This window comes from Chelatococcus composti, assembly GCF_014201415.1.
Taxonomy (GTDB): domain Bacteria; phylum Pseudomonadota; class Alphaproteobacteria; order Rhizobiales; family Beijerinckiaceae; genus Chelatococcus_A; species Chelatococcus_A composti.
This window is the reverse complement of the sequence record NZ_JACHEH010000007.1, coordinates 168,335-213,345: the sequence shown is the minus strand read 5'-3', so window position 1 is coordinate 213,345 and position 45,011 is coordinate 168,335. Positions and strand designations below refer to the sequence as shown.

The window sequence follows — 45,011 nt, the reverse complement described above, 5'->3', positions numbered from 1 at the left end:
CAAGGTGTGTCGACCCGCTCGGTCGATGACCTGGTCAAGGCGATGGGCATGAGCGGCATCTCCAAGAGCCAGGTCTCCCGGCTCTGCGAGGAGATACGCGACAACAGCGAGCCGCGCCACGAAAAAACCTGGCCAAAGGGTTAAACATGGGGTCATAATGTCCCCTGAAATTCCCATTCACATTAAGGACAGGACATGACCCATGCACAACCGCTGGAACTGCTTCGGCAGGCCCGAGATAGGTTCACGCAGCGCGAAATAGCCGAACACATCGGCAAAACACCCAAGACCGTCAGGCGCTGGGAAAAGGGGGAAGTCCCATGTCCGGCCATGCTGGAACCGGCATTGCGCGATCTGCTGCAAAAAGCCGCCCACACTCCGGCAGGCGGCGGCCGGTTCAGATTCATTGACCTGTTCGCAGGGATTGGCGGCATCCGCATGGGCTTCGAGGCTCACGGCGGCGAATGCGTCTTCACCAGCGAATGGAACGGGTTCTCGAAAAAAACCTATGTCGAGAACTTCGGCGAACGGCACACCTTCGTTGGCGACATCGTTCCCTTTCCGGCCGAGGCTGTTCCCGATCACGACGTGCTGCTGGCCGGCTTCCCCTGTCAGCCGTTCTCCATTGCTGGCGTCTCCAAGAAAAACTCTCTTGGCCGGCCACACGGCTTTGAATGCACGACACAGGGAACGCTGTTCTTTGACGTGGCGCGGATCATCGCCACCAAGCGCCCCAAGGCATTCCTGCTGGAGAACGTCAAGAACCTGCTTTCACACGACCGGGGCAACACGTTCCGCGTCATCCTGCAAACCCTGCGTGACGAGCTGGGCTATGACGTGCACCACCGGATCATCGACGGCCAGCACTTCACCCCACAGCACCGCGAACGGATCATCATCGTTGGTTTCCGCGAGAAAACCGCCTTTTCATGGGACGATCTGCAACTGCCGTCCGAGGGACCGCGTCTTTCCTCGATCCTGCACCGGACGGACGGCACCGAACCCGTGCTGCCGTGGGATGGCGACCGGTACTTCGATCACGACCGGCAGACTGTCCAGCCCAAATACACCCTCACGCCCAAGCTGTGGGCCTATCTCCAGGCCTATGCGGAAAAGCACCGTGCCGCCGGCAACGGCTTCGGCTTCGGACTGGTCACACCGGACAGCGTGGCCCGCACGCTTTCAGCCCGGTATTACAAGGATGGTTCGGAAATCCTCGTCTCGCAGGGAAGCCGCAAGCGGCCGCGCCGCTTGACCCCGCGCGAATGCGCACGCCTTATGGGATTCCCCGACACGTTCCGCATTCCCGTCAGTGACACGCAGGCCTACCGCCAGTTTGGGAACAGCGTGGTGATGCCGGTCATGCGCGAGGTGGCCCGCGTCATGGTTCCGCATGTCGAAACCATGATCGAACAGGAGCAGGCCGGCGTCGTCCAGCCGCCACTGGCATTTGCCTGAATCCCGTGGCGGACGTGGTGGATGCCGCAACCAGAAGCCGGATGATGTCCGGCATCCGGGGGCGGAACACGAAGCCGGAAATCCTCGTGCGGAGCCTGCTGCACCGCGAAGGCTTCCGGTTCCGCCTTCACGTCCGGGAACTGCCAGGAAAGCCTGATATCGTGCTGCCAAAATACCGCGCTGCCATCTTCGTGCATGGCTGTTTCTGGCACGGTCACGACTGCCCGCTCTACCGGCTTCCAGGCACCCGGCCTGATTTCTGGCGGAACAAGATCGACCGCAACCGAGCCAGCGACCGCAGGGCACGGGATGCGCTCCTTGCGGCCGGCTGGCGTGTTGCCGTGGTCTGGGAATGTGCCCTTCGTGGGGCAGGAACCGATCCCGGCCAGGTAGCGCAGCGCCTTGCGGTGTGGCTGCGTGGCAATGAACTGGAAACAGGGATCAGGAAATGAAACAGGGTTATCTGTCGCAGTATTTCGAGGGTGTCGCGCTCAAGCGCCTGAGCGCCGTCGAGGCCGATGTCATCCGGTCGAACCAGCACGAGTTCAACGGCGTGGAATCGCTTCGCTCGATCCTTGGTGAGCCTTCCGGGAAGGTTCGCTTCGCAGCAAGGTTTCTCTATCTCTCCGACCAGGACGATGAACCGGTCATCGAGGACGGATTCCTGACGTGGTATGACGCCCGCCAGAAGGCAAGGGAAGAACGCGGTGTCATGCGCTGGGAATACCGGCTGTACTTCCCGACCAATCTTGTCTCGCAGTGCGCGGCGGAAGGCGACCTGCTGGTGATTGCAAGGCGGGCCGATGGCGACCTACTCGCCATCGTGGCCGAGAAGGACACGACCATCGAGCGGCAGCTCATGTGGCTGTTCGGGTTTTCCGATCTCACACATCCAGGATTCTCCGTCAAGTCGGAGCTGGAAACGGAACAGGACAGGATCGGCTTTGCAGCAAGAGTGATCCTCGAACAGATCGGCATCGAACCGGAAGAGGAAGCGCCCAACTATCTGGACGACATGCTGGCAAGGTTTGATGGCAGATTCCCGAAAACCGTCGAGTTCTCGGCCTATGCCAGAAGCACGATCCGCGATCTTTCCAGCCATGACGACCCGGACGCTGCGCTGGTCGCATGGATGGAACGGGAAGAAATCCTGTTCCGCACGCTCGAAAAGCACCTGCTCGGCGAGAAGCTGCGCAGCCTCACGCAGTCCGGCATCGAGGACACGGAACCCTTTATCAAGCTGGTTCAAAGCGCCCTGCAACGCAGGAAATCACGGGCCGGCTCGGCGCTGGAAAACCATCTTGAACAGGTATTCACCGATCACGGCGTGACCTACACGCGAACCGGCGTCACCGAAAACAACCTGAAACCTGACTTCATCTTTCCGGACATCAGCCATTACCACAGTGCGGCCTTCCCACAGTCAAGGCTGACGATGCTGGCATCGAAATCGACCTGCAAGGACAGGTGGCGGCAAATCCTCAACGAAGCCGCCCGCATTCCTGACAAGCACCTCCTGACACTCGAACCCAGCATCAGCGAGAACCAGACGGACGAGATGAAGGCTGAACGGGTTCAGCTTGTGCTGCCCAGGAGCCTGCACCCGACCTACACGGCGGCACAGCAGGCCTGGCTCATGGATGTGGAGTCATTCACCCGGTTGGTGAAGCAAAGGCAGAACGCCTTATCCTATCCGCCACCTCCAGCACCTGGCCGATGGGCAGATGATGTCCCTGGGCGTGGTGTAGCAGGATAGCGTCGGTCACCAGTGTTTTTCCGGTAGGGTCGGGTTGTTCAAGCTCAACCTGATGGAAAGTCCACCGATGACCGACGATATGATGAACCTGCGCTCGCTCGTTGAGAAGAGTGCTGACGCCGATTTGCTGCGCGAGATGATCGGCTTTGCCGCCGAGAAGCTGATGGAATTGGAGGTCGGCGCGAAGACGGGTGCTGCCTATGGCGAGAAGAATGCGCTCCGGCTGGCGCCGCCTTCGCGCGGTCGCCCGCGGGAAGCTCAACATGTCCTTTGCGGAGGGGGCGGCAGGGGTGCCGACGGCGGCCCGTCCCGCCATCGGCGCGCCCAGCGGATGATGGCGTCGCAGATCGTCATGCCGCAGAGGCCCAACAGGAAGCCCACCGACCCCTCCACATTGCCGAAGGGATAGCCCCACAGCTCGAGCCAGCGGCGCACAATGTGAGCCGCAGCCGGGGTGCCATAGCCGGCGGTGAGGCCACCGACGACGGCTGAGGATATCCGCGCCGCCCACGTGTAGGATGGATTGATGAGCCCCCGCACGATGCCGCCGGCAACGCCCGATGCTAGGTGGACGATGTTGACGCCGAGGAACACCACGTTGCCCGACGGCGGCGGAATATCCTGCATCACCTTCCCCCCTCTCCTCGCAGCAGGCGCGATCGGATGTCCTCGACCCATGCGCGGGCACCGAGGATCCGCCGGTTGGCGATCGTCAGCGCCGCTGACGTTTCCGCCAGCTTCTGCCGGGCGTCGTCGCCTTCCCGGATGACGGGATGCGGCACCGGATGGAACAATGGCCCGGCGGCTGCCGGCGACGGTATCGCCCGCGATGCCGGCCCATTAGCGGACACTGTGCAGCCGGCGCACGTCAGCGCCAGTGAGGCGGCAGCGATCATCCGACCGCTTCGCCAGGTCGGCACCATAGGCATCGATCCTCTCCTTGAGCGCAGCCCGCAGCCGCCCCAGCGCGGCCGTCTCTGCAGCGGCGATGTCAGCTGCGCCCTGCGCGATGGCGAGGTCAATTCGCAGCGTGGCGACCTCGGCCTGGAGGCCCCGCACCTGCTCTCCGGTGCGGGAGGCGTAGTGGCCGTAGAGGTAGCCGACCACGAGCCCGGTGGCGGCGAGGCCCGCCCTCGAGGTCAGCGCGGAGAAGGCGGCGGCGATCATGTCCACTCACCCCGGCGGAAACTCACCAATTCGTCGCGGAAGATGTGCCGGCCGAGGAGGAAGAGCCCGACGCCCGCGAGCGCCAGCGCCAGCGGCCAGTTGCCGGCGACGGCCCGGATGAGGTCGCGGACCGGCATAAGCGCATCGGAGACCGTGCGCGCCGCCTCGCCGGCGCCGGCAAGCCACCCGAGCGCGCCTACCAGTCCCCCGGCGGGTTCCAGCGCGGCATCGGCAGCTCCGGTAGCGGCCGCGGCCCCTCCGATCAGCTGCGCAGCCTGAGCCGCCTTGGCCGCTGCGCTCGGCGCCGTCCTCGCCTCGGCGCGCTCCGGGGACACCTCACGTGGCGCCGCGCGAGCCAGCGCAGCCCAGGTCGCTTCGTCGAGATCGGTTGAGGCCGGCAGACCGTTGTCAGCCTTGAAGGCCAGCAGTGCGCCCCGCGTGCGGCTGCCCCACTTGCCGTCCAACATGCCGACCTCGGTGTAGCCAAGGTCCCGCAGCATCGTCTGCAGCCGCCTGATGTCCGCATCGGATGCCCGGACCGCTTCCTTCGCTGGCGACGGGCCGGCGGGGCTGGAAACGCCGAGCACGTCCTTTGCGCGGGCGAGGTAGGCACGCCTGGCGGCGAGGTTTGTGAGGCCCCCATTGAGCGCCCGCGTCGTGCCCTCGAGGTCGTCACGGTCGGCCGCGGCAGCCATGCGCGCGGCGAAGTACCGTGCGGCCACCTCCACGGCGGTGTCCGGCTCGCGCACCAGCTCCGGCCTGGCCTCGAGGTCGATGCCGGCGGCGGCCCCGAAGCGCCGGTAGTTGTCGCGGCCGGTGAGCATGTACGCTCCGCCGCCGCGATAGCGCCAGCCGTCGCCGGGCGCCGTATTGCCGAGCCTCCGGCCATAGACCTTCTCGGCGAGCGCCTCCGGCTTGCGCACATAGGGCTTGGCGGCCGCATCCGTCCTGAAGCGCAAGGGCCAAACCTGCCGGATCCGCGCTGCAGACGTGTAGTTGAGGTTCTCGACGAGCGCGCGGAACCCGTCGGTCTCTTCGGCCATGTGCGCCAGGAAGTGCGCCATGCGCAGCGGCGTCGTGATGCCCTGCGATGCGGCATGCGTGTTGATGGGCCCGACCAGCTTCGAGGCGAGCGGAGCCGGCCCGCCTGCGATGGCCCGCAGGTCGGCGACGGTGACGGTGCGCATGGGGTCTCCTTCAGAAGGTCATCATCTCGCGCCCGAAGTGCGCCGGGCCGAGCGGATCATCCCCGGGGATAGGACGGTGGGCGCAGGCGACGAGTGCCGCCGCGAGCACGGCGGCGAGAATGAGCCGGGCCATCGATCACGCCAGCGCGACGGCGAGGCCGCCCCACAGGGCGCCCGTCAGCAGCTCGGCGACGATGATCGGATTGGATGGCCGCAGCCGCCATGAAAGCTCGTAGGCGCCCGTGGCGAAGGCGGCGAAGGCGAGCGCCCCCGGCACGCCGAGCAGCAGCTCCCCGGATATGGCCGCGGCGATCATCAGCCCGGGCAGCGCGAACAGGTGCCGCAGGCCGAGCGCCAGATGCGCATTCCCGGCAGCGAGCTCGATGAGGGCCGTCTCCAGGCCGGAGGCCGGACGATCCGGCGCAAATCGACCGAGCCCGATGAGATGCCCCCACGGCCCGACCGCCCAGACGAAAAAGGCGGCCCCGAAGGCCGCCCCGTACCAGAGCCCGTCAAAGCAGGCCCCTATCAGTCCGATTGCAATGGATACCGGGAAAAGCGCCCTCCCAGGCATCCAATCCGGCATCCAGCGATCATCCCCACGCGCCCGGTTAAGCACGGCGCAGGCGGCTATGGTGAGGATGGCGCTCGTCATAGCGCGGCGGCCTCCGCCCACATGTCGTCGATCTGCTCCGGCGTCAGACCAAGCGCGACCCCGATCTGATTGACGAGAGGATGCGACCGCTCGAATGTGGTCGCATATTCCCACTCGATCCGCGCGACCTCACGGTCGGTCGGGTCCTCGATGGCGTCGATGGCTGCCTCGACCGACGACAGGCTGATGCCATTGAGGACCAGCCCGAGCCGCAACTGACGCGACGTGAGAGGTCGTAGCGGATCAGGTGGCGGTGGTTCCGGTTCCGGCTGAGGCGGCGCCGGAGGATCAACAAGGGCGAAAACGCCCCCTTCGATGCTGACGATCTTCCCTTCCATGATCCCTTCGAGCGCGGCCTGATATTCGGCCTCGGTAATCTCGATGCCGCCCTCGATGGGCGACGTGCTGACGCGATTGTCTGCTGCCCAGGGCATCACAAAATCCTCATGAAGTAGGTAGCGCCGATGTTCCTCGGGCGCGTTTCATCACCGCCAGTTTCATTTGTCGTGGGCGATGTAATGCCGCCGTTACCCGGAGCAGAGGCGACCACGGGTCCTTGAAGAGTATTTTGGGCTAAATAGCCATTAATGGTGTGGTTGTGTTTCTTGATCTGGTCGTCCTGCGTTAAACCTGACGATCCGGCGCGGATGAACCGTCGCTCCGTGCCGATAAGATGGATCGTCTGACCGTGCAGCGGCGACGAGGGCAGATCGATCTCAGCCGTAGCGGTGATGTACGGCGCAGAGCCGGAGACGCTTTCGCTCGCGAGGATGCCCTCGTTGTAGCCGCCTGCGCCGGTCTCTCCGGCGCTCAGCTTCACATAGCGGTACCACTTGTCGGTGGGCGGGGCTCCTCCGCCGAGATGGTCGAACACAGGGATCGGCACCCGGAGCGGAAGCGAGGCCCAAGGATCGGCGGCAGCTTCAAGCGCCTCCTGCACGTTCGTGGCCCCAGGGAAGGCGTTGCTGTCGTCGTAGGGCACCCCGCTTGCGTCCGGCGCCCCAGAGCTGATCCATGCTCCGAAGACGCCCGCGGCGGCCCGGCGAGAAAACGGCGTCGGGCCCGTGCCGCCCGTGAGAGGTACAGCTTCCTGCACAATGGCCGTGGGGTCCACTGGGTCCGACCTCACCCGCACGAACCACCGCCCACCCGCGAACGGCGCGTTTGCGTCGCTCGTCAGGATGTAAACGCCCGGCACGACGACGCTGTCAAAATCTGTACCGGCGTCGAGCTCGACCGCTGCCGCCGCAAGCGCGAGGAACTGACCAATGGTCGCGCGGCCGGCGGGATCGCCAGGCCGCTGCATCGGCACAGAAAACTCGCTTGTCAAGGTCTCGATCTGATCGAGATCTACGATGGGAATACCACGAGGCATCTGACCCTCACGCGGCGTGGCTGAAGTCGAGATAGGCGGCCGTGCTCAGATAGGAGACGCCGTCGGTCCAGTCGGACGTGATCTGAGCCTGCGCGCCGTAGCGCGTCACGGTCGCCGGCGATTGAATGACATTGGCGCCCCAATCCATCGCGCCGCGTGGAGACGTGTCGGCTGCTATCGCGCCCGTGACATGGGACATCCGGGGCGTGCGAGCCCAGCCAAGTGTGACCGAGCCGGTGAAGTAGAGGTGACCCGCGCCACCCGGCGTCCCGGTCCCGCTCTTGCGCTCGGTATGGAACAACTGGTTCCTGTTGGCGAGGCGCGTGATGGTCGGTGCGTTCGACGGGTCGGTGACGATCCGCGCGATCAGAGCATCATCATAGGTCGCGTCGAAGATCGCGCTGGTCTCCAAAGCCGAGCCGGGGTTGTAGCCGCCATCTGCCAGATCCCGCAGCACGAAACGACCATTCGGAAACGAAGCCGCCGGCGTCGCCATTCCTGTCCCTGGGGCATGCCAGCGCAGGTGGTAGGTCTTGTTGGGCGCCAGCGCGAACGTCCGGTCGCCGACAGCGAAGCTCGCCAGGTCGATGCGGAAAAGCCCGCGCCAGATGAAGGCCTCGGTCGTCCCGACCACGATCTGCCCGGTGGAGCCGGTGACGCTGATCCTCCCGTCCGCGGACAGCACCTCGGGGAAGAGGGGCATGTTCGCCCGGGCTTGGCTCTTGGTGATCGCGTCGATGGTCACCGTCGCGGCCTGGATGGCCTTGAGCAGCATCTGGTCGTCGGCGTTGTCGATGGGGATGCCCATGCCGACGATGGCCGCGCGCAACTGCGCAAGGATGCCATTGAGAAAATCGGCCTCGATACGGGTGCCATCGTTCGCGGTGGAGGACGAGCAGTCCTTGAACCAGGTGTCGTCCTCTCCGAAGATGCGCGTGTCGGTGGGCCGCGTCGTCACGGCATTGAGGGCCGAGGCCGGCCCCAGCAGATCGGTCATGGCAGTCTACTCCGCGAGAATGGGCAGGCCAGCGCCGGTTTCCAGATAGTCCCCGTCGTCGTTGACGAGGATGTAGACCGGCGGCGGAATGATCACGTACTGGACCTCGAGGTGCGCGTGCGCCACGCGGTCGATCACGCAGCGCAGGGCGCTGATGTCGGGCTCGCAGGCGAGCGAGCTGCCCCCCATCGTCCGGCCCGCCAGCGGAGGCGTCGCGAGGTCGCCCACGAAGGCCGGCGAGTTGTCGATGTCGACATAGATGATGATGGTGTTTCGCGGTGGCCCTCCGGCTGCCTGGCTGCACCCGGTCTGGGCGCAGCTGGCGATGGCTCCACAGGCGTCCTCCGCGTCGGCGCAGCTGATGGCCCATCCGAGCGGCGCCACGAGCGCCGCCAGATCTTCGCACCGCGCCCCGCCCTGCGCCCGCACTTTCGCGCACAGGTCGGGATAGGGGTCGCACAAGTCCGGGAGGCCGTACTCCTCCAGCCACAACTCGCGCGTCTCGCTGTGCGTCGCGCACCAGAACTCCTGCCGCAGGGCGCACAACCGCTCGCAGAGACTGGCGAACACGTCGCAGACGGCCGCCCAGTAGCGATAGAGCACTGTCTCCGGGCCCGGCCCGCCTTCGTGCGTTCCCCACGCGCGCCCGCGTGGCAGCAGCGCCAGTGCCTGGGGCACCAGGTCGTCTTTCGTCGGGCAGAACATCGGCGCCTCGTCAGGTAAATGTCACAGCGCCGAGGACCGGATACTCGCCGGCGGCGAGGCCGATGTCGCCGGCCGGCGAGGCAATGCTGTGCCGCTCCTCGCCGCTGGCGTTCGCAGCGGCCTGCCAGATCCACGATCGTGAGAACGTGGCCGAAGCCGCGAGGTACGGCATGGACGGCGTGAGCGTGTCGATGCCGGCTACCCTGCCTAACCGGCGGAATGCAGACTTGAGCTCGGCCACCACCGCCTCCTGCACCGCCGCCGTCGCCGGCACGAGCCCATCGATGGTCACGTCGATGACGCGCGGCTGCGGGGCCACCACGGTGACGACGGCCCCCGCCGGCGCGCGCGTGTCGATGTATTCGGCCACCCGGGCGACGTTCGCCGGGTCCGGGATGCCACTCTCGAAGAGGTCGTGCATCAGCGGGAACACACGGACGGTCCCCGGCCCCGCCCAGCGTCGCTCGACGAAGACGCCCGTGACGCCCGCGACCTCTGTCGCCCACAGCACATAATCGGCCGGAGCGCCGCCCTGCGGCACGTTGCGCTTGCGGAAAAGGATGCGCCCGCGGAACGTCGAGAGGTCCGTCGTGTACGGGTCCCCGTCTGGCTCCACGTCGGCGCCGCCGACGATACCGGTCGCGCCGACCTCGATGGCCGCCGCACCGTGCACGCCCGATACGGGCGACAGTTCCGTGCCGGGCAGCGTCACCGTGGCCTTGCCGGTCGCGCTGGATGCCACGTCGAGCGTGAGCGTGCCAGCTGCCGCGAGCGTGCCCCCGACCGCCACGCGGAACTGCACACCGTCCGCCCGGCGCAGGATGGCGCCGGGGTCAACCGTCAGCGGCCCCGGAGCGGTGAACACCGCCTGCCCCTGCGATGGGGTCGCCGGACGCCGGGCAAGGCCGAGCTCGGCGCCGTGCATGTCGAGGTGCTCGCCGTCTGCCGTGAGGGCGAACTTCTGGCGGGCGATGTAGTCGGCAAAGCCGAAGACCTCGTGTGTGAGCCCGCCGAGCACCTTGGCAGAAGGCCCGATGTTGTTGGGCCACAGCCAGGCATCCGAGCCTGGCAGATGCGTCCGGAAGGCGCGGCGGGCCCGCTCGACGAGCTCGGGGAGCGAGGGAATGGCGAAGCTCATCTCAACTCCTGCAGCCACACGATTTCAAAGCGACGGTCGTAAATCTTCTGGCCGTCCGCCCCGTAGAGCCGCACCATCAGGTCGAGCCGGCCGCGCGGCGCATCCCCGCTCGTCTCGACCTCTACGCGCGCCGCCGCCCCCTGGCGCAGCAGCGGCACCAATGCCTCCTCGGCCATGGCCTTGGCCCAGCGGGACACGTCCTCGGTGAGCGCTGCCCGCTCCAGCAGCCACAGCAGTGAGCCGAGCGGCTCCTCGCCGAGGTCGGCGCGCACATCGACGCCATCGCCCCACCAGCCGCGCGGGTCGGCATCGGCGTACTTGCGCAGGGGGTGGTCGTCGGGTACGCGGCGGTCGGTAAACAGCGCCAGCACCACCGCCGTCTCCAGCGCCGACCGCGCCCTGAGGCCGCCGACATTGAGGGCTTCCCCGCCCGCGAGCGCCCAATCGGCCCGGTGCGCCGCGGGGTCCCACACGCTGTCCCACAGCAGGAAGGGCTGCGCCTCCTGCCCCTCGGCAGTGCGGATGAGGATGTCCATGGCCTGTCCTCTGTCAGGTGGCGGGCTCGCCTGTGGTCCCCGTTCCCGGCTGCACGTTGGTGTGCACGTGCGTCGCGCCGACGTTGCGGCCGTTGTGCCGCAGGGACGGCGCATTGATGTCGGCACCCGAGGCAGAAATCGTCATCTGCGACCCGCCCGCCTGCAGCACGATCTGTGGCGCCTCGATGACGACTTCCTGCGCGTGCACAACGCGGAGCCGCTGCTCGACCAGCGAGACCATGTTGCCGTGCTGGTCATAGATGGCGGTCGCGCCAGCCGGCAGGTTGCGGGGCCTGTAGTCCTCGTGCTCTACGCCGATCACCATCGCCCGATCGGAGCGGCCGCCGAGCGAGAGGATCACGCCGACCGAGCCGGCCGGAGGATTGGATGTGAATCCGTAGGGCTGCACCCGCGGCACCCGCCCCGGCCTGTCCCCCTTGAGCCCGGCAAGACTCATCATCTGCTGTCCGCCACCATCGTCGAGCGAGACGAGCCTCGCCCGGCGAATCATGGCGCGCACCGAGTCGTCGAGGTGATGCACGTCACTCATCGGTTGCCTCGTCGTCGCTCTGCTCCCACGCCTCGCCGGATTTGTTGCCCTTGTTCTTCTTCCCGCCATAGGAGCGCGGGTCGACGAGTCCGAGCTTCGTCTCGCTGCCGCCGACGCCGTCCTGCACGAAGTCGACGGTCTCGATGAGCATTTCCTGGCGGATCTGCAGGAAATCGCTCTCCACCCACACCAGCCAGCCCGGCTGCCAGATGCTCCCCCGTTCGTCGCGAAAACCCTGCACGGTGACAGTCGCGGTCAGGGCTCGGCCGGCGGCCTTGTCGCGCCGGTTGCGTGCGGTCTTGCGGGCCCGCGCCGGCGTCGTGTCGTCCTGCTCGACGATGATGACCGGGCGGTATCGACCGACCCCCGCGTCACGGGCTATCGCCTCGACTTCAAGGCTGTCTGGCCCACTGCCGGTGGCGCGCTGGCCCCTGACCACATACTTGCTGTGCCGGTTGGACCAATTGTGGTCGGCCTCACCGCTCTTGAGGTTGTGCCCCTCGATGATGCCGCCGGCATGGCGCTTGCTGCCCGCCTTGGGCAGGCGCACGTTGCCGTCGGCCTCGCCCATGAGCGTATAGCCCTGCTGCCGCGCCAGCTTCTCGACGGCGCGGAATACAGATTCTCCCGGCGTGATCTGGTAGTCGACCGGCTCGAGGTCACCGTCGGCAGCAAAGGTGATCCCGAACGGCGCGGCAAGCTCGTTGGCGATCTCCAGCGGTGTCTTCGCCTCGAAGCTGCCCGTCTCGTGCTCGGCCGAGGAATCGACGATGTCAGCCGCCTTCGAGCGGCCCTCCACGGCCACCCGCGCATCCGTCGCGTCGATGCGGGGCCGATAGCGGTCGACATAGCCGACGAGCAGCAGGTCGTCGTTGGCATAGATCGACACCTGCGCGCCGGCGCGAAACGTCCATGCTGTTGCAGTCGCTCCCAGCTCTGCCGCCAGCTCGAGGCGAAACGACCGCGCCGCTTCCTTCATGGAGGCGCGCACCTGCGCCCGAAGAAAAGCCGTGAAGCGCTGCCCGCCGACGACGACGCTGACGATCTCCTCGCCCATGGACGCCCGACCTCATTTGCCGAGTGCCTCAAAGCGCTCAGGCATGAAGGATGGATGCGCGACACGGTTGCGCCGCACGAGATCACCGGCCCGCTTCGGATCGCCGTAAAGGCGCCAGGCGTGCCACAGCGACGGCAGCGAACGCGGCACCGAGACCGTGACGATGGGCGCGAGATCGGCGATCTGCCGCGACAGCAGGTCGATGGCGCGGCCACGCATATCCTCGCTGGCGAGATACAGGGCGGCATAAGGCGCGCCCGTCATGTCCGCCTGTTCGCGCTCGATCAACTCGGCGAGCTCGGCGCGCGCCGTGATCGCGTTCCGACGCCCGTCGAACTGCCGCCGCGTGGTCGCCTCGACCATAGCTGCCAGTGCAGCTAGCCGCAGCACGAGCCCGGTGACGCGGCGGTTCGTGGCCGCCGCCCTCTCCCCGTCCGTGCGAGGCGTCTCCGCCGCGGGACGCGCATCGACGATCTCGCGGAAGGCCCCGACAGCGGCATCGGCGCCGAGACCGTCGCCGAGGTCTCGCGCAATCGAGAAGATACGCTCGGCCACCGCAGGCGCAGCGCCCGCCTCCCGCGTGATAAGGGCCGGCGCCTCGTCGTACAGGGCCGCGATGGCATCGCGCGCCGGCGCACTCACACTCGGGTCGACCGGCTGCGTGGTGCGCACTACCTCCAGCGTCGCCGCCGCCTCTTGCGCGGCATCGACGGCGGCGTCGACGGCGTAATCGGGGCGGCCGCGCACGTCCACCAACCCGCCATAGGTCCCACCGATGATGCCGGCCAGCGCGTCGACAGCGTTGAAGACCTGCTGCGCCAGATAGGCAACGCTCGCGATCGCGACCGTCGCCCCCTCCCGCACGAATTCAAGGTCATAGGCGACATAGCCGGCACGGTCCCGCTCGCGCGCGCGGCGGAAGTCGACACAACGGGCCGTCAGCGGCCCGTGCATCGGCAACACGAGGACGGCCGGCCCCCGGGTGCGGCAGGCCGCGGCGAGCGCCGCAGCCTCCGCATCGGCCATGTCGGAGACGAGGTATGCCGTCACGCTGAAGAACGCGGCCTTTTGGCCGAGATCCTCGTTGAACGGCTCGTCGCGCATCGGAAACTCGTGCGTGACGATGCGCCGGCCACCTCGCTCCTCGTCGGCCTCCACCCAGAAAGGCACGCCGCGAAACGAGGCCGGGAAAAGCGCCCGTGACCAGTCCCTCATCGCTCAGTTGCTCCTCACGACCTTCTCGCCGCTAGACCTGCCCCGCGGCTCTGAGGCATGTTCTGCTTTGGGGCGCGGCGACAGGGTTGCGCCGTTGACGGGGGATAGACATGCCAGAAGCGATTATTGGCGCCGCGGCCATTGGCCTTGTGCTGTCGCTCCTCGGTTTCTCGTTCATCATCACAGCGCCGACCTTGGGCCTCGGCCTCATCGCCTGCCTCTTCGCCATGACAGGCGCCGCAGCGGCGCATATGGGTGGACTGGCCGGCGCCATTATTGGCGCGATCCTGATCATTGGCAGCGCGCTTTGCGCCGGCCTGGCCGCCATCGCGTCCCGCGGGGATCGCACGCGCGAGGCCCTGCAGAAGATCGCTGCCTCGATCGAGGCCAATCGGGCCGGCAATCCTCAGTGAAGCTTCGCTAGCCTCCTGCGTCCGGCGACGACAGCCCGGTCGACCCCGGCCCGACCGGGCTCATCTGCGGCGAAACCCGGATGTGCCCGACCTCCTCACGGATGACCTGCCGCACCTGCGCCCGGAAGAGATCGGTGTTGAGCGTAAGCTCGATCTCGTTGACAACACGGGCATGGCCCTCGAGCTCGGCCTTGATCGGCCCGCCATCGCCGATGAGAGGCACGCCCATCTTCGCGCCGAAGGCCCCGAATCCCGGCCCCTCCATTGTGCTGGCGCCGGAAAGCCCCTCCATCCCGGGCCCGGCGCCGATGGCTTTCGCTCCCTTCCAGCCCTTGCCCTGCGCCGAAGCGCCGAAAGGCTGCCAGACGCTTAGGCTCATGCCGCGCCGCGCCATCCACTCCCCTTGCAGGCGCTCGAACTCGCGCTGCAGGTCGTAGATGCGGCGGCTCTCCTCCTCACCCATGGCGGAAGAGAAGGCGGCGAGCCGCTTGTCGCCCAGCGATGAGCGGCCATAGAGCAGCTCATCCAGCATGTCCTCGCGCGCCTTGTCGGATCGGCCCTCCGCATTGCGCCGGCCTTCGCGCAGGGCGGCATCCACACTGAGCGATTTCTCGTAGGCGTCGACGAGGCCGGCGAGACCGCGGCTGAAATCGATTCCCGTCTTTTCAAATACCCAGGCATCGAAGGCAGCGGCCTTCTTTCTCTCTTCCTCCACCCACTTCTTCGTGCCGCCTGCATCGCCCGAGGCTTCGGTGTCAGCCGCTGCGATTTGCCGGCGCTTCTCGAGAATACGATCGAGCCGATCGAACCCGTCAACGAGTTCTTCGATGCTCTCCGCCAACCCCTTCAGCAGGCTGCCCGCGCCCATGCTGACGGCGCCGGCTCCGACGGCATTGACGAACCGGTCCCACGAGTTCGACAGCGTCTGCAGTTTAGCCGCTGTGGTGCCAAGCACCATGTTGAGATCGCGATCGACCGTGCCGCTCGCCTGGCCGATGGCACCGGCGAGCTTCTGCCACTCGCCGCGCATCGACAGGAGCGCCCGCACGCCGCGTGCGAACTCCTGATCGTTGATCACCTTCGGAAGTTGCGACAGGTCGCCCTTGATCGCCTTCCAGGTGGCGTCCTCGAAGACCTCGATGAGGTTGCGCCCCTCCTTGCTCCCCTTCTTCAGGGCTGCCTCGAGGTTCACCCCCATCTTGGCGAAGCGCTTGCGCGTCTCCTCCGACCACATCTTCTGCAGGATGTTGTTCATGGAGGCCGCCGCTTCCTCCGCTGAGCCGGCGCCCTTGCGGACGATCTGCAGCATGGCGACCAGTTCGGAGAGCCCCTTCGTCCCTTCCATGCCGATGGCCTTCGCCGCCGGCGCCAGCGATGGCAGGTAGCGGGCCATGTCCTTCAGCTCGAACTGCCCGGCCTTGCCGCCCTCGGCCATGATGTCGAAGGCCTTCTGCATCTCGGCCGCGCCGACCTTCAGGTGCGTGCCGACGGCGTCGGCCGAGCGGGCGATGTCGTCCACCTCGGCGCCGGCCGCCTGCGCTGTCTTGGCGACGGACGGCAACAGGGTGCGGATCTCCTCCATCGACCGGCCCTGCGCGGCAAGCGCGTCTGCACCGGCCACGATCTGATCCATGGGCATAGCGAGCTCGCCTGCCATCCGGCGGGCCTCGCCCGTGAACTGCTGCATGTCCTCCCGCGATGCTTCGGCCGTGATGCCGACGCGCGTCATCTTCAGCTCGAGCTCGGCGAAGCTCCGCACCGCCCGGGTCGTGCCATAGGCGAGTGCGGCCGGCCCTAGGACGCGACCGAGAGCCACCATGCCGGCCGTCATCGCCCGCGCCGCCCTATCGTGCAGCAACATCGTGCGGCCGACACCACGCGCCGCGCGATCGAGCCCGGCGAGCTTGCGGGAGACGGACGCAAAGGCGGCACCCGTGCGGTCCGACGCCGAGATGATGGCGGCAGCCTCTAGCGTGCGGGCCCTCGTCATGGATCATTTCCCCTTGCGGCGCTTGTGCCACTCGGCTGCCCGCGCGCCCCACGCGCAGATTTCGTCGAGCGTCAGACGCTGGACTGTCCCGGCATCCCAGCCGAGCCCGAAGACGAGGCCGTCGGCGACGGCTCCGACGCCTCGGGTTCGCGAAAAAAATCGAGGATCGCGTCCCTCACCTTCCGGGAATCGGCGAGGCCGAGGAGGCTGAGTGCGTGCACCTTGTCCTGGTCGACCATGAGCCGCCGCGCATACTCGCGCACGGTCGGATAGTCCACGTTGCGGAAGTAGATGCCGCTCCTGGCATATCCCTCGGCGTAGGGTTCGCCGAGTTCCATGTATTCCGCGAAGGTGGGCGGTCGCAGGGCGATTTCCCGCAGATGCTGGTCGTGCCAGAGCACTGGCTCGGCGAGCGTGATGGTGGTCGTCCTGCTCATCGATTAGCCTCGCGACTTGCGATAGGCGCGAGCGAGGCCCTGAATGCCGGTTACCTCGCCGGTGCCCCGGTCGACAGACGGCCGGCCCGTGAAGATCGCTCCGGTCCAGGTGTGCACGACACCCGTGTGATCCTCGATGCACGAGATGTTGTAGGGGCCGTTGCGCATGACGGCGTCCCAGTCGACATCGGCCGCGTCCTCGAAGGTCGGCTCGAAGCCGTAGCCGGAGGGCTTGTGCGAGGCGGACACGGAGTTGTCCTGGTTCACTATGCCCTCAACTTCCGTGTTGGATGGGGTCGTCTTGATGGCGGCGCGCAGCACCAGGGGCGCGCCGTTGTAGGTGAAACGCATTTCGCCGCCGAAGCTGGCCATGGCGCCGGTCTCCCGTTGCGGATGGTGGAAAAAGTTGGCCGGCCTCAAAGGCCCGGCCCGGTCAGCATCGTCCGTCAGGTGCGGACGTACTGCTGATAGATGGTCGCGTTGGCAGCAAGGATATCGAGCGGGTTCACGCGATCGAGCGGCGCGAACACGTCGACCCTGTTGGGATTCTCCGCATTGCGCCGCACGTCGAGCCGCCTGACGAACTCGGGCGCGTTCTCGAACACACCGCGCTGCACCAGCGCCTCGTAGGCGTGCACGAAGGACCCCTTGATGTCCTTCGGCGTCGTGATCGCCGCGAGGTTGCCGGGGTTATCGTCGGCGAGCGCCTTCTGTCCCTGCTCGTTGGCGAGCACCGTCCGGATGTAGGACAGGCCGCCCGACACCTGGAACAGCGCCTGGATGTCGCGGAAGGTGGAATCCGGCTGCCCACTTGGGCCGAGGCGGTAGGTCGTCACCAGCTTGTCGATTGCTACCTTGCCATCCGCCGTCACCTTCCAGGTCGAGATCCCGGACTTGGTGAGCGTGTTGCGTGCCGAATAGCCCCACCAGGTGCTGCGGTCGCGCGGAGGGGCAAGCCCCTCGACGACGAGGCCCGTCTGGTTGCGCGAGACATTTCCGGTGACGATATCCGCCAGCCAGGGCAGCACCCGCGCCGCAAAGCCGGCTGCCCACAGCCAGGACGGCTGCGGGGAGCCGGCAAGCCGCGGGATGATCGTCACGTGCCGGTCGTTGCGCCCGAGGCCGAGCGTCGACTGCGACGCGGTGTTGCCGGTATTGCTGCACATCACGTGGCCGTAGCTCTGTCGCATCCACGACCACCGGCCCGACACATCCGACAGTGCCGTGCCGTAGGCGTCCAGAGAGGTCGCATCCGACCACGGGCTGACGATCATGTCGGCGGGCTCGTCTCCGAGGGCTGCCAGCGCCGCGGCAAGAGACGGGGTGCCAGCGGCGGCCGTACCCGTCGCGACTGTGAGCGCGCCAGACGTGGCGAAAAAGTTGCCCGAGACCGTCGTCGGCACGAAGATGTCAACCTCGGCCATGATCGCGCCCTTGTGGCGCGAGGTGACGGTCACGACCTCCGAGGCCGCCGAGGCCGTCACGGGCAGCATGGCGCCCGTCAGGTCATTGTAGTAGCCGTTGATCGCTGCCGCGAGCGCGGCCGCCACGTCGGCCGCGGCATCGCCCGGCGCGATCGTCACCGACAGCCTCTCACCGCAGATGTCGATGATGCCGACGCCGCCGGTGGCCGGCGGCGAGCCCACGGTCAGGGTCCATGTCGGTGCTGTACCGGTCTCGGGCACGGGCACGATCCAGATCTCCTGCGCCGGCGCGTTGGCCGCGGCGATGCGGTACATCTCCCGAAGCATCGAGCCGGGCCCGGCCAGGGCGTCCGCCTCCGACAGCGACGTGACGACGGACGGCGTGTTGTCAGCGAGCGAGCCCCCGCTCGTCTTGTGGCCGAAGAGGACGAGGCGCGAAACGCTGTCGTACCAGCCTGCGCTATTGACCTCGAAGGCAAAGAGCGGCGCGACCAGCCCCGAGCCGGGGATGAAGTTGAAACCGATGCTCATGGCAGTTCCTCAGCGTTTCGTCTTGGAGGCTGGCGCCTTCTCGGCGCCCTCGTCCGGCAGACCCGCCTCGACGATCGATCCGTCGGCGAGGCACGCCATCCAGAAGGGGTCGTCGGCATCGACCATCGTCCCCTCCGCCGGGAACAGGCGAAAGTCGCGGTCGGGCATGGGGAGCTTGCTCGCCGGGTCGGCGAGACGCGCAAAGATGCGGCGGGCCATTGGTCGTCCTCACGTTGCGCCAGGCACACGGGCGCGAAGGTCATAATCCTCCGCGGTCGGCATGCGGCCGATGCCCGCGAAGATGTCGACGGCCTCGAGCGGCACGAGGCCGGGCGGCGTCGGCACCAGTCCGGCGACGCGGTCGCAGATCCTGCGGCCATAGCTGCCCTCGGGCAGCGCCTCGGCAACGGTGCGCAGCGGCTCGGGCAATCCGGCAGACTGCCCCGGTGCCGGCCATTCCGTGGTTTTGACCTGCACCGAGAACGAGATGGTTCGGAAGGCGAGCCGCGTCGTCTTCTCCGCATCGCGCAGCGGCACCGATTCGACGGACCGCACTTCCATCGCGATGCGCCGATAAAGTGCCGCCGACGGGGCCGGCTGTCGGGCGTCCAGGATATATCGCACCTGCGCCTCGAGCACGTCGAGCAGCGCCTCGTGCTCCGGATCGGTCGGGCCGACGTCAGCAACCCCGACCGTGTCTGTACTGCCGTCCGGCAGGTCGATGAGGACCGTACCGCGAGCGGCGATCAGTGCCTCGACGACAAGCGTGACTAGGACCTCGTCCGGCCTGTGCCGACCGCTCCCCCACGGCGTGCCCTTGTCCTCCTCTGTGTAGACGAGGAGCACCGGGCGCGGCTTGTCCGGTACGAGCTGGTCGATGGGCACCTGCCGACTGTCGTAGACGAGGGAGCCCGCCAGCGTCGGGTAGGGACCGGTCGCCTCGTAGGCGGCGGGGCAGAGCGCCTCCACGGCGGCGAGCCGCAGGGCGAGACGATGAAGGCTCATTGGTCCCCCTCGCCGCGTTCACGTGGTCCGCAGGACGCGGCAGTGTATCCGCCCCATGGCATCAGGAGGCGCATTGGCGACGCGCCACGTGACACCATCGGAGAGGCGCACGAGCACATCGCCCTCGCGCACGTCGAGTGCCGGCCCCGCCTGGTTGCGCGGGTCGATCTCGACAATGGGGTCGCCTGTCACAATGCCAGGCCGCTTGTCGGTGCGCTGGTCGTAGGCATCGGGCACAGAGAGCGTGGTCAGGGCATCGCGAAAGATGCCCACCACCTCTCGCTCCGGCCGCTCCGGGTCAGGCCCGGGCGCGCTGTTGACGCCGGCGCGCCGCATCGGCATGAGGCGCCACCGCTCGCCGAAAACGCGCTGCTGCACCCGCTCTGCTGCAGCGTCGAGCCGCGCATAGAGCGAGGCCATGGCGCTAGACGCCCGCCTGGCGCAGCAGCACGTTGCCGACGGTCGCGGCGCTAGCTGCCGCCGCGGCTGCGTACCCGATGAACACGTTGTCCGTCGCCGTGACGGTCACGTACCTGCTGGTGTCGTTCCAGTAGAGCTTAGCACCTTCGGTCCAGGCGGATCCCGTAGCCTTGGGCAGCGTGAACACACCGGAGACCTTGCCCTCGAAGGGCTCGCCGGCGTCGGCGGACGCAACGGCGACGACGAGCAGGGCACCGATGAGATAGGCGCCGCCAGACACGACGCCGCCGGCGGGCGCGGTGAACGTCAGCGTATCGCCGACTTGGACGAAGTTCTTCATGGCCGTTCTCCATAACGACGAAGGCCACCCGGAGGTGGCCTTTCGTCGGATGTCTCAGCAGCGGGGCGTGTTCCGCGATCAGGAAACGCCCGGGTTCTTGTAGAAGCCGCGGTAGTCGATGGCTTTCGCACCGAAGTCGAGGCGGCCCTTGATTTCGATGCCATCCACCTCGAAGCCCATGCGCTCCTCGGTGTAGAGCCCCTCCTCGCCCTCGAGATAGGCGTATTCGATCGTATCCCACTGTGCAGGGTCGACCGCCATGAACCACGGCACGGTGCCGCTGGCGGGCTTCAGGCGCTGCTCGATGATGAGGTCCATCGCATTCTGGTAGACGTTGACGTCGCCAGTCTTGGTCGCCGTCACTGACGCGAGCAGCTTCTGCGCCGCCACCTTGTACTTCGGCGGCACGATCAGGAACCGGGGCCGCAGGTTCATCGGTTTGCCGGCAGCATCCTTCTGCTCACCGATCGCGATCTCGGCAGCCTCCACCGTGGCCTCAGATGGCGCGCCGCCCGAGGAGGCGAGGTTGTTGTGGTCCGTGTGGAAGAGGGCCTTTCCGTCGCTCATCTGCGGATTGCTCATGAGAATGTCCCACACGAGGTCATTCTCGAGCTCCGCGGCAGCGCGACCGAACAGGCTCGGCAGACGGTCGAACGCACCGAGATCGTCATTGATGAGCGTCTGGCGCGTGATCGCGATGATCCGGCCATAGGTCGCGATCGAGTACCGCTCCACCGACTCCGACAGGGAGGCGTAGGTGTACTCGCCGCCCTCGCGGACCCTCTGGAACTCCGGCATGCCGGCGAGCTGGACGATGGCCCGTTCCTTGAAGTCGGGCGCATTGGACTGCCTGCAGAGAGGCCGCCACGTTTGCGGCGCCGCACGGTAGGCGTCGCGCAGCCGCTTTGACGCGACGTTCGCGAGCAGGTTCGGGAAGTCGGAGGTCGACATCATGCCTGCGGCTCGCGTCAGCCCAAGCAGGACTCCAGCGAGCTCACGCTTCGAGAGACCGCGCAGGCGGACACCATGCGTGTCCTCAACGAAAGCGCGCCCCATCTCGAGCAGCGACATACCGCGCCATTCGCGCGCGGCCGCGACCAGCGTTCGCGACGCTTCGTCGTTCGTCACGATCGCTTGGGGGTTCGCACGCAGCGCCACGGCCGCCTCGATGGCGCGGCGCAGGGTATCGCCCTCGTCGGTGACGACCTGCGTGCGCGGCGAAATCCGCGTCTTCTCGGCGCGCTGGGCGACCTCCTCGAGCACCAGCTCGCGAACCCGGTCGAGCGGCGTGCCCTCGGCGATGTGCCGGCTCGCAAAATCCGCCGGCATGTCGTGGCGCTGCGCAAGAGCCGTGATCTCCGCGCTGCGCTTGCGCTCAGCCTCGATCGCAGCAGCGGCACGCTTCTCCGCATCCTCCGTCGCCACCGGCGACGGCGCGGTACGCTCAGCGATGGGAGCGGGCTCGCTGCCCGCCGTGGAATCGACGCGCTCAGGCATCGCAGGCTCCTCCTGAATGACGGGCTCGGCCCGGGTGATGAATTCGACAGGGAAAACGGCGGTACTCTGGGACCGAACCTGCGCCCCGGCGTCCGCCGGTACTGTGACGAAGGAGATTTCGTGGGGCGTCCAGCGCTCCACGATGCGCTTCTCGACATCGCCGACCTTCTCGGGCGGGATGACGCGGACCTTGTCCACCGAGTAACCGACCGACACGTTGCGGATGATCCCTTCGGAGACCATCGCGAACATCCGGTCTGCGCGCTCATCGACGCCCTTCGACGGGAAGCGGATGGTGGCGCGCCCTTGCCCACCCTCAATCCAGGCGCGATCGACCACGCCGACCTGCGCGAAGGTGCTCCACATCGAATGGCTGTCGAGCGCAGGACCGCCCGCGTTCAGCCGGGACAGGTCCACCGCATCGCGGCTGACGACAAGAATTTCATCGAACGGCACCGGGGTATCCCAGCCTGTCCACCGCCTGCGCCGGACGGCCGCGCCCGTGGTGAACACGACTTCTACGGTGCGCGCCTCGGCGTCTGCCGAGGACACCGGCGCGACCCGGACCTGCATCGGCAGGGTGGCCGGCATCTCAACCAGATTGCTCTGCCGCATCGGCTTCATCCTTCGCAGATGGGTCATCACTGGACGGGGCCCCCTTGACGCCGTGCGCGCCTCGTCGTGGGTCGGTGTCGAGCACGACCTTTTTCTCGTCCAGAGACCGCTGCCAGGAAGCGACCTCGTCGAGCTGCTGGTCCGGATCGAACCCCCACGCGGCCACGAACTGAGGCCACGTCATCCTCCCCGAGCGGACAGCGAGAATGTCCGCCTGCATGTCCTTGAGCGGGTCGATCGGCTCCCAGCCGGGCATGATCCACTCGACGGGATAACCTCCGACCCGACGGGGCAGCGCCCCCGCGTCCATGGCCGCCTCGGCAAAGGCCTCGGCGAGAGGATCGAGAAGCATGGGCACCAGTGTCAGGTGCTGGAACTTCTCGATGAACCGCTTGAAGCCCCGGTCCCCCGCCTTGAGCGACGAATAGTTTGCCTGCCGGAGGTCGCCGGTCATCTGGTCGTAGGTGAGGCCCGCCCCGGCGGCGAGCGTCATCCAGGTGTTGATGAGCACGGAATCGAAGGCCAGCGACGACGAGGGAGACACGACGCCGATCTCCTCGCCCTGGTCGAGATAGTTCACCGTTCCCGGCGAGAGCGTTTCAATCCGTCGCGACCCGCCGCGACCGCCCGGTTCGTGACGGACCGAGGAACCAATGGATCGCACGGGATCGGTCGTCTTGACGAAGACCGACAGGCAAGCCTCGACGCGCGCCTTGACGGTGATTGCCTCCTCGAGATCGGCGACATCGCGCCCTTTGAGCAGCACGGGTGCCACCCACGGCACGCCGCGCCCCTGCCCGATCCTCAGTTTGCGGTAGACGTGCAGGATATCCCTGGCTGGCACCCGCACGGACGGCCGATGCAGACCGCCGGCGGCACCTGGATGCTCGGGCAGCAGCCAGTAGGCCACGCGCTTACCGTCCCGCTGGTATTCGATGCCCTGATCGATGATGCCATCAGTCGTCACGCGCAGCTGATCGCGGGCGCCGTCGAGGTGATCGGGCTCGAGCAGCTGGATTTCGAGAGGCACCTTGCGCCCTGCGGCAGGGCTCACCGGCACCTTGCGGATGAGAACCTCGCCAGCCTCGACGATGGTCCCGACCGCGAGGGAGATGAGGCCGTTGATGTCGAGCTGCTGCTCGAAATCGCAGCTCTTGCCCCATTCCCGCCAGAGCCTGGCCGCCCGCTGGTCAAGCGAAGCGTTCCCCGTCTTGAATCGCGGCACGATCCCGTAGCCGACGGCATAGCTGTCGACCACCTCGCGGATCCGCGGCCCCCACCACGTGTTGCGCATCACGTCGCGCGAACGCGCGCGCAGACGCGGCAGGCTGCCCTTGATGGCCGCATTCGCCGACGCGTTCGTAGCGCGCCAGTTCTCGGTGCGCCTGCCCATGTGCGCGCCGTCATAGACGCGCACCTCGCTGAGCACCTTGCGCGCAAACTCCCGGCGCAATCCTGCCTCAGGCGCGAAGAATGAGATGGTCCGGTCGATGATGTTCACAGCCTACCACCTCAGATGAGCGACGACGGAGGTCCGCTCGTCGCGGCGTCCGGCAAGCTCGTCCTCGATCTGCCGGAGGATCGAGCGCATCTCTTCGAGCGACCGGTAGGTGACCTCTCGGCCGTCGGCGTACCGGACTTTCGACGCGCCGAGGACAATGGCCTCGCGCAGGGCATCGCGATCCGCTTCAGTCCAGGCCATCAGCGTTTCATCCAGTCCTTGTTAGGCTTGATCCAGCCGTCCCCCTCGGGCTCGGAGGGCGTGCCCGGCGTGGCGGTTTCAGGAGGCCGCACCACCTCCGCGGGCTCAGGCGATGCCGACCGCGCTGTGAAGAGGTCGAATTTGGACAGTTCGTCGGGAAGACCGCGAGCCCGTGCCAGGGCCGCCCAGTCCTGCGGCGTCATGGTGGATAGGCCGAGATATTCGGCCAGCGCCATGTTGTAGACGCGGCAGTCGAGCAGGTGGTTGTTGCCCGTGTCGACCCACCGCCGGCCGGCAACCCGGCCGCGCACGATCACGTCCTCCAGTCGCTCGTCCGTCAGCTGTTTGAAATACGCCTCGTCCAGCCACGCTCCGAAGTGGCAGTAGCCCGGCGGGTTGGCCGGCTGGCCCGACATGACGCCTTGTAGCTGCAGGTCAGCGTAGAACGAGCCCTTTAGGGGCCACGTCCCCACCGGCCATAGCTTGGCGCCCTGCTTGACCCTGTGCCCATCGAGGTCGATGTCCACGAGCTTCGGTGTGCCGATGGCCGGGTGCCCCCAGCCATCGCGGCCATCGACCGCGAGGATGAGATCGCGGCCGGTGTCCGGGTGCAGGCGCTGGTTGTTGCGCACCCAGGCATAGACCACGTGCGAGCGATAGCCGGCGTCGACAGCAAGCGCATCGAGGCGCCTCGGTCGATCCCACGCATCCCGGAAGGTCCGGTCAATCGTCGCCGCGCGCAGTCTCTGGAACGCCTCGCCCATCGGATGTGACGTGTCGCCGTCGAGATAGTCGACATCGACGGTCCACGTCTGCCGGTCCGCGCCGACGGCGATGATCTCTAGCCAGATGCCGCGCATCTGCACGTCGGCTGCCGCGACGAGCAGCAGCCCACCGGCAGGCACGCGACCGCGCCGCACCTCTGGGTCGCGGCGGGCCATGAGCTTCTCGTAGTCGGGCGCGTCCCCCCGGAAGCGGAACGGCCTGCCGAGGGTCAGGTTCGTGAAGTCTTTGCGCCCCTTCTCGCCGCGCTTCTCGGCCTTGATCTTGTCCTCGGCAATCGCCTCGTAGCTCATCATCAGCGAGATGAAGGCATCGATGTGAAAGCCGGGGTGCCGGTCCGGCCCGGGGGCCGTCGGCCGCCAATGGCACAGGCCGGACTTGAGCGCCGCCACTCGCTCGGTTTCGGTGATCCCATGACCGCAGTGGTCGCACAGGTAGACCGAGCGATGCGGGCGCGCCTCATCCACCTGGAAGCGGTCCGGATTGTGCGTGAAGAACGCTCCGCACTCCGGGCACGGCAGGAAGTAGAAACGCTGGTCAGACCGCTTGAACGAGCGGTCGATGCGGCAGTGCCCCGCAGCCTCGCCCAGCTCGTCTCCGGTGTCGATTTCCGGAGTCGAGATTTCGAGGATCTTGTAGCTCTTGAGGCGCCGAAATGCCGTGAAACGCCCCTCGAACAGCGTCTCCGGGTCACCGAAGCCGGGGATGTCCTGCCATTTGGACAGCTCGTCCTTGATGCCCTTCTTCGCGGTCTTGGACGACAGATCCATGACGGAGTTGGCATTGCCGAGCCACAAGCGGCCGCCAGGGAATACCTTCTCGTAGGTCGTCGACCCCGCACCGGAGCGCGAGGTCTGCTCCGCGATCACGGTCCGCTTGATGTGCTTGTGCCAGGCTCGAATGAGCGGCTGCAGCTTTGCGGAGTTGAGGTCGCGCAGCATGTCGATGCCCGGAGCCACATAGAGTGTGTTGGCCGGCTCGCGGTCGGCGATGTACAGACACCAGCCGAGGGCGAGGATCGACGCACCCGTCTGCTGCGACTTGCGGACAGTGACCAGGTTGCAGGGATGATCGTCACACAGGCAGTCGGCGATCTCCTCCAGGTACGGCGCGTTCGCCAGGCTCCACAGCTCACCGGCGTGCGGACCGTCGACCAGCACGATGTTCTCGGCCATCCACTTCGACAGAGGCACCGGCTTCGGAGGCCGGATCGCGCGAGAAAACCCACCGGCGACGATCACCGCAGCATCGGGATGTCCTGTCATGGCTCGACCGGTTCGGCTTCAGTCTCGTCTTCGCGCCGCCGGGACACCACCAGCTTGTCGAGCTCGTTCGCGATGCTCTCGCGCATGCCGTTCGCGAGGCCCTTCAGAGCCACGCGGAGCCCGTGCGTCCCCTCGCGCGCGACAGCTGCGGCGAGGTCGTCGGCGGCCGCCGGCAGACGGTCAATGATGCGGGCAATGGCAGCGCCGCTCTCGGCGACCGCATGCTCCACCTCGTCCACGCGGACGAGCTTGCCTTTCAGCTCCTCGACTTCAAGGCGGCGGCGCTCAGCCTCGTGCCAGGTCTTCTGGCGGAGGGCCTCGTCGTAGCTCTCGCTGGGCGCCGTCTGCGGCACGTCCGCTTGTCGCGGCGCCTGTGCCTTGGACGGGTCGCCGTAGCGTCCCCGAAGGTGGTCGTACTCCGCGACGTTGAGTGCGACGACGCGGCCCTGCGCATCACGCTCCACCGAGAGGCCATGCTTCTCGACGAGTTCCTTGACCTTCTTGGAAACCGCCTGCTTGGACACCCCATCCCGATCCGCCACCTGGCGGACCGTCCACATGACGGCACGCGGGGCGTCAACCGGGGTTGTCGGCGTCGTCAACATCGTCAACCCTGATTTTCGACCTGCCTCACTGGCAAAAATTCGCGGGCAGCGCACCCGTGGGGCCCTCCCCGGCGGGAAGGACCCGTGAAACATACGCCGCGAAGCTCCCCGTCAGACCCCGTGCCGCGCCTTCACGCGGTCGATCTCACGGCCGATCTCATGCAGAGCCAACGGCAGGATGACTTCGTTGATCTTGTCGGAAATGGCCTTGGTGGCCTCGGGCGTGAAGTCGGTCTTCCGGGCGTTGAGCAGGGGCCGCGGCACCGAAGGGCCATAGAGCTGCTTGATGGGCAGGCGCTTCTTGGACCTGCGAGCGAAGATGCTGATGTGCCCGTTGGGCATCCGAGCGATGAAAGCCCCACGGTGCAGCCCCCAGCGCCCTGCCACGACGCCGCTCGGCAGCAGGAACGGCTTGCCGCCAGCTGCCTCGGCATAGCGGAACAGCGTGAGGTAGCGCCCCGACACGGTCAGCGTTGCCACCGGTCGTGCGGCGGACGCGTGGAAGACCACCGTCGCCCGGCGCACGTAGGCATAGGGCAGCTGCGCGCTCTTTGAGATGTGGCGCACCCACTGCGTTCGGGCTTGAGCGATGGCCTTGTTGATGGCCCGGGCGTAGGCCGCATTGCGGCGCTCCGCCGGAACGAGATCGCGAAACGCGCGCTCGAGGTTGTCGAACGTGTCGGCCACACGGATCGTGACGCTCATCGCCTCAGCCTCGCCCTCGCCGCCGCGACCTTCTGCGCGAGCGCCTGCGAGGCGTCCTGCGCTGCGCTGCGGGCGACGAAACGCAGCTCGTCGAGTGCGCGCCCGCCATCACCGCGCACAAGGGCATGGGCGGATCGGCCGAGGGCCGCGCGGCGTTCGGCGCAGCGGCACATGCTCGCCTCCTCAGCTGGCGGCCCCCAACGCAAAAACCCCGCGCGGGTGTCCCGGCGGGGTTCGTCAATTTGAGACCTTTTCGTCTGTCCCGACCTATCGCCAAACAAAGGTCGCGCGTCAAGCCCCCTGCTTCGCTCGCCGCGGGCGTTTGGCCCTCACTTCCTTGTCCGGCAATGGTTTCAGAAGACTATCAAGGACACGCTGGCCGGGGCGCCCCACCTCCCACGGGCGGTGCGGGCGAGGCGAAGGACGCACATCGATCGATTCGAGCTGGCCAGAAAGCTCCTCGGTCAGCAGGTCGAGCGCCGCCCGCCACACCTCATACTCTGCGCGCTCGACGAGCCCTGGCACCGGATCGGGAACAAGGTGGGTTTTCTGGTACGCGCCCGGGCGAGGGCGGCGGCGCGTGTAGCTGAAGCCGTCCACCTCGACGACGCGCGCAACGCGCTGCCCGCCGAAGGCTTCCTCCCAGATCGTCTCCTTCACGAACCAGGCGGGCTGTCCGGTCTTCCCGCGGCGCACCACCTCAACGACCGGCACCTCCATTTCCCAGTCCGGGCACCCGCCGAGGATGGCGTGCTTCTCCACGAGCCGGCGCGGCGTGCGCCGGAGACGGCGGCGATTTTGCTCGTCGACGATGGTCGCGGCGTCGATCGCGCGGGCAATCGCCTCCCGGCCGAGGTCGCCGAGGTCGCCGAGGTCCACCATGGGGTTCCAGTCGTCGGGCAGCTCGATTTCGAGGTCATCGAGCGCTCGCACCCGCTCGAAGATGGCGATGGCGTCCGCATGCGGGCCGTTGGAGGAGAGGAGATCAGGCACGACGCCGAAGCTGTTGTCGTCAATCACCGTGAGCAGTTCGACGAAGGACTCGACGCTGCTCCATGCGGCACTCATCCCTCGCGCAAGCCCGGCCCGCGCCGGCGCGGCCTTCGGCAACTCGTCCCGGTAGGCCCACCGCAGCACAGCCTCGATATCCATCACCCGCTTTGCCGTCATTGCCGCCGCTCCTTTGTCATCAGGGAGGCAAGGGACGCTAGGGAGGATCGCAGGGAGGCACCATGCGCAGGTTCTTACTTCCCTAAACCCTTGCACTCTTTCCTCTTTTTTCCTTTCGGTTCGCTTTCAGGGAAGGTAGGGAGGCAAGAGTGTCGTGATGCGTAAGAACGAAACCCGCTCATAACCCTGATGAGCGCCAGCCTCTCACGCGCGTCCGCCCGGATTGCCTCCCTAGCCTCCCTACCGTCCTAACCCGTTGATCTCCCTCGCCCTCCCCGAGGGAGGCAGCCGAGCCGCGCGCCCGCCAGCCTCCCTAGCCTCCCTCGGCAAGGCGCGCCTCAGCCCTCGCTGTCCCCGCCATGGGTGTGCGAGGGCGGCCGGTATTCGTCCTTGATGCGCAGGCCGCGGTAGAGGCTCATGCCCATCGACTTCGCCTTGCGGAATCCGAATGCCGCGGCCTTGAGCGGCAGGTTGCGGTTGAATGTCGTCGGTCCCCAGGCATTGAAGCCGGCCCGCTCGCAGAACACCTTGAACGAGGCGTGCGCCTCGCCCGGCGTCATCACGTCGGTGTCCTCACCGGTGACGATGCAGGCCTCGCGCACCCAGGCGCTCACCGGGTCCGATTCCTCGCGGTATTCGTCCGTGGCCGCCCGCACGGCCTCCGGGATGCCCAGCCCCTCCTGCAGGTAAGAGAGCGCGCCCGCAATGAGCCAGTTGAGGATACCGGCCCGCTCAGCCCACAGCTTGTCCGGCAGCGAGCGGTCGATGTCCTCCTTGGGAATCTGCACGAGGAACGGCACCAGCAGCACGCGCCGCCAGATGCCGTCGTCCGTGCCCTTGATGGTCGGCTTGTGATTGCCTGACACGACCAGCTTGAAGGTGGGGTACACCTCCACGAAGTCTCGGTGCAGATGGCGCACCAGGATGGGCTCGCCCGAGGTGAGCGATTTCACCATCGCCTCGCGAAATTGCATCGATTGCTCCGGCTCGCTCGCGCGCACAAGCCGCGTGCCCGGCAAACGGGCAAGCTCGGGCGTCGCCTCGGACCCCTTGCGGCGGTCCTCGCCCGCCAGCGTCTCGAAGGGCACGGATGCAGCATAGTCGCCGAGCAGCCGGCAGATGAGGTCCACGAGGGTCGACTTGCCGTTGCGCCCCTGCCCGTAGAGGAAGACGAAGACCTGCTCGCCCGTCAGGGCCGTCAGCGCATAGCCCAGGTAGCGCTGCATGAAGGCGCGCACCTCGTCGTCCGGCAGCACCGTCTCGATGAAGCGCAGGAAGTTCGGGCACTCCGCCGCGTCGTCATAGGCCACCGGGATCAGCTTGGAGATGAGATCTTCCCGCCGGTGCGGGTCGAGCCGCACGGTCCAGATGGCCTGCTTGCCCTCGCCCTGCCGGACGAGGCGCAACGTGCCGTTGTGGCAATTGATGGCGAGAGGGTCGGCGTCGAGTTCGGAGACGGATTTCGCGACATAGACAGCCGCCTCCTTGAGCATGTTGTCGATCTTTCCAGACGAGGCCGAGGTCTTGGCATAGCGCACGCGCCTGGCGCGCCGCTCCGAGATTGCCTTGGCCACCTCGGCGCCGAGCCCCACGATCTCTCCGAGGCGCAGCAGCTCCAGTTCCTCCTCGGGCGCGCGCTGGCGGCCGAGTTTCTTCAGCCTAGTATACCGCGGCATCACCTCCTCGGCCGCTGCGATGGCCGCCTGCTCCTCCTCGGTCGGCTCGACCAGCGTCGCCTCAAGGCGGATCTCCTCCACCGTCCTGTGCGCCAGGGGGCGAATGCTCGCTCCCTCCACGTCCTCGGCCCACCGCCGCCCGTCGTAAACGTGGAAGCCGATGCGCATCACGGAGATGACGTCGTTTCGGTAGCGGTGCAGAAAGCGCCGGGCATTGCCAATGTCCGTCTCCGGCTCGGCAGCGCAGCGGCGCACCAGCTCCCAGTCCACCGGATCAGGCACAAGCTCCGGCGGCTCGCCGCCGCCCACGCCTCGATCCCCGCCGCCGGGTGTGCGAGGGCCGCCGCCATCGCCGGTGGGCGCAATGTCCACCGGCTCCGCGTTCTCCACGATCTCGGCAATGGTGCGCAACGGGTCATCGGTCATGCCGGACTCCGCCAGTTCGGCGATCGCTGGGCGCGACAGACGCGGGTGACGTGGCAAGCAGCCAGCATCCGCTCACTCCGCTCGTTCGCCCGCCGCGACAACCGGCCGGATATTGAGATAGACCGAGCGGCCCATGGACTTCCGCTTCGCGAATCCGATGCTCGCAAAGCGCGTCAGGAAGCTCCGCTCGCCAAGGTTTTCGAGCCCCCGGGCCGTACAGAAGGCCGAGTATGCCTGCCACAGCGCCGCAGCCGGCGTTGAAACACCCGGCGCACGCTCAATGCCATCGACCGCAAACTGCGCGACGGAATCCGTCGGCTCGCCGATTCTCCCAGTTGCGGCAGCTGCCTCAAGCTCGGGCACCCACGGCAAGCCGATCACCCGCCAGATGGCGAGCGCGGCTTCAGTCCCGCGCGTGAGGCGCGCCTCTCGTACCAGCCGCACCGCTTGGCTGAAATCGGGATGGCCAGGCAAAAGGACGCGGCGGAAAGGGGGCGCCTCGTCCGGCCCCTGCCCCTCGGCTCCTTGGCCGAAAAAGCGGTCGTATAACACGCGATGGCATTCACGCTTGTAGGCGACGACCTTCTCGCGCAGTTCCGGTTTCACGCGCCTTTCGTCGAGGCCGAACAGAAAGCCAGGGATAAAATCGAGCGGTAGGCAGACGGTGTCCTGCGCCCCCCCAGGCGAAGGTATTGCCATGATGGAAATACCTTTAGACAGGACCGCGTCGCGCTGGAGACGCCTGTACTGGGCTCCCCAGCTGAGGCCGAGCCGCTCCGCGATTGGCTTAACGGCAATGAAGACGGCGCCATCGTCATCAACGGCCCAGATGACGTCGCCACGGAAGTCGACAGGGATGACCTTCTGCATGGTCACGCCCCTACCTCCGCGCGCGGCACGGGGCGCGGCGCTCGCGGACCGCCCATCGCCTTCTCTCGCATCCGCCGCTCGGCGTCGGCCTCAAGACCGCGCTCTGCATGCTCGGCGATCAACCGCGATACTGAATCGATGACCTTGTTGATGCCGCCCAGCGCGGCACGCAGATCTTGGTTATCGACCTGGCGGACGATAGCGGAGCCCGCCGTGACGAGGCCGTTGATGTCGGCCACAGCCTCGCAAATTGCGACAAAGCAGTCGTAGACGAGAAGATCAGGCGGGCACGCGTCAGCGCGCGCCGAGACGGGATACGTCATGGCCGGTGCTCCGTTCACTGAGCCCGGCTGCCAGCTTCCACCCTGGTGGCCGGGCAACGGTGGGTTGGAAGACCGATCCAGCCGCACGGAGCGCACGGCGTTCACGGCGGGCCCACAGGCCCCCCGCCGCGCCCGACCATAGGGATGCGCCAAAGAAAAACGCGCCCAAAACAGACGGTCGTCATTGGCGCGTCGGACGCGCTCCGTTGTGCGGCTGTCGCGGCTTCCACCCCACGACAACGCCAGGACGGTGCGCTGATTTGCGTTGGCAGTCAAGATGGCTGTCTCGCTCATCACAGCCCCCCCCACGCGATCTGCTGGGGCCGGCGCCGTGCCACGTCCTTCTGTTTGCGCTTGAGCTTCCGCTCCTGCCGCGCTTCCAGCGGCACATAGCAAAGCCGCGTATGCTCCTCGCAGTAGGGCGAGCAGCCGTCCGAGAACATGCCCGGCTTGTACAGCCGCGGCGCGCCGCAGTAGCGGATGGCACGCCCGTCCCCGATGGGAAACCGGCAGTGCTCCGGCAAGAGGTCGATGAGGCCGACACCGATCTCCGAGAACGGCTCGCGGGCCGGCTCCATCTGCAGCGCCGGCAGCTCCACGGGGAGCGCCTTCTTCCGCTCCCGCCGCGCCCGCGCCTTGCGGGCCCTTGCCGCCGCCATCACCGCCTTTCGCGCCGGGCTGCGCAGCATCTCCGCCCGCTGCTCGGGCGGCACATGGCGAAACCAGATGCCGATGACGGCATTCTTCGTCTTGCCGTAGCGCGCGGCCAGCGCAGCGGCGCTCTCCCGTCCATAGGCGGCGACAATGGCATCCCGGATTGCCGGGTCCGTCATGGCTCCCTCCACGACATGCGCATGAGCTCGACGGGGCTTCCAGCCGGCCGGGGCTTGGCGGAAAACACGAACCAGGCGAAGGGCGCGCCCGCGCCCCTCAGGCGGTTGCCCGTCCAGCCTTCACGGTGCATGGCCGGCAGGCGCTCGATGCCCGCCCATACGCGCACGAGATGCCGGTCGATGAGGTCGGAGCGCCCCGCTCCCTCGATCGCCATGAGGCGCAGCAGCACGATCACGGTCGGAACCAGCGTCAGCCCGTGCCGGATGAAGGCGTCCGCCAGCTTGTAGGGAGGGTTCGTCACGATGCAGTCGCAGCCCTCCGGCGCCTGGCGCTCCAGCAGGAAGTCGACGGGCGTCACGATTCCCGGGTCGGCGCCGGGGTGCGGCACGAGGTCGAATGCCACCACCTCGTGTCCGGCCGCTGCCAGCTCGCGCGCAATGGCGCCGCGGCCTGCGCACGGCTCCCAGATCCGCGGCGGCAGGGGCTGAACACGCAGCAGCGCCCGGGTCGCCTCCGGCGGCGTCTCGTAAAGGTCATCCTTGCGCTCGGCCAGCGCGTGCCTGTCCGCGCCCTGTCTCATCCCGCCACCTCCTCGAGCAGCAGGTCATTGAAGTCCGCCCCCTCCGGCGCCCAGGCGTTGCGGATGGTGAGGCCCGGCCGCGCGTAGCGGGCCGCGCCCCGCAGCAGCGCACACTCGGTGAGGAAGCGCTCGGAATCGCCGTCGCCGAGCTGCACCAGCTCCGTCACGCTATCCTGCAGCGGGATGCCCGGCTGGCTCATGTCCGGAACCGGGCCGGGCACGAGCACGGAGCGCTCGCGCCCTGCCCTGTCCGCGCGCGTCAGCGCGGGGTGCGGCACCGTGCCGGCGTGCTGGCCGCCGAGATTGCCGAGGTCGATGGAGCTCTGGAAAACGGTGGCGCTCAGGTCCTCCCCCTGCGCCAGGAGCGCCTGGCGGACGGACAGCACCGTCTCGATGCCCTCGCCGCGGATCACGCGCCTCGGTCGCGCCTGCGGGCCGAAGGGGCCGGCGAGGTGGATGTGCCCGCCCCGCTTGGAACCGCGCACCTTCTTGACCTTGAGTACCTCGCCCGTCTCGGGGTCGACGATGAGCGCCTTGCCCTTCGGCCGCGACGGGTCCACCCAGGTGATGTGCAGCCCGGCGAAGCGCCAGTCGGGGCCCACGATGCCGGCGAGCATGGCCGGACCCGTATAGATCACGCGCTGCCGCGTCTTGCCCGGCCGTCGCGGATCCGGCTCCTCGCCGTGGTAGTAGGGCATCTCGCGCGCCGCGCGCAGGCGCCCGTCGGGCGGAGGCCTCAGCCCGCGGAGGCGCAGGTATTCCTCGGCCGCCGTGCCGCGGATCGGCTCGGCCCCCTGCCACAGACGAAAGAGGCGCTCCCGCTCCCGCTCGCGCATGATGGCGGCCGTGCGCTCGCGCCGGGCGCGCCGGCGCTCCCGCTCCACCTGCCGGCGCCGCTCCTCCTCGGGGTCAAGCACCTCGGCCCCGCCCAGACAGGCCACGGCAGCGCGGAAGTCGAGCCCCTGCACCCGCTGCACGAGGCGGATCACGTCACCGCCATCGGCACACACGGCGCACACCCAGCGGTCGCCATCCACCTCAAAGCGGCCGGCCGTCCGGCTCTGGCGATTGTCGGAGCAGATCGGGCACGGGCCGATGAGCTTGCTGCCCGAGCGGCGCAGGGTCACCCACCGGCCGGCTACCTCCGCCACCGGGTGGCGGGCGCGGATCTCGTCGAGCTGGGCTTCGGACAGGCGCGCCATCACGCAGCCCTCCGGAAAAGCGCCACCTCAGCCGGGCCCCGCAGGTCCGCCCGGGCCATCGCGGCGGCGAGGCGCTCGGCCCGGATGCCGAGCGCGCGGCAGATGGCGTACCTCGGCCATCCGGCGGCGGCCATGCGCCGTGCGATGCGCCACCGGCGCGGGTGGCGCAGGAAGTGGGCAGTGAAGCGCCGGCACATGTCATTCGCCCCTGGCGGCAACGCCGGCGAGCTTGCGGCGCACACTGGTAAGCGTCTCCATGTGCTCGCCAATGGCGGCTTTCACAGCCTTGGCCTCCCGCGGCGTCACAACACCGTCGGCAAGCGCTGCGCTCAGTTCGCCCGTCACGCGGGCGGCCGTGCCGCTGGTCCTCACGAGGTCATGCACAAGGCAGCCCGTGTCACCATTGTCGGCCATCGGCACGAGCTGATGGCTGGAAAGCGAAGCAAGCCAACGCGAGACGACAGGCCGCTGCGTCGTGAACTCGAGCAGGACGACCACGTCGAGCGGCGGCAGGTCCCTGTAGGCGTCCCCCTGCCAGCGGCTGATGGAGCCGCGCGAATAGCCGGTGAGCTGCTCCACGCGCTCCGGCCCCGTCGAGCCGGGCACGGCACAGGCCGCGACGAGCTCGCGGATCGCGCTCTTGATGAGGGTGAAGAGCCCGTCGGGCAAAGCAGCAGCGCTCACGAAAAAAGCTCCTCAGCTTTTTCGTTGGGAAAAAGGCTCAGCAGTGGGACAGTCAGGCGGTCAGATCACGGAGGGCCACGCAGATGCAGCAAACTGGCGACGACCGCGAGCAGCGCATCGAGGCAGCGCGAGAACGCCTGCGCAGCGCTCTCCGGCGCTACGCCCTTGCCAAGGCCGCCGTTGCGGTCATGCGCGAGCATCACGCCCCCTCCCCGGAAGAGGCCGGAGCGGAGACGCGCTCCGCTCCGGCGAAGTTGGCCGGGGGCGGCCGGGAGGAACCGAAGGACGCGGCACATCTGAGGGCCAGGGCAGGTCGTCGGGCCACTGATCAGAAAACCACCGCATGACTTGATCGTACTTTCGCGCCGTGAACGAACTTCCTGACGCGATGCGATCGAGAAAGCGCCAATCCCCGGCCGCCAGGCGCGCAACGGTCGTCGGCTCGATACCGCGGTGCGCAGCAAGCGCCCGAGCGCAGGAGATCAGGTGATGGCGAAGCTCATGTTCCATGGCGACGCCGAGCATAGTAGGATATTTCCTACTTCGTCAAGCGGACACTTCCTACTCGCGTCAACCGCTGGAAAGTCGGATAAATCCGTCATGGGTGAAACGACTTTCCGCAACCGCGTTGCCGACCGGCTGGCCGAGCTTGGGCGCAATCCGTTCGAGGCCGCCCGCCTTGGCGGGCTCGAGCGCTCTTTCATCGTGGACATCCTCACCGGGAAAAAGAAATCCGTTCGAGGCCAGAACCTCTCCAAGCTGGCGAAGGCCCTGGATACGACAGTCGAGTTCCTGCTCGCCGAGCACACAGGAGAGAGCAGCGAGCGTCCCCTCACCCTGTCAAACGCACCCCTCGTCGAGGTCAACGTCGCGGGCACCGTGGAGGCCGGCGCCTTCCGCGAGGCCCCCTGGTTCAGCGACGAAGACAGGCCAGCCTCCATCGTCACCACCCGCGACCGGGACTTTCCAGATGTTCGGCTCGTCGCGTTCGACGTAGGCGGCGACAGCATGAATGCCCTCAAGCCCCGCCCGATCCTGCCCGGTGACCGCATCGTCTGCCTTGACTTTGAGGATCTGCGGGGGCGCTTGCCGCTGCGCGATGGCATGGTCGTCGTCGTGGAGCAGACGCTCGATGGCGGCCACCACCGCGAGTGGTCGGTCAAGCAGATCGAGCTTTACGAGGACCGCACGGAATTCCATCCTCGCTCGCATAACCAACAACATAAGCCGATCGTCGTCCCCCGCGTGCTGGCACGCGATCCGAGCGAAGAAGACCATCGGCAGGTCAGAATCCTCGCGATCGTCCGCCGCATCGAGAATGAGGTGCCTCTTTTCTAGGCGCCCAGCGTCCCTGTCCGGCGGTCGATCATGAAGCCCACGACAACTGCCGCCCGCCCGTCGCATGCCGCGCAGACGAAGGCCGAGCCACGCCAGATCCCGTCCCGGACTACGGACGCCGGCACCGGCACCAATTGCTCTGCGAGACAACTCCTACACCGAAGTTGAGCACACCACTGCCGGTCGTCCGTAGCGGCGCGCCTAGTCCCAAGCGTAAGGCTCTCCATGTCATCCCCACAACAGCCTGACGGAGCCCGAAATCTGACGCCGGCACGAGAACACAACAAGAACGCGTTGCCGCATACCCTCATGCGCGATTCGCAAGGATCAATGCCCATGAGTGGGATTTTTCCTACTTTCCCTATTGACGTGCGGATTTTTCCTACTAGCATCTAGGCCGTCCGACTGACGGAGGGCCTCATGCTCGCAACTACAGCACTCCTCACACCCATCCACGACGCCAAGGCGCAGGACCGCGCGCTCCATGCCGCAGCCACCAATGCGCGGGTCGCCGCCATGGCGCGCGTCATGTACGAGACCGCTCTGCAGCACGGCAGCTGCACGGCGGACGATCTCGCCTGCGCCGGCTTTACCTCCGCCGAGATCATTGAACTGGCTGACGACGCCCGCGCCCTCGCCGGGCTGATCGGACGCGAGGCGGCGTGATGTGGCCCGCCTGCGCCTCTGCGGTCTGGCACCTCCTCTGCCGCGCGCTCTGCGACGCCTTCGAGGTGCTGTGCCTCGCGGCCTTCGTCTCGGCCGTTGGTCTTTGGGCCGGTGCGCTCGGCAAGGGAGGCTGAGATGGCAGACGTCCTCTCCATCATCGCCGCCACTGTCCTTATCGGGCTCGGCCTTTTCTTTGCGGGCATCGCGTGGGTGCGCTGCACCAGCGCCCCCGCCCGCGGCTTCTACGGCGACCAGATCGACGAGGATCGGCCATGAGCCCGCGCCCGCTGACGCAGGCCGAGGTGGACGTCATGGCGGAGCGAGCCCGGCTGCGGTGCGAGGCCCCGCATTGCCGGGGCGACATGGCCCGCGCAGCCGCCCTCTACGCCAGCCTTTCGACGCTGCCGGAGGCAGTGCGCAGCCATGAGGATCGCCAGCGCGACCTTGTGCTCGCCGGTGCCATCATCCTCGCCGAGATCGAGCAGATGGACGCTGCCGCCCACGACTGCATGAAGGACACCGCATGACCTGGCTCTCGACCACCACCGGCAGGATCGTCGACCTGCTCAGGCCCGACCCGGCGGCGATCGACTTTCGCGGCGACGTGGCGCCGCAGCTTGCCCGCGTGGCGCGCTTCGGCGGCGCCGTCGGCAGCGGCGCCTATTCCGTCGCGCAGCACTGCGTCGTCGGCGCCGACGCACTCTATCACGAGACGCGCGACCCGACCCTCGCCGCGGCCTTCCTTTTGCATGACGCACATGAGTACCTCATCGGCGACATCACCACGCCGGTGGTCGAGGCGCTCAGCGTGCATCTCACGGTCGACAACGGCCGCGAGGTCGCCGTGCGCGTGCCCGAGGTGCGGATGCAGCTCTCCCGCCTCAAGTCCCGCCTCGACCAGGCCATCCACCATGCCGCCGGCCTGCCGTGGCCGCTGCCACGCCACACGGCGGCAGTTGTCAAGGCGATGGACCTTCGCGTGCTGCGCACCGAGCGGGACCAGCTCACGGTGCCGTGCGGCCGCAGGTGGGCCTCCGAGGTGGAGGCGGCCAAGCCCGTCCCCATGCGCGGCCGCCTCACCGTGTGGCCGTGGCCCAAGGCTGCCGACGAGTGGCTCATGCGCCTCGACCGCTACTGTCCCCAAGCCCTTAACCGCGCGGCGTGAGCCGCGCCTGGGCTGCAGCTCCAGGAGAACGGTCGCCATGCCGACCATCACGAAAACCGTCGAGGTCGACGTCGACATCACGCCGCAAGATGTCGCCCACCTCTCGTGCGACGACAACATCGACCGTGCGGCGTTCGAGATCAGGCACAACAACCTGCGCGAGGCCGCCATCCACATTGCTCGGGGCGTTCCGGCGCTGCGCGACCTGCCGGACCTCGTCGATCGGGTCCTGGGCCGGGCATGAACGGAGGCACCGTCATGCACATCACCATCGATCGGGGCGCCCTGCTCAAGCCGCTCGCGGCCCTCAACCGCATCGTCGAGCGCCGCCCCACCATCCCCATTCTCGGCAACGTGCTGCTGCAGGCCAGGGGCGGGCATCTGCGGCTCCAGGCCACCGACCTCGACATCTGGGCCGAGGCCAGCGCCCCCGCCGTCGTTGACGCGCCCGGCGCCCTCACGGTACCCGCCGCCACCTTCCACGACATCGTCCGCAAGCTGCCTGACGGCTGCCAGATCGAGCTGACGGCCGAGGGTGGTGGCGCCCGCCTTCTCGTCAAGGCAGGCCGCTCGCGCTTCGTCCTGCTGTCCCTGCCCGAGGAGGATTGGCCGGGCCTGCCCGACGAAGACCTGCCGCACCGTTTCGCCCTGCCGGCCAGGGCGGTGCAGCGCATCCTCACACACACGACCTTCGCGATCTCGTCGGAGGAGACGCGGTACTACCTCAATGGCGTGCACCTGCACGCCACTGAAGGCTGTCTTCACGCGGCAGCGACGGACGGGCACCGCCTCGCCCACATTACGGTGCCGCTGCCCGATGGCGCCGCCGGAATGCCACCCGTCACTGTGCCCCGCAAGACGGTTGGCGAGCTCGCCCGCCTTGCGGCCGACGCAGAGGGCGACATGGACTTTGCCGTGTCAGGCTCGAAGGTGCGCTTCGCAGCCGCCGGCATCACGCTCACCTCCAAGCTCATCGACGGCCCCTTCCCGGACTACCGGCGGGTCATCCCCACGGGAAACGACAAGATTGCGACCCTCGACAGCGGAGTTCTCAAGGCGGCCGTCGACCGCGTGACGACGCTCTGCGGTGAGCGCGGCCGGGGCGTGAGGCTCGACTTCGCGCCAGTAACCCTCACCCTGTCCGTGACCAATGCCGACGCGGGCGAAGCGAGCGAAGAGGTCGTCGCCGACTTCGAGGGCGAGCCCCTCACCATCGGCTTCCAGGGCCGCTACCTCTCCGAGATCCTCGGCGTCCTCGCCTCCGACACGGTGCGCCTCGCCCTCGCCGATGCCGGCTCTCCCTGCCTCATCAAGAGCCACGATGGCGCCGAGGCGCTCATCGTGCTCATGCCCATGAGGGTTTGACCAATGCGCCATCTCAGCATGATCGAACGCTTCGAGGCCGAGCGCCGGCGCTGCCGGCTCGCCTACGAAAAGGCCCGGCGCTGCCATCGCGGCGTCGGCCGGGCCGCTCAGGCGCTGCGCACGGCTACGCACGCTGCCCTCCGCGCCGAGGTGTGCGAGCTTCGTCGGCTGAAGCGCGCCGTCGAGCAGGCCCGTCGCCGAGAGTCCGAGCCTATGCCCGACCTGTTTTTGGAGGACGCGCATGTGTGACCTTGCCGCCTGGAATCTCGTGGCCGACAGGCTGGAGGTGGCAGCGCAGACCCGTCGGGCGATCGCCGCGAGCATGTCGACAACCGTTCCGAGCAAGTCGGGTGGCGAGGTGACAGTCACCACTGCCGAGGGGGCACTCAAGCTCAAGGTGGCCGAGGCACTCGAAGGGCTCGCCAGCGACATCCGACATATTCTGCAGGAGAAAAGCTGATGCCTTCGCCCGTCAGGGTCCAGCTCTCCCGTCGCAAGGCCTGGCGTCTGCCGCCCGACACGGTGAAGGTTGATCGCTCCACCCGCTGGGGCAACCCGTTCGTCGCCGGCAAGCACGGCACTCAGGCCGAGTGCGTCGCGCTGTTTGCGCAACTCGCCCGCGGCTACGTGCCCATCACCTTCGGCCGGGAGACCTACGAAGCCGCCCGCGAAAGCCTGCGGCTCATCTGCGAGGAGATCGGCAATTTGCGCGGCAAGAACCTCGCCTGCTGGTGTGGGCTGGACCAGCCATGCCATGCGGACGTGCTGCTGATGCTCGCGAATCGCTCATGAGAGGATCCCGCCAATGCTGATGCGCACTCCAGGCTATCACCTACCGCCCACAGGCCCCCGGCAATTCCGCAGACGCGCCGCGTGGGCCCTCGGCGGCATTGTCGTGTGCTGCCTCGTCATCTACGCCGCCCTGACGGCCGCCAGAGCCTCCGAGAGCCGGATCGTCGCGGTCGATGGCGACACGATCTACGTCGGCGATGAGGCGATCCGCATCGTGGGCCTCGACGCGCCGGAGACCTATCAGGCCCGCTGCGAGAGCGAGCGACAGCGCGGACACCGCGCCACCGAACACCTGCGCTACCTGCTCGACGCCGGCCACATCGCCATCCGGCGCCAGGGCCGTGACCGCTACGGTCGCACGCTGGCCCGTGTCTACGTGGACGGGCACGACGTGGCGCGGCTGATGATCGCAGCGGGGCACGCCGTGCCCTACCACTGCCACGGCGGACGGTGCCCGAGGCGCATCGACTGGTGTGGAGGCGCTGGATGATCGATGTCCGCCTCATCGCCGCCATCGGGCGGCGCGGACAGCTCAGCCTCGCGGGGCACCTGCCGTGGCACGAGCCCGAGGATTTGGCGTGGTTCCGCCAGCAGACGCTCGGCGGCGTGGTCGTCATGGGCTTTCGCACCGCGCGCATCGTCGGCGCGCTGCCGGACAGGACAGTCGTGCCGTGGCTCGGCCAGGAGCCTGCGGCCTTCCTCGAGGACGTTGCCCGCAATCACCCCGGCCGCACCATCTGGATTGCCGGCGGCGCCAAGACCTACGCCCGCTTTCTGCCCCACGTCCGTCGGGCCATCGTGACGCTCATCGACTATGACGGTCCGGCCGACGTGTGGATGCCACAGCTATGGGAGACCTGCAGTGCGCTTCCGTGTTGAGCCCTTGGACGTACCGCCCAGCGTTGCCGCCCGGCGCCTCGGCCTCACCCCGGCAGAGTTCGAATACCGCCTGCCCCGCCTGCTTTCCCGCGGCTTCCCGCCAGCGGACCCAGACACGGGGAATTACGATCTTGAGGCAATCGACCGGTGGCGCCACCGCCGGCACCCGCACCTTTTCCCCGACCAGGCGGCCACCTTGACTGCGCCGCCCGTGGCCCGCGATGCTTCTCAGGTCGTCCGGCAACGCATCGCGGGGCTGCGCAACGGTGGGTAACGTGAAGATACCCTACTACGTCGTCGTCAAGGGGCGCGGCTATTGGCAGCCGACCCGCAAGATGCGCTCCCTGGGCTTCCAGACGGTGCGGTGCGGCCCGGACGGCCCCGCAGCGTGGAAAATCGCCTCTGAATGGAACGCACGATGGCAGGCGGCGCGCCGAGGTCTTGCGCCGCCGCCGGTCGCCGGCGCCGACGGCCCCCTCTCGCTCGAGATGTCCGAAGAGATGACGTTCTATCCCCCTGGCTCTCTCGGAGAGGCGTTTCGCCGCTATCGGCAGACCGACGAATGGCGCTCGGCCAAGAAAGCGCGCACGCGGGAAGACTGGTGGCGCGGATGGAAGCGCATCAAACCGGTCTTTGGCGACGTGGATCCGCGCACGGTCACGCTCGAGGACATGAGTGCCTGGCGCAAGGCAATCGAGGAATCGGTCTCGTTACGCGAGGCGCACCGCGCCCTGAAGATCTGGCGCGCCCTGTGGAAGGTGGCCGCCGCCCTCCACTACTGCGATCGCGACGCGGACCCGTCCCTCGCAGTCCGCAACAAGGCCGCAAAGGGGCGCTCGAGCACGTGGAGCGAGGGCGAAGTCGCCCGCCTGGCCAAGGAGGCATGGCGGCAGGGCTACCGAGGCCTGGCAGTGGGGCTCGCCATCATGTGGGACAGCCAGCTCTCCCCCGGCGATGTCCGCGCCCTCACCCTTCGGCAGCTGTCAAAGACCGCTACCGGTGCAACGTTCTTCACCCAACGCGGCAAGACGAACGCGCATGTCGGCGGCATCCTGTCGCGCCGCACCGCCGCGTTGCTGCAGGCGTACCTCTCGAGCCTCGGCGTTGTGCTGCACGACGACGCGCCGATCCTGCGCACCCGCGGGCTGTCCGAGCCCACCGCAAAGGGCGGGCGGCCGCGTCCGAGTGTCCCCTACACCAAGGACACCATGGCTGCCGATTTCCGCGCGATCCGCGCAGCGGTGTTCGGGGACGGCGAGAGAAGGCAACTGCTCGATATCCGCCGCTCGGGCGCCGTCGAGGCCATCACTGGCGGCGCCGAGGCGGAGCAGCTGGCTCTCGCCATGGGCAACACCCTGGCCGCCTCCAACCAGCTCTATGAAACCTACGTCCCGCCCAACCTCACGGTAATCCGACAGGTCCACGACGCGCGACGCGAAGGGCGCCGAAAACTGCGGGATGGGAACGCCTGAAGCACAAAAAGTCTGAACTCGCCGGCCGAGTTCAGACTCGCCCCAGATGGGGCTGTCTACCAAGTCTTTGGAATGCAAGGAGGAAAGTGGCGGGAGTGACGGGGCTCGAACCCGCGGCCTCCGGCGTGACAGGCCGGCGCTCTAACCAACTGAGCTACACCCCCGCGGCGAACGTGTCGTTCGCTGTGGTGGCGCTGACTTACGACCCGCCCCTTCTGCTGTCAAGCGCACTTGGCCTCGTCTGTGAAAAAAGCAGAGAAACAGCCGCTCGCGCCTGTGGACAGCGAAAAGGTGACGGCAAACGTGGAATGCATCTTCCGTCGCCGACGCCGACCGGGCGATTCACCGCCCTGGAATCGGCCCGACTCGCGGCAAATGCGCCCCCTCCCCGGCTCTCACGGCCGGAAACCAAGAACTGCGTCGTTTTCCGGACGCGAATCCGGCCGCTACGAAGGTGCGAAGGAGGGAAGCGAATCCCGATGCGGCGCAGATCAGCCCATCGGTACGGACATAGCGAAGCCCCGACCGCATTCCTGGGGGGCATGGATACGATCAGGGCTCGCAGCGGAGGTCACAAAGCACCGCATCGAGAATGTGGGGAGCCCTGGCGTCCCGTTCAATGGGCCGGAGCGAACGCCGGCAGATATATCATTCCGGCCCGGATGGCCGGCGACAACACCGGGCGGAAGGATCGGCTGGGAAATCGATTCCCGCACGGAATCCGGGCAGCCGGCGGCGGGACGGAAAGGTCGATACGGGAACCGGCGAGGGTCCTTGGGGCTGGTGAGGGGCTCAAACCGCCCACGCTCTCGGTCCCTGGAGGTGCTAGACACCTGAGGGCGCCACGCGGCGGGTGCATGTTCCCTGCCCACTACATTTCCCACCGATGCGGCTGCCGTTCAGGCCACCAGCCCAATGATTGATCGGGAGGAATTCTTGGTGGGCGGTGACGGGCTCGAACCGCCGACCCTCTCGGTGTAAACGAGATGCTCTACCGACTGAGCTAACCGCCCATCATTCTGGAAGTGTTTAGGGGCGAGCCGGGCCTCTCGCAAGGGCCCTGGCTCCGTCCACGAACGGACGACGAAACGGCCTCGTGCGGTCGGCTCGCCCCCGCAACATCACTTGCCGTTGACCGCGTCCTTGAGAGCGGCGCCGGCCTTGAACTTGGGCGCCTTGGACGCCGGCACGGGGATCGTCTCGCCCGTACGCGGATTGCGCGCCGTACCGGCCGCACGATCGGCGACCGCAAAGGTGCCGAACCCGACCAGCTTCACTTCATCGCCCTTCTTGAGGGCTTCCGTGATGGCGTCAATCGCCGCGTCGATCGCCTCGCTGGCCTGGGTCTTCGTGAGGCCCGCCTTCTCGGCGACGGCCGAGACGAGTTCACCTTTGTTCATGCTGTCCTCCTTGCATTCGCGCCATCACAGCTGCGAACCGAAAGCGCGCCATCCGACGCGGACACGTCCGCCCGCAGCAGCAGCGGCACGCCAAACCCCGATGCCGCAGAATCCCAATAAATGCAACGCTTACAGCCCGCAAAACCACAAAAAAGCACCCTTCGGACGCCGTGAAGGTGCCTCGGACCGATCCGGAAGGCCCGCGGCCGGCTTTTTCAAGCCCAGCAAGCGAATCAGGGCCCTTTGCGAAAAAGGCGGGACCGATGGTCCCGCCTCTTCCATCTCATGCGCGAGAAGCGTGATCAGTGTGCCACGAGGCCGGCGCCGTCCTCTTCGCCAGAGGCGACGGTACTCTTGCTGGACACTGGCTCCTCTTCCCAGACAATCGGCTCGGGCTGGCGCACCAGCGCGTGAGCGAGCACCTGCTCCATCCGCGACACGGGCACGATCTCGAGGCCGTTCTTCACCGAGGCCGGAATTTCCGCCAGATCCTTGGCGTTGTCCTCGGGGATCAGCACCTTCTTGATGCCACCGCGCAGGGCGGCAAGGAGCTTCTCCTTGAGGCCGCCGATCGGCAGCACCCGACCGCGCAGCGTGACCTCGCCCGTCATGGCGACGTCGCGACGCACCGGAATGCCCGT

At 67.5% G+C, this 45,011-nt stretch carries 59 protein-coding genes, 2 tRNA genes and 2 pseudogenes (1 of these 63 cut by a window edge); 20 read left to right on the top strand and 43 right to left on the bottom strand.

Going from position 1 to position 45,011, the window contains the following annotated elements:
- The 5 genes and pseudogenes from HNQ73_RS15630 to HNQ73_RS15610 form a co-directional block, all read left to right on the top strand.
- Window positions 1-96, top strand: a pseudogene (locus HNQ73_RS15630) (transposase); the annotation flags it as partial.
- Between the two features lie 99 nt (window positions 97-195).
- Entirely contained in the window at window positions 196-1,458 is a 1,263-nt protein-coding gene (dcm, locus tag HNQ73_RS15625; RefSeq protein WP_183335918.1) for a DNA (cytosine-5-)-methyltransferase, read from the top strand.
- A gap of 5 nt (window positions 1,459-1,463) precedes the next feature.
- Window positions 1,464-1,910 (top strand): very short patch repair endonuclease, encoded by a 447-nt coding sequence (locus tag HNQ73_RS15620; protein ID WP_183335917.1) that lies wholly within the window; start codon window positions 1,464-1,466, stop codon window positions 1,908-1,910.
- Window positions 1,907-3,214, top strand: coding sequence for a type II restriction endonuclease (locus tag HNQ73_RS15615; protein ID WP_183335915.1), 1,308 nt, complete (start codon window positions 1,907-1,909; stop codon window positions 3,212-3,214). The genes HNQ73_RS15620 and HNQ73_RS15615 overlap by 4 nt, the downstream gene beginning before the upstream one ends.
- 67 nt (window positions 3,215-3,281) lie before the next feature.
- A pseudogene (locus HNQ73_RS15610) lies at window positions 3,282-3,476 on the top strand (IS256 family transposase); the annotation flags it as partial.
- Here the strand turns inward: HNQ73_RS15610 and HNQ73_RS15605 are convergent.
- The 14 genes from HNQ73_RS15605 to HNQ73_RS15545 form a co-directional block, all read right to left on the bottom strand.
- Window positions 3,473-3,844, bottom strand: a complete 372-nt coding sequence (locus HNQ73_RS15605; RefSeq protein WP_183335967.1) for a hypothetical protein — start codon at window positions 3,842-3,844, stop codon at window positions 3,473-3,475. The pseudogene HNQ73_RS15610 and the gene HNQ73_RS15605 overlap by 4 nt on opposite strands.
- Window positions 3,845-4,054: 210 nt before the next feature.
- The gene (locus HNQ73_RS15600; protein ID WP_183335913.1) at window positions 4,055-4,381 is read right to left on the bottom strand and encodes a hypothetical protein; all 327 of its coding nucleotides are present in this window, start codon (window positions 4,379-4,381) and stop codon (window positions 4,055-4,057) included.
- Entirely contained in the window at window positions 4,378-5,568 is a 1,191-nt protein-coding gene (locus HNQ73_RS15595; RefSeq protein WP_183335911.1) for a peptidoglycan-binding protein, read from the bottom strand. The genes HNQ73_RS15600 and HNQ73_RS15595 overlap by 4 nt, the downstream gene beginning before the upstream one ends.
- A gap of 10 nt (window positions 5,569-5,578) precedes the next feature.
- Complete coding sequence (locus HNQ73_RS18115) at window positions 5,579-5,701, bottom strand: hypothetical protein (RefSeq protein ID WP_276200180.1); 123 nt, start codon at window positions 5,699-5,701, stop codon at window positions 5,579-5,581.
- A 3-nt stretch (window positions 5,702-5,704) separates the two neighbouring features.
- Window positions 5,705-6,223 carry a hypothetical protein gene (locus HNQ73_RS15590; protein WP_183335903.1) on the bottom strand — a complete coding sequence of 173 codons (519 nt, stop codon included), beginning with the start codon at window positions 6,221-6,223 and terminating at the stop codon, window positions 5,705-5,707.
- The gene (locus HNQ73_RS15585; RefSeq protein ID WP_183335901.1) at window positions 6,220-6,657 is read right to left on the bottom strand and encodes a hypothetical protein; all 438 of its coding nucleotides are present in this window, start codon (window positions 6,655-6,657) and stop codon (window positions 6,220-6,222) included. Before HNQ73_RS15585 ends, HNQ73_RS15590 begins: the two co-directional genes overlap by 4 nt.
- Window positions 6,657-7,598, bottom strand: a complete 942-nt coding sequence (locus tag HNQ73_RS15580) for a pyocin knob domain-containing protein (protein WP_183335899.1) — start codon at window positions 7,596-7,598, stop codon at window positions 6,657-6,659. The genes HNQ73_RS15585 and HNQ73_RS15580 overlap by 1 nt, the downstream gene beginning before the upstream one ends.
- 7 nt (window positions 7,599-7,605) lie before the next feature.
- The gene (locus HNQ73_RS15575) at window positions 7,606-8,595 is read right to left on the bottom strand and encodes a hypothetical protein (protein ID WP_183335897.1); all 990 of its coding nucleotides are present in this window, start codon (window positions 8,593-8,595) and stop codon (window positions 7,606-7,608) included.
- Between the two features lie 6 nt (window positions 8,596-8,601).
- On the bottom strand, window positions 8,602-9,273 hold the full coding sequence (locus HNQ73_RS15570; RefSeq protein ID WP_183335895.1) for a hypothetical protein: 672 nt from the start codon (window positions 9,271-9,273) through the stop codon (window positions 8,602-8,604).
- 37 nt (window positions 9,274-9,310) lie between these two features.
- Entirely contained in the window at window positions 9,311-10,438 is a 1,128-nt protein-coding gene (locus tag HNQ73_RS15565) for a baseplate J/gp47 family protein (protein ID WP_183335893.1), read from the bottom strand.
- Window positions 10,435-10,974, bottom strand: coding sequence for a phage GP46 family protein (locus tag HNQ73_RS15560; RefSeq protein WP_183335891.1), 540 nt, complete (start codon window positions 10,972-10,974; stop codon window positions 10,435-10,437). The genes HNQ73_RS15565 and HNQ73_RS15560 overlap by 4 nt, the downstream gene beginning before the upstream one ends.
- 13 nt (window positions 10,975-10,987) lie before the next feature.
- On the bottom strand, window positions 10,988-11,524 hold the full coding sequence (locus HNQ73_RS15555; RefSeq protein WP_183335889.1) for a phage baseplate assembly protein V: 537 nt from the start codon (window positions 11,522-11,524) through the stop codon (window positions 10,988-10,990).
- Window positions 11,517-12,581 (bottom strand): phage baseplate assembly protein, encoded by a 1,065-nt coding sequence (locus HNQ73_RS15550; RefSeq protein ID WP_183335887.1) that lies wholly within the window; start codon window positions 12,579-12,581, stop codon window positions 11,517-11,519. Before HNQ73_RS15550 ends, HNQ73_RS15555 begins: the two co-directional genes overlap by 8 nt.
- Window positions 12,582-12,593: 12 nt before the next feature.
- A complete protein-coding gene (locus HNQ73_RS15545; protein WP_183335885.1) occupies window positions 12,594-13,796 on the bottom strand; it encodes a DNA circularization N-terminal domain-containing protein in 1,203 nt (400 codons plus the stop codon).
- 110 nt (window positions 13,797-13,906) lie between these two features.
- Between HNQ73_RS15545 and HNQ73_RS15540 the strand changes: the two genes are divergently transcribed.
- On the top strand, window positions 13,907-14,209 hold the full coding sequence (locus HNQ73_RS15540) for a hypothetical protein (protein WP_183335883.1): 303 nt from the start codon (window positions 13,907-13,909) through the stop codon (window positions 14,207-14,209).
- A gap of 7 nt (window positions 14,210-14,216) precedes the next feature.
- On the opposite strand, the gene HNQ73_RS15535 is transcribed toward HNQ73_RS15540, so the two are convergent.
- The 25 genes from HNQ73_RS15535 to HNQ73_RS18110 all read right to left on the bottom strand — a co-directional run bounded on the left by HNQ73_RS15535 (window position 14,217) and on the right by HNQ73_RS18110 (window position 35,493).
- On the bottom strand, window positions 14,217-16,199 hold the full coding sequence (locus HNQ73_RS15535; protein ID WP_183335881.1) for a phage tail tape measure protein: 1,983 nt from the start codon (window positions 16,197-16,199) through the stop codon (window positions 14,217-14,219).
- Window positions 16,200-16,270: 71 nt separating this feature from the next.
- Window positions 16,271-16,636 (bottom strand): hypothetical protein, encoded by a 366-nt coding sequence (locus tag HNQ73_RS15530; RefSeq protein WP_183335879.1) that lies wholly within the window; start codon window positions 16,634-16,636, stop codon window positions 16,271-16,273.
- Between the two features lie 3 nt (window positions 16,637-16,639).
- A complete protein-coding gene (locus tag HNQ73_RS15525) occupies window positions 16,640-17,008 on the bottom strand; it encodes a phage tail tube protein (protein ID WP_183335877.1) in 369 nt (122 codons plus the stop codon).
- 74 nt (window positions 17,009-17,082) lie between these two features.
- The gene (locus HNQ73_RS15520) at window positions 17,083-18,591 is read right to left on the bottom strand and encodes a phage tail sheath subtilisin-like domain-containing protein (RefSeq protein WP_183335875.1); all 1,509 of its coding nucleotides are present in this window, start codon (window positions 18,589-18,591) and stop codon (window positions 17,083-17,085) included.
- Between the two features lie 9 nt (window positions 18,592-18,600).
- A complete protein-coding gene (locus HNQ73_RS15515; RefSeq protein WP_183335866.1) occupies window positions 18,601-18,810 on the bottom strand; it encodes a hypothetical protein in 210 nt (69 codons plus the stop codon).
- A 9-nt stretch (window positions 18,811-18,819) separates the two neighbouring features.
- Complete coding sequence (locus tag HNQ73_RS15510) at window positions 18,820-19,596, bottom strand: hypothetical protein (RefSeq protein ID WP_183335864.1); 777 nt, start codon at window positions 19,594-19,596, stop codon at window positions 18,820-18,822.
- A gap of 18 nt (window positions 19,597-19,614) precedes the next feature.
- Window positions 19,615-20,016: a hypothetical protein gene (locus HNQ73_RS15505; RefSeq protein WP_183335862.1), complete on the bottom strand. Its 402-nt coding sequence runs from the start codon at window positions 20,014-20,016 to the stop codon at window positions 19,615-19,617.
- Between the two features lie 4 nt (window positions 20,017-20,020).
- A complete protein-coding gene (locus tag HNQ73_RS15500) occupies window positions 20,021-20,356 on the bottom strand; it encodes a DUF2190 family protein (RefSeq protein WP_183335860.1) in 336 nt (111 codons plus the stop codon).
- A gap of 78 nt (window positions 20,357-20,434) precedes the next feature.
- Window positions 20,435-22,495 carry a prohead protease/major capsid protein fusion protein gene (locus tag HNQ73_RS15495; RefSeq protein WP_183335858.1) on the bottom strand — a complete coding sequence of 687 codons (2,061 nt, stop codon included), beginning with the start codon at window positions 22,493-22,495 and terminating at the stop codon, window positions 20,435-20,437.
- Window positions 22,446-23,969, bottom strand: coding sequence for a phage portal protein (locus HNQ73_RS15490; RefSeq protein ID WP_183335856.1), 1,524 nt, complete (start codon window positions 23,967-23,969; stop codon window positions 22,446-22,448). The genes HNQ73_RS15495 and HNQ73_RS15490 overlap by 50 nt, the downstream gene beginning before the upstream one ends.
- Window positions 23,970-23,972: 3 nt before the next feature.
- Window positions 23,973-24,170 (bottom strand): phage head-tail joining protein, encoded by a 198-nt coding sequence (locus HNQ73_RS15485; RefSeq protein ID WP_183335854.1) that lies wholly within the window; start codon window positions 24,168-24,170, stop codon window positions 23,973-23,975.
- Complete coding sequence (locus tag HNQ73_RS15480; protein WP_244650245.1) at window positions 24,170-26,128, bottom strand: terminase gpA endonuclease subunit; 1,959 nt, start codon at window positions 26,126-26,128, stop codon at window positions 24,170-24,172. Before HNQ73_RS15480 ends, HNQ73_RS15485 begins: the two co-directional genes overlap by 1 nt.
- 86 nt (window positions 26,129-26,214) lie before the next feature.
- Window positions 26,215-26,823: an ArsR family transcriptional regulator gene (locus HNQ73_RS15475; protein ID WP_183335850.1), complete on the bottom strand. Its 609-nt coding sequence runs from the start codon at window positions 26,821-26,823 to the stop codon at window positions 26,215-26,217.
- 111 nt (window positions 26,824-26,934) lie between these two features.
- Window positions 26,935-27,528, bottom strand: coding sequence for a phage tail protein (locus HNQ73_RS15470; protein WP_183335848.1), 594 nt, complete (start codon window positions 27,526-27,528; stop codon window positions 26,935-26,937).
- Window positions 27,525-27,701 (bottom strand): hypothetical protein, encoded by a 177-nt coding sequence (locus HNQ73_RS15465; protein WP_183335846.1) that lies wholly within the window; start codon window positions 27,699-27,701, stop codon window positions 27,525-27,527. Before HNQ73_RS15465 ends, HNQ73_RS15470 begins: the two co-directional genes overlap by 4 nt.
- A gap of 118 nt (window positions 27,702-27,819) precedes the next feature.
- Entirely contained in the window at window positions 27,820-28,698 is an 879-nt protein-coding gene (locus HNQ73_RS15460; protein WP_183335844.1) for a hypothetical protein, read from the bottom strand.
- Window positions 28,699-29,036: 338 nt separating this feature from the next.
- Window positions 29,037-30,800, bottom strand: coding sequence for a DNA primase family protein (locus HNQ73_RS15455; protein ID WP_183335842.1), 1,764 nt, complete (start codon window positions 30,798-30,800; stop codon window positions 29,037-29,039).
- Between the two features lie 72 nt (window positions 30,801-30,872).
- Entirely contained in the window at window positions 30,873-31,670 is a 798-nt protein-coding gene (locus HNQ73_RS15450) for a phage antirepressor N-terminal domain-containing protein (protein WP_244650249.1), read from the bottom strand.
- 2 nt (window positions 31,671-31,672) lie between these two features.
- A complete protein-coding gene (locus HNQ73_RS15445; protein ID WP_183335838.1) occupies window positions 31,673-32,287 on the bottom strand; it encodes a hypothetical protein in 615 nt (204 codons plus the stop codon).
- Window positions 32,287-32,826 (bottom strand): GcrA family cell cycle regulator, encoded by a 540-nt coding sequence (locus HNQ73_RS15440; protein WP_183335836.1) that lies wholly within the window; start codon window positions 32,824-32,826, stop codon window positions 32,287-32,289. The genes HNQ73_RS15445 and HNQ73_RS15440 overlap by 1 nt, the downstream gene beginning before the upstream one ends.
- Window positions 32,823-33,407 carry a class I SAM-dependent methyltransferase gene (locus HNQ73_RS15435; protein WP_183335834.1) on the bottom strand — a complete coding sequence of 195 codons (585 nt, stop codon included), beginning with the start codon at window positions 33,405-33,407 and terminating at the stop codon, window positions 32,823-32,825. The genes HNQ73_RS15440 and HNQ73_RS15435 overlap by 4 nt, the downstream gene beginning before the upstream one ends.
- Entirely contained in the window at window positions 33,404-34,609 is a 1,206-nt protein-coding gene (locus HNQ73_RS15430) for a DUF7146 domain-containing protein (protein ID WP_183335832.1), read from the bottom strand. The genes HNQ73_RS15435 and HNQ73_RS15430 overlap by 4 nt, the downstream gene beginning before the upstream one ends.
- Window positions 34,609-34,806 carry a hypothetical protein gene (locus HNQ73_RS15425; protein WP_183335830.1) on the bottom strand — a complete coding sequence of 66 codons (198 nt, stop codon included), beginning with the start codon at window positions 34,804-34,806 and terminating at the stop codon, window positions 34,609-34,611. Before HNQ73_RS15425 ends, HNQ73_RS15430 begins: the two co-directional genes overlap by 1 nt.
- A 1-nt stretch (window position 34,807) precedes the next feature.
- Window positions 34,808-35,293: a phage regulatory CII family protein gene (locus HNQ73_RS15420; RefSeq protein ID WP_183335828.1), complete on the bottom strand. Its 486-nt coding sequence runs from the start codon at window positions 35,291-35,293 to the stop codon at window positions 34,808-34,810.
- Window positions 35,294-35,358: 65 nt separating this feature from the next.
- Entirely contained in the window at window positions 35,359-35,493 is a 135-nt protein-coding gene (locus HNQ73_RS18110; RefSeq protein WP_276513683.1) for a hypothetical protein, read from the bottom strand.
- 289 nt (window positions 35,494-35,782) lie between these two features.
- Here HNQ73_RS18110 and HNQ73_RS15415 point away from each other — a divergent pair, with 289 nt between their 5' ends.
- The 14 genes from HNQ73_RS15415 to HNQ73_RS15350 all read left to right on the top strand — a co-directional run bounded on the left by HNQ73_RS15415 (window position 35,783) and on the right by HNQ73_RS15350 (window position 42,970).
- Window positions 35,783-36,631, top strand: coding sequence for a helix-turn-helix domain-containing protein (locus tag HNQ73_RS15415; RefSeq protein ID WP_183335827.1), 849 nt, complete (start codon window positions 35,783-35,785; stop codon window positions 36,629-36,631).
- Between the two features lie 420 nt (window positions 36,632-37,051).
- Window positions 37,052-37,297, top strand: coding sequence for a hypothetical protein (locus tag HNQ73_RS15410; protein WP_183335825.1), 246 nt, complete (start codon window positions 37,052-37,054; stop codon window positions 37,295-37,297).
- The gene (locus HNQ73_RS15405) at window positions 37,294-37,431 is read left to right on the top strand and encodes a hypothetical protein (RefSeq protein WP_183335823.1); all 138 of its coding nucleotides are present in this window, start codon (window positions 37,294-37,296) and stop codon (window positions 37,429-37,431) included. The genes HNQ73_RS15410 and HNQ73_RS15405 overlap by 4 nt, the downstream gene beginning before the upstream one ends.
- Before the next feature lies 1 nt (window position 37,432).
- Window positions 37,433-37,573 carry a hypothetical protein gene (locus HNQ73_RS15400; protein WP_183335821.1) on the top strand — a complete coding sequence of 47 codons (141 nt, stop codon included), beginning with the start codon at window positions 37,433-37,435 and terminating at the stop codon, window positions 37,571-37,573.
- Window positions 37,570-37,824: a hypothetical protein gene (locus HNQ73_RS15395; RefSeq protein ID WP_183335819.1), complete on the top strand. Its 255-nt coding sequence runs from the start codon at window positions 37,570-37,572 to the stop codon at window positions 37,822-37,824. The genes HNQ73_RS15400 and HNQ73_RS15395 overlap by 4 nt, the downstream gene beginning before the upstream one ends.
- A complete protein-coding gene (locus tag HNQ73_RS15390) occupies window positions 37,821-38,462 on the top strand; it encodes a hypothetical protein (RefSeq protein WP_183335817.1) in 642 nt (213 codons plus the stop codon). The genes HNQ73_RS15395 and HNQ73_RS15390 overlap by 4 nt, the downstream gene beginning before the upstream one ends.
- Window positions 38,463-38,499: 37 nt before the next feature.
- The gene (locus HNQ73_RS15385) at window positions 38,500-38,706 is read left to right on the top strand and encodes a hypothetical protein (protein WP_183335815.1); all 207 of its coding nucleotides are present in this window, start codon (window positions 38,500-38,502) and stop codon (window positions 38,704-38,706) included.
- Window positions 38,707-38,720: 14 nt separating this feature from the next.
- The gene (dnaN, locus tag HNQ73_RS15380) at window positions 38,721-39,827 is read left to right on the top strand and encodes a DNA polymerase III subunit beta (protein WP_183335813.1); all 1,107 of its coding nucleotides are present in this window, start codon (window positions 38,721-38,723) and stop codon (window positions 39,825-39,827) included.
- Window positions 39,828-39,830: 3 nt separating this feature from the next.
- Entirely contained in the window at window positions 39,831-40,076 is a 246-nt protein-coding gene (locus HNQ73_RS15375; protein ID WP_183335811.1) for a hypothetical protein, read from the top strand.
- The gene (locus tag HNQ73_RS15370) at window positions 40,069-40,287 is read left to right on the top strand and encodes a hypothetical protein (protein WP_183335809.1); all 219 of its coding nucleotides are present in this window, start codon (window positions 40,069-40,071) and stop codon (window positions 40,285-40,287) included. Before HNQ73_RS15375 ends, HNQ73_RS15370 begins: the two co-directional genes overlap by 8 nt.
- Window positions 40,287-40,619, top strand: coding sequence for a DUF4326 domain-containing protein (locus HNQ73_RS15365; RefSeq protein WP_183335807.1), 333 nt, complete (start codon window positions 40,287-40,289; stop codon window positions 40,617-40,619). Before HNQ73_RS15370 ends, HNQ73_RS15365 begins: the two co-directional genes overlap by 1 nt.
- 13 nt (window positions 40,620-40,632) lie before the next feature.
- Complete coding sequence (locus HNQ73_RS15360; RefSeq protein ID WP_183335805.1) at window positions 40,633-41,109, top strand: thermonuclease family protein; 477 nt, start codon at window positions 40,633-40,635, stop codon at window positions 41,107-41,109.
- The gene (locus HNQ73_RS15355) at window positions 41,106-41,498 is read left to right on the top strand and encodes a dihydrofolate reductase (RefSeq protein WP_210305316.1); all 393 of its coding nucleotides are present in this window, start codon (window positions 41,106-41,108) and stop codon (window positions 41,496-41,498) included. Before HNQ73_RS15360 ends, HNQ73_RS15355 begins: the two co-directional genes overlap by 4 nt.
- Before the next feature lie 275 nt (window positions 41,499-41,773).
- Window positions 41,774-42,970, top strand: coding sequence for a peroxisomal biogenesis factor 3 (locus HNQ73_RS15350; protein WP_183335803.1), 1,197 nt, complete (start codon window positions 41,774-41,776; stop codon window positions 42,968-42,970).
- 87 nt (window positions 42,971-43,057) lie between these two features.
- Here the strand turns inward: HNQ73_RS15350 and HNQ73_RS15345 are convergent.
- The 4 genes from HNQ73_RS15345 to lon all read right to left on the bottom strand — a co-directional run.
- Window positions 43,058-43,134, bottom strand: a tRNA-Asp gene (locus HNQ73_RS15345).
- 773 nt (window positions 43,135-43,907) lie between these two features.
- Window positions 43,908-43,983: transfer RNA gene (locus tag HNQ73_RS15340), tRNA-Val, on the bottom strand.
- A gap of 108 nt (window positions 43,984-44,091) precedes the next feature.
- Window positions 44,092-44,370 (bottom strand): HU family DNA-binding protein, encoded by a 279-nt coding sequence (locus HNQ73_RS15335; RefSeq protein WP_183335801.1) that lies wholly within the window; start codon window positions 44,368-44,370, stop codon window positions 44,092-44,094.
- A 302-nt stretch (window positions 44,371-44,672) separates the two neighbouring features.
- A protein-coding gene (lon, locus tag HNQ73_RS15330; protein WP_183335799.1) for an endopeptidase La crosses the window boundary here: on the bottom strand, window positions 44,673-45,011 show its 3' portion. The gene runs 2,091 nt beyond the window's last position; 339 of the gene's 2,430 nt are visible here — the last part of the coding sequence; the start codon falls outside the window, past its right edge — the gene reads right to left on this strand; the stop codon is at window positions 44,673-44,675.

Bases quoted from the DNA above. Each gene is read 5' to 3' on its own strand.
- dcm (WP_183335918.1), top strand. From the start codon at position 196: ATGACCCATGCACAACCGCTGGAACTGCTTCGGCAGGCCCGAGATAGG.
- HNQ73_RS15615 (WP_183335915.1), top strand. From the start codon at position 1,907: ATGAAACAGGGTTATCTGTCGCAGTATTTCGAGGGTGTCGCGCTCAAG.
- HNQ73_RS15600 (WP_183335913.1), bottom strand. From the start codon at position 4,381: ATGATCGCCGCCGCCTTCTCCGCGCTGACCTCGAGGGCGGGCCTCGCC.
- HNQ73_RS15595 (WP_183335911.1), bottom strand. From the start codon at position 5,568: ATGCGCACCGTCACCGTCGCCGACCTGCGGGCCATCGCAGGCGGGCCG.
- HNQ73_RS18115 (WP_276200180.1), bottom strand. From the start codon at position 5,701: ATGGCCCGGCTCATTCTCGCCGCCGTGCTCGCGGCGGCACTCGTCGCC.
- HNQ73_RS15590 (WP_183335903.1), bottom strand. From the start codon at position 6,223: ATGACGAGCGCCATCCTCACCATAGCCGCCTGCGCCGTGCTTAACCGG.
- HNQ73_RS15585 (WP_183335901.1), bottom strand. From the start codon at position 6,657: ATGCCCTGGGCAGCAGACAATCGCGTCAGCACGTCGCCCATCGAGGGC.
- HNQ73_RS15580 (WP_183335899.1), bottom strand. From the start codon at position 7,598: ATGCCTCGTGGTATTCCCATCGTAGATCTCGATCAGATCGAGACCTTG.
- HNQ73_RS15575 (WP_183335897.1), bottom strand. From the start codon at position 8,595: ATGACCGATCTGCTGGGGCCGGCCTCGGCCCTCAATGCCGTGACGACG.
- HNQ73_RS15565 (WP_183335893.1), bottom strand. From the start codon at position 10,438: ATGAGCTTCGCCATTCCCTCGCTCCCCGAGCTCGTCGAGCGGGCCCGC.
- HNQ73_RS15560 (WP_183335891.1), bottom strand. From the start codon at position 10,974: ATGGACATCCTCATCCGCACTGCCGAGGGGCAGGAGGCGCAGCCCTTC.
- HNQ73_RS15555 (WP_183335889.1), bottom strand. From the start codon at position 11,524: ATGAGTGACGTGCATCACCTCGACGACTCGGTGCGCGCCATGATTCGC.
- HNQ73_RS15550 (WP_183335887.1), bottom strand. From the start codon at position 12,581: ATGGGCGAGGAGATCGTCAGCGTCGTCGTCGGCGGGCAGCGCTTCACG.
- HNQ73_RS15545 (WP_183335885.1), bottom strand. From the start codon at position 13,796: ATGAGGGACTGGTCACGGGCGCTTTTCCCGGCCTCGTTTCGCGGCGTG.
- HNQ73_RS15540 (WP_183335883.1), top strand. From the start codon at position 13,907: ATGCCAGAAGCGATTATTGGCGCCGCGGCCATTGGCCTTGTGCTGTCG.
- HNQ73_RS15535 (WP_183335881.1), bottom strand. From the start codon at position 16,199: ATGACGAGGGCCCGCACGCTAGAGGCTGCCGCCATCATCTCGGCGTCG.
- HNQ73_RS15530 (WP_183335879.1), bottom strand. From the start codon at position 16,636: ATGAGCAGGACGACCACCATCACGCTCGCCGAGCCAGTGCTCTGGCAC.
- HNQ73_RS15525 (WP_183335877.1), bottom strand. From the start codon at position 17,008: ATGGCCAGCTTCGGCGGCGAAATGCGTTTCACCTACAACGGCGCGCCC.
- HNQ73_RS15520 (WP_183335875.1), bottom strand. From the start codon at position 18,591: ATGAGCATCGGTTTCAACTTCATCCCCGGCTCGGGGCTGGTCGCGCCG.
- HNQ73_RS15515 (WP_183335866.1), bottom strand. From the start codon at position 18,810: ATGGCCCGCCGCATCTTTGCGCGTCTCGCCGACCCGGCGAGCAAGCTC.
- HNQ73_RS15510 (WP_183335864.1), bottom strand. From the start codon at position 19,596: ATGAGCCTTCATCGTCTCGCCCTGCGGCTCGCCGCCGTGGAGGCGCTC.
- HNQ73_RS15505 (WP_183335862.1), bottom strand. From the start codon at position 20,016: ATGGCCTCGCTCTATGCGCGGCTCGACGCTGCAGCAGAGCGGGTGCAG.
- HNQ73_RS15500 (WP_183335860.1), bottom strand. From the start codon at position 20,356: ATGAAGAACTTCGTCCAAGTCGGCGATACGCTGACGTTCACCGCGCCC.
- HNQ73_RS15495 (WP_183335858.1), bottom strand. From the start codon at position 22,495: ATGACCCATCTGCGAAGGATGAAGCCGATGCGGCAGAGCAATCTGGTT.
- HNQ73_RS15485 (WP_183335854.1), bottom strand. From the start codon at position 24,170: ATGGCCTGGACTGAAGCGGATCGCGATGCCCTGCGCGAGGCCATTGTC.
- HNQ73_RS15480 (WP_244650245.1), bottom strand. From the start codon at position 26,128: ATGGCCGAGAACATCGTGCTGGTCGACGGTCCGCACGCCGGTGAGCTG.
- HNQ73_RS15475 (WP_183335850.1), bottom strand. From the start codon at position 26,823: ATGTTGACGACGCCGACAACCCCGGTTGACGCCCCGCGTGCCGTCATG.
- HNQ73_RS15470 (WP_183335848.1), bottom strand. From the start codon at position 27,528: ATGAGCGTCACGATCCGTGTGGCCGACACGTTCGACAACCTCGAGCGC.
- HNQ73_RS15465 (WP_183335846.1), bottom strand. From the start codon at position 27,701: ATGTGCCGCTGCGCCGAACGCCGCGCGGCCCTCGGCCGATCCGCCCAT.
- HNQ73_RS15460 (WP_183335844.1), bottom strand. From the start codon at position 28,698: ATGACGGCAAAGCGGGTGATGGATATCGAGGCTGTGCTGCGGTGGGCC.
- HNQ73_RS15455 (WP_183335842.1), bottom strand. From the start codon at position 30,800: ATGACCGATGACCCGTTGCGCACCATTGCCGAGATCGTGGAGAACGCG.
- HNQ73_RS15450 (WP_244650249.1), bottom strand. From the start codon at position 31,670: ATGCAGAAGGTCATCCCTGTCGACTTCCGTGGCGACGTCATCTGGGCC.
- HNQ73_RS15445 (WP_183335838.1), bottom strand. From the start codon at position 32,287: ATGAGCGAGACAGCCATCTTGACTGCCAACGCAAATCAGCGCACCGTC.
- HNQ73_RS15440 (WP_183335836.1), bottom strand. From the start codon at position 32,826: ATGACGGACCCGGCAATCCGGGATGCCATTGTCGCCGCCTATGGACGG.
- HNQ73_RS15435 (WP_183335834.1), bottom strand. From the start codon at position 33,407: ATGAGACAGGGCGCGGACAGGCACGCGCTGGCCGAGCGCAAGGATGAC.
- HNQ73_RS15430 (WP_183335832.1), bottom strand. From the start codon at position 34,609: ATGGCGCGCCTGTCCGAAGCCCAGCTCGACGAGATCCGCGCCCGCCAC.
- HNQ73_RS15425 (WP_183335830.1), bottom strand. From the start codon at position 34,806: ATGTGCCGGCGCTTCACTGCCCACTTCCTGCGCCACCCGCGCCGGTGG.
- HNQ73_RS18110 (WP_276513683.1), bottom strand. From the start codon at position 35,493: ATGCTCGCGCATGACCGCAACGGCGGCCTTGGCAAGGGCGTAGCGCCG.
- HNQ73_RS15415 (WP_183335827.1), top strand. From the start codon at position 35,783: ATGGCGAAGCTCATGTTCCATGGCGACGCCGAGCATAGTAGGATATTT.
- HNQ73_RS15410 (WP_183335825.1), top strand. From the start codon at position 37,052: ATGCTCGCAACTACAGCACTCCTCACACCCATCCACGACGCCAAGGCG.
- HNQ73_RS15400 (WP_183335821.1), top strand. From the start codon at position 37,433: ATGGCAGACGTCCTCTCCATCATCGCCGCCACTGTCCTTATCGGGCTC.
- HNQ73_RS15395 (WP_183335819.1), top strand. From the start codon at position 37,570: ATGAGCCCGCGCCCGCTGACGCAGGCCGAGGTGGACGTCATGGCGGAG.
- HNQ73_RS15390 (WP_183335817.1), top strand. From the start codon at position 37,821: ATGACCTGGCTCTCGACCACCACCGGCAGGATCGTCGACCTGCTCAGG.
- HNQ73_RS15385 (WP_183335815.1), top strand. From the start codon at position 38,500: ATGCCGACCATCACGAAAACCGTCGAGGTCGACGTCGACATCACGCCG.
- dnaN (WP_183335813.1), top strand. From the start codon at position 38,721: ATGCACATCACCATCGATCGGGGCGCCCTGCTCAAGCCGCTCGCGGCC.
- HNQ73_RS15375 (WP_183335811.1), top strand. From the start codon at position 39,831: ATGCGCCATCTCAGCATGATCGAACGCTTCGAGGCCGAGCGCCGGCGC.
- HNQ73_RS15370 (WP_183335809.1), top strand. From the start codon at position 40,069: ATGTGTGACCTTGCCGCCTGGAATCTCGTGGCCGACAGGCTGGAGGTG.
- HNQ73_RS15365 (WP_183335807.1), top strand. From the start codon at position 40,287: ATGCCTTCGCCCGTCAGGGTCCAGCTCTCCCGTCGCAAGGCCTGGCGT.
- HNQ73_RS15360 (WP_183335805.1), top strand. From the start codon at position 40,633: ATGCTGATGCGCACTCCAGGCTATCACCTACCGCCCACAGGCCCCCGG.
- HNQ73_RS15355 (WP_210305316.1), top strand. From the start codon at position 41,106: ATGATCGATGTCCGCCTCATCGCCGCCATCGGGCGGCGCGGACAGCTC.
- HNQ73_RS15335 (WP_183335801.1), bottom strand. From the start codon at position 44,370: ATGAACAAAGGTGAACTCGTCTCGGCCGTCGCCGAGAAGGCGGGCCTC.